Source organism: Pseudomonas lundensis, from assembly GCF_002269125.1.
In the GTDB taxonomy this organism is placed as follows: domain Bacteria; phylum Pseudomonadota; class Gammaproteobacteria; order Pseudomonadales; family Pseudomonadaceae; genus Aquipseudomonas; species Aquipseudomonas lundensis_A.
This window is the reverse complement of record NZ_NQKI01000004.1, coordinates 112312-169130: the sequence shown is the minus strand read 5'-3', so window position 1 is coordinate 169130 and position 56819 is coordinate 112312. Positions and strand designations below refer to the sequence as shown.

Here is a 56819-nt window from a genome sequence, read left to right as displayed (position 1 = left end):
GCGCGATCAAGTGTTCAGTCGCGGTACGCGTCTCGACGAGCAGACGGCTGGCCATGGCCTTGGGTTAGGGATCGTGCGCGACATCGTCGACGCATGGGGTGGGAGCATGCAATTGACGACAGGTGAGTGGGGCGGTTTATTGGTCACCATCCAACTGGTGCAGCGTGCAAACGGGGCGACGACAGCCTGAGGCATGTCGTCGCCTTTGCACAATCAGACCCTGAACTGATCCATGAGTGTCTGTTGTTGATTGGCCAGTTCGTTAAGCGACTGACTGACCCGCGCCGATTCGTTTGCTTGTTCAGACAATGACTCGGTCACGTCACGAATAGTCGACACATTGTTGTTGATCTCTTCCGCGACCGAGCTCTGTTCTTCCGCCGCACTGGCAATCTGCAAATTCATGTCAGTAATGACTGTCACAGCATTGCCGATTTGCTGCAGTGCAGTCACGGCTTGTCCGACCTGTTCAACACTGCCTTGCGCTTGACGATGGCTATTGCTCATCGAACTCACCACCACCTGCGTGCCAGCTTGCAAGTGCTCAATGACCTGACGGGTTTCCTCGACCGATTCCTGCGTGCGACGAGCCAGGTTGCGTACCTCATCAGCCACTACTGCAAACCCGCGGCCTGCTTCGCCTGCGCGGGCCGCCTCAATAGCAGCGTTCAGCGCGAGCAGGTTGGTTTGTTCGGCAATCGCGCGAATCACTTCAAGTACCGATCCGATTTTTTCACTGTTGGCGGCCAGTCCCTCCACTTGGGTCATGGCCTCGCTCATGTCTGCAGCCAAGTGATCGATGCTGCGGGTGGTGCGATCAATGATGGTCAGACCTTCACGGGTTGCCTGATCCGCCTCACGTGCAGCTTGCGCGGCCTGAGCAGCGCTGCGGGCGACGTCTTGTGCAGTGGCGCTCATTTCGTGGGATGCCGTCGCGGCCTGATCGACCTGACGGTATTGCTGTTCCATGCCAGCGCTGGTCTGCGTGGCAATCGCCGCCGACTGATCAGCCGTACTGCGCGCATCCTGTACGGAGCGTTTAACCTCGGCGATGATCGGCTGTAATTTGTCCAGAAAGCGGTTAAACCAGCCGGCTAACTGGCCTAGCTCATCTTTTTTATCGTACGTCAGGCGCCGCGTCAGATCGCCCTCGCCACTGGCAATATCCTCCAGCATATTTGCTACGCCAAGGATCGGGCGAGTTACGCTGCGAGCCATCAACCAGACAAGCACCAGGCCTATCACCGCTGCGAGCAGGCCCAGGCTTAACTCCATCAATGCCCCGGCATTGTTGCGTTCATCAAGTTCGGCTTGCAGGGTCTCGGCGGGACCGACCAGAACTTTTTCAGGTACATCCAGTAAAACGCCCCACGGCTGGCTCCCCGGAATCGGGTAGAAAGGCGTGAGTACTTTCAGCCGGCCATGATCCCGTATGCTTTGGGCTTGCCCACCTGTGGCCATCATTTGTAGGAGCTGTGCGCCATCATTGCTGTCGACGGCGTCCAGACGCTGACTGAGTTTGCTGGCATCGGCACTGTAGCCAGCCAGCAGGCCGACCGAGCTGATAATCCCGACATGGGTCTGGCCGCCATAGAGTTTCTGGCTGGCCTCCTGGCTAAGGGCTTGCAAGCTATTGAGGTTGATATCCACCGACAGTGACGCAATCACTTTGCCGTTTACCATGAGCGGAAACACAATGCTGGTCAGCAGCACGTTTTGCCCGTCTATTTCATAAAAATAGGGCTCAATGATGCACGGTTTTAGCGTCTTGCGCGGGCATGTGAACCACGTGTTATTGGCCTGTCCGCTTGGACCGGTAGTGGTATCGGCCATATCACTTTCCGGAAGCGCCATCGACGTCAGCTTGCCCGGCGTCGGTTGCGACCAATACAGGGCAAAACGGCCCTTGTCGTTACTGCCCAGTTCTTTCTGATGATCAAATAGTGGGTCCTTTCCATCCAGTGCGTTGGCTTCAAACACCAAAGACAATCCGAGCAGGTCCGGATTTGCCTGCAAGGCCGCCTTGACCTGACGGGTCAGGTCTTCACGCAAATCAAAAGCATCCAGGAAACGCTTTTCCGATTGCTCACGCAGAAAAAGAACCTGTCGGGCGAAGCCATTTCCATATTGGTACGCATCCATGAACTGACGACTGATGGCCAACGCTTGAGCTTCGCCCTGAGATTCGATTCGGGCCTGGGCAGACTCATTAAGCATCTGGGTGCTGGAGGCTTTAACCAGCTCCGAGTTGTGCTCCATGCGATAAAGGGACAAGCCCACCAGCAACGTCACAATCGCCAATAAACAAAGTCCGGAAAGCAGGGTGATTTTCCATTGAATGGAAAGCTGTCTGATCGACATGGAGACATCCTAAAAAGAGGCTTTGTCTGTTAGCGGCCGACAGACGCATTTCTTTACCGTTGAAACCTGAAATCAGGCTTTTTAAAATTTGATTTGGCCCTGTATTTATTAGGGTTAAAGCCGGATGGATGGGGTTTGAGGACGACGCATGGCACGCGCTTTGACAAGGCGGCGAAGCTGCTGCAAAGTGTGCGCCCTCAAATAAATCCTCCTTTCCAAATCCGGCGACTGGAACAGCAGTCTTTTGCCCGGAATCATCTGCATGACGGTGTTTTTCCGTCGTGTGTGCCATGAGGTTGTAATGATAAATGCAGTTGTTGCCGCGGTCGGCATCATGTTGGTGCTCAGTCTGTCCCGTGTGCATGTGGTCATCGCCCTGATCGTCGGTGCTGTCGTTGGCGGGCTGGTGGGCGGGTTGGGTGTCGAAGCCACCCTGAATGCGTTCAACAACGGGCTGGGCGGTGGCGCACAGGTCGCGCTTTCGTACGCGATGCTGGGGGCGTTCGCTGTCGCCATTGCTAAATCGGGCCTGGCACATGCCTTGGCTGACAAGGCACTGACACTGGTGAACACGCAACAGGCCGTTGGCGGGAATCGGGTGAAGTGGCTATTGATCGTCCTGTTACTGGTGGTGGCCATCTCCTCGCAGAACATCTTGCCGATCCACATTGCGTTTATTCCTTTGCTGGTTCCGCCGCTGCTGTATGTCCTGACCAAATTGAAAATCGACCGTCGTCTGATCGCCTGCGTCATGACGTTTGGTTTGATCACACCGTACATTTTTTTGCCCGTGGGCTTTGGCAACATCTTTCTCAACCAGATCTTGCTGGCTAACGTCAGCAAAGGTGGCGTAGACGTCAGTCAGGTCAATGTCACCCATGCGATGGCCATTCCGGCATTGGGCATGTTGTTCGGTTTATTGGTCGCCGTGTTCATCAGCTATCGCAAAAAGCGTGAGTACGACTTGTCGAAAATCGAGCAGGTCGAGCAAGTTGCCATTCGCTACAACCCGCGCACCCTGCTGGTTGCCGGGGGTGCAATTGCGGCGGCATTCATTGTGCAGTTGTGGCTGGGCTCGATGATTATTGGCGCCCTGGTCGGCTTCCTGATCTTTTCAGCTTCGGGCATTGTGCGCTGGCGTGAAACCGACGATCTGTTTACTGAAGGTATGAAAATGATGGCCATGATCGGCTTCATCATGATCGCCGCCTCGGGTTTTGCCGAAGTGATGAAAGCCACCGGTGAAGTGAAATCGCTGGTCGAAGCTTCTGCTGGCTGGATCAATCACAGTAAAGGCATCGGCGCACTGCTGATGCTGCTGGTCGGCTTGCTGGTGACCATGGGTATCGGTTCGTCCTTCTCGACAGTGCCCATCCTGGCAGCAATTTTTGTTCCCTTGTGCGTGCAACTGGGCTTCAGCCCAATGGCCATCGTTTGCATCGTCGGTACTGCTGGCGCATTGGGGGATGCCGGCTCGCCTGCTTCGGACTCAACCCTCGGCCCGACCTCCGGTCTGAACGTTGACGGCCAGCATCACCATATATGGGATACCGTGGTGCCCACCTTCCTGCATTACAATCTGCCGCTATTGGCGTTCGGCTGGGTGGCGGCGATGACGTTGTAAACCGCTTGCCCGAAGTACCTGAATAAACAAGTTGTGTGGCGGGTCTTAACTTTGAGCGTTTCAGGCCGTTAACGCAGTACGTAGTCCCTAAATAGAGTAAAAGCCATGCGCCTGAGCCTGAAGGCAAAAGTATTGTCCCTCGCGGTGTTGCCGGTCTTGTTGTTTGCCCTGGTCATCAGCCTGACGACTGTCTGGATTTTGCAGGACCAGGCCGACAAGGAAGTTGAGGAAACCCGGCAACGCCTGCTCAATGATGCCAAGGCCACCCTGCAAAGCTACGTGGAAGTGGCGATGAGCGCGATCAAGCCCCTCTACGATGCGGCGCAACCCGGGGATGAGGCGGCACGGGCGCAGGTGATCAAGTTACTTTCCAACATTACCTATGGCACTGATGGGTACTTTTTCGGCTACGACTCGCAGACGGTGCGCCTGTTCAAGGGCAATAGCCCGGAAGGCGTCGGCAAAAACTTTCAGGACAACCGCGACCCGAATGGCGTGTACACCAACCGCGAGTTGGTACGCGTGGCCAAGGATGGCAGCCACTATGCCCAATACAGCTCATCATTACCGGGGAACGAGCGCGTACTGGTACCCAAGTTGGGCTATACCGAATACTTGCCCAAATGGGACATGGTGATAGGCACCGTTGTTAATCTGGATGGCATCGAAGCGCAGGTTGCAGAGGTCGAGGCGGGTGTCAAAGAACGCATGCGGGGCATGATCCTTAGCACCTTGGCCATCACCGTTGTCGTCCTGCTGGTGATCGCGGTGATTGGCATGCTCGTAGCCAACACCATCCTGCGACCGTTGCACCTGATGAAGGCCAACCTGGACGACATTGCAGCCGGAGAGGGTGACTTGACCCACCGCCTGGCAATCACCAGCCAGGACGAGCTCGGCGAATTGGCCAGTTCCTTCAACCGCTTCGTGGATAAAATTCACGCAATGGTTCGCCAAATCACTGACATGACATTTCAATTGACAGCGCTGGTCGGGCAAGTCTCTGAGCAGGCCCACCGGTCTGAGCAGGCGATGGAGCGTCAGCGTCACGAAACGGATCAAGTGGCCACCGCCATCAATGAAATGTCCTCGGCAGCCCAAGAAGTGGCACGCAGCGCTCAGGGCGCTTCCGTAGCGGCACAGAAAACCGATGAAGAAGGCCAAATGGCCAAGCGTGTTGTCGATGGCAGCATTCAGCAGATTCACTCGTTGGTCAGCGATATCCGCAGCAGTGGGTCTTCGCTGGACAGTTTGCAGCAGGATGTAACCTCTATTGTCAGCGTGCTGGGTGTGATCCGCTCGATTGCAGACCAGACCAACTTGCTGGCCTTGAACGCTGCCATTGAAGCTGCGCGTGCGGGTGAAGCAGGTCGAGGCTTCGCGGTAGTCGCCGATGAAGTGCGGGCGCTGGCCAGCCGTACACAGCAAAGTACGCAAGAGATTCAAGGCATGATCGACCGCCTGCAGCAGGGCACTGATGAGGCCGTCCAGGCGATGCGTCGATCGAGTGAAGCGGGTGTCGGGACTTCGGAGCAAGCCAACCAGGCAGGCGAATCACTGGACGCCATGGCGCAATTGATCGGCACCATCAACTCAATGAACGCACAGATTGCCAGTGCAGCAGAAGAACAGACAGCGGTCGCCGAAGAGATCAATCGCAGTGTTCACCAGATTGCTGTTGCCGTGGATAACGTGGCAGACGAGACCCAGCAAAGCGCTCAAACGACTCGCAGCCTTGCACAGTTGGGGCAGCGCCTCGGAGACCTGGTAGGGCAGTTTCGTATTTGATTGACAGATGCTGCCGAAGACAACGCACCTTTCGTTAACTTCGGCAGCGGTTTCAGGTTCAGGGTAATTCGATGCGGCCCATCTCGCCCGGCACGATTGGCCATTGCCCGGCCGCCCAACGCGCCCTGGCCCGTTCAATGAGTGCCTGATCACTGGCGACGAAATTCCAGCTCATCCGGCGCGGCCCATCCAGTGGCGCGCCGCCGATGATTACGACGTGACAGGGGCTGTCAGCGCATAACGTCACGTCCTCTCCTGCCGACAGCACGTTGAGGGTGCGCACTTCCAGCGGCTCGCCATTGGCTTTCGCATCGCCTTCCAGCACATACACCGCACGCTCTTCATGCTCGGCCGGGATCACCAGGGTGGTCGCGGTTTGCATTTGTACGTCGGCGTAGAGCGTGGGGGAAAGCACGGGTACCGGCGAGGTCAGGCAAAACCCGGAACCTGCGATCAGGCAAATCCTTACACCCAGGGAATCGCTCACAGGCAGGCTATCAGCCGGGTGATAGCGATAGTGGCCAGCCCCTTGTTCCTCCTCTTTGGGAGACGCAAGCCACACTTGCAGCCCGTGAATGTCAGAGCCGGCAGACAGAAAGGGTTCAGGGGTGCGCTCAATGTGAGCAATGGCGGCCCCTGCCGTCATCCAGCTGACGTCACCCGGACCGACGTGTTGATCGGAGCCCAAGCTGTCCTTGTGCTGCAAATGGCCTTCATACAAATAGGTCAGTGTCGACAGACCGATGTGAGGATGCTGTCGGATATTCATACCGCGGCCTGGCAGATAGCGGGTATGCAGGATGTGATCAAAGAATACAAAAGGGCCGACACTGCGGCACTTGGCAGAAGGTAGCGGGCGCAAAATAGGTTGACCTTCCACCTGTTCAGCGCGGGGGCGAATCACGATACGTGCAGACATGAGCCTGCTCCGGCAATCAAGGAGCGCTGAGCATAACCCAGCGCTCCCTGTTAGCGCGTACTGTTTACTGGCTGAACGCGCCTTCGGACAGGTGCGTTTCAATATCGATGTGAGCGGATGTCATCAGTTTGTGTACCGGGCATTTGTCGGCAACTTTGTGTAGCTCCTCGCGCTGTGCGTCCGTCAATACGCCCTTGAGCGTCAACTTCACGATCAGCTTGTATTGACCTTCTTTTTCCTGCTCCGCATCGTGCTTGATCTCGACGGTTACGCCTGTCAGCGGGATGTCTTTTTTTTGTGCATACATCTTCAGTGTCAGCGCTTTGCAGGCGGCCAATGACGCATCGAAGTAATCGTGAGGTGACGGTGCGCTTCCTTCGCCGCCCGCGCTTTTAGGCACGTCGGTAAACACTTCGTAGTCATCGATCTTGATGCTGTGACGAAAACCATCGTGTGACACGGTATTAACGGTAACAGTCATGGCAAACCTCGGCTTGGCAGTGAGTAAAGGTCCTGATCTTTATAGAGCATCTGGGGGATTCTGCGTTCCATTTAAAAACCGTCGCATGAACCCCTGAGGCCCTGATCGGGTCTACCTGTATCAATAATTGAGGATGACGCATTGAGATTCACAGCAGTGTTTTTGGCTTTTGGGGCGTTGGTGGTCAGTGCCGCGGTGGATGCTCGCGAATACGCCTACAGCGACGCGCATTTGCATTACGTGGATTTTTTCCAGGAAACCGCAGGCATGCCAGAACTGCTGCGAGCGATGGAGAAAAATCGCATCGAACACGTCATGATTTCTGGTATTCCAGTGGCAAAAAAATGGCATGAAGACGAGCCCAAGCGTCCTCGTTACTACGCCGGCGATGACGCTGACGCCTATTGGTACAGCGCCACCGATGTGTGGGTTGCCGAGGCGGTCAAGCAACTTAGCGCTGAGCAGCGTCGGCATTTTCACCCATTTCTGTCCGGCTTTAATCCGAATGACAAGAACTCCGCAGCGCACATACAGCGCATGCTCGACCTCAATCCGGGTCTGTGGCAGGGCATTGGCGAGGTATTCACCCGCCATGACGACCTGACGGCATTGATTTCCGGGGACACGCCGCGCGCCAATAATGAAGCCATGATGCGTATTTACACCTTGGCGGCCGAGCATGACCTGCCCGTCTTGGTGCACTCCAATATCACCTCCAAGCGTGAAAAAAACCCTTTGTACCTGGCAGAAATTGAAGAACCGTTGGGGCAGCATCCGGATACGCGCTTCATATGGGCACACGCCGGTACGAGCGCCGAGATTCATCGGCATCAAACGCAGATGGATTTTTTATTACCGACGCTGACACGACTATTGGCAACGTACCCCAACCTTTATGTCGACCTCTCCTGGAGCATGCTCACGCCTTATTTGCTGGATGAGCAAGGCAAGCCAAGGTCGGAGTGGGTGGCGTTAGTTGAGCGCTTCCCTGAGCGCTTCATGCTGGGGTCCGATGTAGTGGGACGTTTCGACAAATTAGGTCAGGAAATGCGAAGTTTTGATCCCTTTTTAAATGCGCTGCCTGTTGAAGTCGCTCACAACGTCGCTAAGGATAATTTTTTGGCGGTCTTACCAAAACATCAACCTTGAATGGGTCTGTTAGCGCAGATGCGTAACATTGTTTAAGTGAGTGCGGCCAGAGGCCTGGATGGAAGTAACGCGCATAAACATGCGTGTCAGTTCAATGATGCCTCTGGGCGCGCACTCACGGATGCAGGTCAATCTGTTGGTTTACAATCCGCGAGGCGCGGGATCATTCATCCGATGATGTAATGACCTTGGAGAGTATTTAGTTTTGCCAGCGCGGGATTGTAGTTTATTGAGGAAGACAGTAACTGAAAGTCGATTTCTCTTCTTTCACTGCTTGTTTTGCGGTCGGCGGCGGACCATGTAAGTTCAATTTCTCCGGTGTCTTCATTATGGGTGCAAGCTGTCCAGGGTTTTTTAAACAGACTTGTTCCTGGCGCCACTGTAAAAGAGACGCGCCAATAGCTGACATTTTCATCAGGTAAGTCAAGGCTAATCTTGTGGCTGTAGACGCGCCTCTTGCTGGCGTAGTCTTCCCAACTGGCCAGCAGCGCTTCCCGCATATTCAGTTCTACCCGGGGATCAAAAGGTGCTCTGACTCTCAATGGGGTAGAGACGCCTGGCACCCCTTCAGGGCTGTAATACGTGAATGTACCCAGCTCTACCACGCTTGCGTCTGCAGGTAAGCCACGAGGTGTCACCGTGACGAAAATCTCGGGCTTCCAATGTTCTGAATTGTAGGTAGGTGTGTAGTACCAATGTCCGTCACAACCATTGGCATGCGGTTGGTAACCATATTGCGTGTTGTACATGAAAATGGAGTCAACTTTACTGCCGTTGTGCATGACCGCTTCAATCCTCGCCCCGATGCGCTCCTTTTCGCCTGTTGTTTTTAGCTTGATAGTGAGTGTGCTCTTAACACCATTGATGGCGTCTGGTAACGCCGGTTGCGTCATGTTCGTCATGATCGATTTCATCGCTCTTCCTTGTGCGCGTGAGTATTTATGTGGAGTAGGACTGTATTAACTAACCGTAGTCGATGCGAACCGTAATGCAGTAAATCGATGTTATTAAATGTGACTCAGTGCATTCAAATAATCAGAACTTACGGACGCTCTATCCGCAGTAAATGATTCTGTTGTTTTATGGCGTTAAGGGGGCGTGATCGGAAGTGGTCAAGTGGAGGGGTAACAGGCACTTAGTGCAGTGCTGTTTTCAACGCTCCAATACTACGGATGTAGCAAAGTAGCGGGCATAAAAAAGCCCTGAGCATGTCAGGGCTTTTTTAATGAGGCCAGGGATGAGCTTATTTGCCAGCCCAGCGCTTCAGAACCAGCGTGGCATTGGTGCCGCCGAAACCGAAGCTGTTGCTCATGACAGTGTCGATTTTTGCATCTTCACGGGTTTTGGTCAGGATCGGCATGTCAGCGACCGCCGGGTCCAGTTCCTCAATGTTGGCCGAGCCGGCAATGAAGTTGCCTTCCATCATCAGCATGCAGTAGATCGCTTCGTGAACGCCTGCGGCGCCCAGGGAGTGACCCGACAGGCTCTTGGTGGAGCTAATGGCTGGCGCGTTTTCGCCGAATACTTCTCGCACGCCTTTCATCTCGGCAATGTCGCCTACCGGGGTCGAGGTGCCGTGGGTGTTGATGTAGTCGATAGGCGCGTCAACGGTAGACATCGCCATCTGCATGCAGCGAATGGCGCCTTCGCCGCTTGGAGCAACCATGTCGTAACCGTCGGACGTTGCACCGTAACCTACGATCTCGGCGTAGATTTTGGCGCCACGGGCCAGCGCGTGCTCCAACTCTTCAACCACAACCATGCCACCACCACCGGCAATGACGAAACCGTCACGCTTGGCGTCGTAGGCACGTGAGGCTTTTTCCGGTGTGTCGTTGTACTGGCTGGAGAGGGCGCCCATGGCGTCGAACAGGAACGACTGGCTCCAGTGCTCTTCTTCACCACCGCCGGCAAATACGATGTCTTGCTTGCCCATCTGAATTTGTTCCATGGCGGTACCGATGCAATGAGCACTGGTGGCGCAGGCAGACGCGATGGAGTAGTTCAGGCCCTTGATCTTGAACGGTGTAGCCAGGCAAGCCGATACGGTGCTGCTCATGGTCCGCGTTACACGGTATGGGCCAACACGTTTCACGCCTTTTTCGCGCAGGATGTCGAGCGCTTCCATCTGGTTCAGGGTCGATGCGCCGCCCGAACCGGCAATCAGGCCGGTACGCGGGTTGGAGACTTGCTCCTCGGTTAGGCCCGAATCAGTGATGGCGTCTTTCATGGCCAGGTAAGCGTAAGCAGCTGCGTGGCCGACGAAACGATAAATCTTGCGATCGATCAGTTCTTCGAGGTTCAGGTCAATGGAGCCGGAAACCTGGCTACGCAGACCCATTTCGGCATATTCCGGGTTGAATCGGATGCCAGGGCGACTTGCACGCAGGTTAGCGGAGACGGTCTCTTTGTCATTGCCCAGGCACGAAACGATGCCCAGACCAGTGATAACGACGCGGCGCATGCGGATAACCCTTAGAAGTTGTCAGTTGAAGTGAAAACGCCGACGCGAAGGCCTTCGGCGGTGTAAATTTCGCGACCGTCAACGGTCACCGAACCATCGGCAATGGCCAGGTTCAGCTTGCCTTTGAGCACGCGCTTGATATGGATGTTGTAAGTGACTTTCTTGGCGGTCGGCAGTACCTGACCGAAGAATTTCACTTCACCCGAGCCCAAGGCGCGGCCACGGCCCGGCAGACCTTGCCAGCCGAGGTAGAAGCCCACCAGTTGCCACATGGCGTCGAGGCCCAGGCAACCTGGCATCACCGGATCACCTTCAAAGTGACAGGCGAAGAACCACAGGTCAGGGGTGATATCCAGCTCGGCGACCAATTCACCTTTGCCGTACTTGCCACCCTCTTCACTGATATGGGTGATGCGATCCACCATCAGCATGTTAGGGGCGGGCAGTTGCGCGTTACCTGGGCCGAACAGTTCGCCGCGGCTACAGCGCAGCAGATCTTCCCGAGTAAAGGCGTTTTGTTTGGTCATGCGAGCTCCTCAATAATCCCATGCGGCAAGGTGGGGCAAATCTTCCCGACCAACTGAAACATATCGGCTTCAGTTCGCCAGCCTACACATAGACTATTGCGTAGTAGTGAAAGTCACAGCGCCAAGGGCACAAATGTACACTTGTTCACTGAAATTTAAATTCAGGCCGGTTCAGGGCCCCAATCGGGTGCCTAAGACTGCCGCACTTTTAGGTTTTACGCCAGTCGCAGGTAGGCTAATAGCCATAAGTTACTGGACCCAGCGCAGCAGTATTTGTTCCAGATCAGTGCGTTTGAACGGCTTGGCCAGGTAATCGTTCATTCCGGCTTGCAGGCACGCTTCGCGGTCGCCCTGCAACGCGTTGGCAGTCAGCGCAATAATAGGCACGTCCCTGCAACCCACCAATTGGCGGATCTGTCGGGTCGCCTCATAACCGTCAATGACCGGCAGCCTGCAGTCCATCAGGATTGCAGTAAACGCTTCAGTGTTGGCCCGATGGATGGCCTGAGCACCGTCACTGACCATGCTCACTTCATACCCCAGGCTGCTAAGCATGGCTTCGATAACGGTCTGGTTGACCGGGTTGTCTTCCACCAGCAGTACCTTGCGTCCTTTAATGCATGCGCTGTCCGCAGTCATCGTCGGCCTTTGGTTAATGGCAATGCGCTGGTGCAATTCCAGGGGGATTTCCAGGGTGAAGACTGAGCCGTGAGCTTCTTCGCTCTGGGCAAGCAAGCGACCGCCCATGCGTTCCGCCAGGGTGCGAGCGATGGGCAAGCCAAGCCCGGTCCCACCGTAACGTCGAGAAATCGAACTGTCGGCTTGCTGGAAAGCCTTGAACATCGACTCAAGTTTGTCTGCGCCGATCCCGATCCCGCTGTCGCGTACCGTGCAAGTGAACCAGATGAGTTCATGATCCAGCGGTTGCCAGGCAGGCTCGATGCTGACTTGACCCTGCTCGGTGAACTTCAGTGCGTTGCCGATCAGGTTCACCAGTATCTGACGAATCCGGGTTGGGTCGCCCAGTACATGCAGGTCCTGCAGACCGTCCGCCATGTTCAAGTTCAGTTTCAAGCCCCGCTGTACGGCACTGTGCTGAAAAGCTTGCGCGCAATTGCCCACCAGCTCGGCAAGGTTGAACGGGATTTGCTCCAGCTCCAGGGTTGAACGCTCGATTCTGGAGAAATCGAGGATGTCATTGATCACTTTGAGCAAGTGTTCCGTGGACTCCGATGCCAGGGCGGCGTACTCGGCCTGTTCGTCTGTCATGTGGGTGGTTTCGAGCAATTGCAGCATCCCCAGAACACCGTTCATCGGGGTCCGTAATTCATGGCTCATCATGGCCAGAAAGTCGGTTTTTGCGCTGTTGGCGCGCTCTGCTTCCTCGCGGGTCTGTATCAACTGGGCAATCGCTGTCTGCTGTTCACGGCTGGCCTGTGCCAGACCTTCTGCCAGGTTATTGATGTGCCGGGCCAGGCTGCCGAGTTCCCCATCGTCAACCACCGGTAAAGGCGTGTTGAAATGGCCCTGTTGAATAGCCTTCACCGCATCGCTCATGTCGCTGATGGGGCGGGAGAGGTTGGAAGCCAGGCGCCGGGCCAGTAAGTAGGTAAAGCCCAAGGCAAACAGCGCAAGGATCATGGCTTTTAACAGAATGTCCTGCTGGCGCTGGTTGAAGGCATCACTGGACATGCCGACCAACACCCGCCCCAGATAATCCTCGGTCGCAGGTGTCATGGGATCGTTATCGGGCTTTCCTGAAATGCTCTGCACCCTGACAGGCGCCTGAAACACTTCCACATCGTTGCTGCGCCCTGTTTCATTCAACGGTTGCTCTGCATGCACCAATACGTTGTTGGCCCGATCCTGAACCTGGACGAATTGCACGTGCGGTGTGTTCAACGAGGCTTTCATCAAGGTTTCCAGCACATGCGTGTTGCCGGAAATCACCCCAAACTCAGTGGCGGGGGCCAGTTGGTTGGCAATCAGCTGGCCTGTGTGGTTGAGCTCTTGACGCAAGTCCTGCAGGCGCACGAAGGTAAAAAAGCTGATGAGCAGCAACGTCAGTAGCAGGGCGGGGCCCAAACTCATCATTTGGGTGCGGGCGTGAATATCCCAGCGGCGTCGGTCAGCCATGAGTGTGAGGTTCCGTAAGCCGGCGCCAGGGTGCCGAGATCAGCCGTGACGTGCAGTCAGTCATGCATGTGTACAGCCAGGCTGCCTCGTGTGTGAATGAATGGGCGGCATGTTAACCGAGCTGAATCAGTTTTCCAGTCAAAACCCTGCACTTTCTGAGGGAACAGACGCGCCTGGTCGCTGCAGGGGGGACTGGTCGCAGCGGATGTGCTCCGTATAATGCCGCCATTGCCACGGCTAGATGGATAACGGGATTGCTATGACTGAACAGCGCGCTATTGCGGTCTTGGGGGGCGGGAGTTTTGGCACCGCGGTGGCCAACCTGCTGGCGGAAAACGGTCACCCGGTACGTCAATGGATGCGCGACCCGGTGCAGGCCGAGGCGATTCGGCTTAACCGTGAGAACCCTCGTTACCTTAAAGGCATCAAGATTCATCCCGGCGTTGATCCGGTCACTGACTTGCAAGCCACCCTCGACGCATGTGAATTGTGTTTTGTCGCCTTGCCTTCCAGCGCGTTGCGTACTGTGCTGTCAGCGCATGCCGATCGTTTGAGTGGCAAGATGCTGGTCAGCCTGACCAAGGGCATTGAAGCCCACAGCTTCAAGCTGATGAGCGAAATCCTTGAGGAGATCGCCCCGCAAGCCCGGATTGGCGTGTTGTCTGGGCCTAACCTGGCGCGCGAAGTCGCGGAGCATGCGCTCACGGCCACGGTCGTTGCCAGTGCTGATGAAGCCCTGTGTACGCAGGTTCAAGCGGTTTTGCACGGTCGCACGTTTCGCGTATACGCCAGTGCCGACCGCTTTGGCGTAGAGCTGGGTGGGGCGCTTAAAAACGTCTATGCAATTATTGCCGGCATGGCGGTAGCCCTTGGCATGAGGGAAAACACCAAAAGCATGTTGATTACCCGTGCCTTGGCAGAAATGACGCGATTTGCTGTCAGTCAAGGCGCCAACCCGATGACATTCCTGGGTTTGGCCGGGGTAGGGGATTTGATCGTGACCTGTTCTTCCCCTAAAAGCCGTAACTATCAAGTGGGGTTCGCCCTGGGTGAAGGCCTGAGCCTGGACGAGGCGGTCTCGCGCCTTGGGGAAGTGGCGGAAGGCGTCAACACGCTGAAAGTGCTCAAGGCCAAGGCCCAAGAGCTGAATGTCTATATGCCGTTGGTGGCGGGTCTGCATGCCATCCTGTTTGAAGGGCGTACCCTCAATCAGGTGATTGAAGTGCTAATGCGGGCCGAGCCCAAGACAGACGTCGATTTTATTTCCACCAGTGGTTTCAACTGAGCTCGACAGGAGCAGCCCATGAATGACAATCCGAATGCCCCCAAGTACGAATCCATAGTGTTGCGTGTGCTCTGGATGCTGGTTTTTCTGCTGGTTTGGCAAGTTGCGCAGTTAGTACTGGGCGGCCTGGTACTGGTGCAGCTGATTTATCGGCTGGTGTATGGCGCACCCAACGGCGGTCTGATGAATTTCGGTGACACGTTGAGTCAGTATTTGGCGCAAATCGGCCGCTTTGGCAGTTTTCATACTGAGCAAAAGCCTTGGCCTTTTGCTGACTGGCCTGCATCCCGAGCGCCAGAAGGTGAGGCGCCGTATGCCGAGCCTGCGTCGCAGACCAAGCAGCCATGAAGCTGTGGATTTTGCGTCATGGTGAAGCGCAACCGCACGCCCCCCGTGATGCCGAGCGCAAGCTCACCGAGCTTGGGCGTCAGCAGGTAGTGCGCAGCGCGGCCCACTTGATAGGCCAACCGCTGGATTGCATCCTGGCCAGTCCGTATGTCCGGGCTCAGCAGACGGCCGCCCTCGTGCGCGACGCGCTGGGCTTTTCTGCGGCTCTGAAAACCGTGACGTGGCTAACCCCTGAAAGTGATCCCAAGTTCGCCGTCAGCCAACTGCCGGATGCCGGTAATGTGCTGTTGGTCAGCCATCAACCCTTAGTAGGTGACCTGATCAGTCTGTTGCAGCATGGCCACTGTCGGCAGCCTCAACCTATGCACACCGCCAGCCTGGCAGAGCTCGAAGGTGAGTGGCCGCTCGCTGGCAGCCTGCACTTGCTGCATGTGTGGCACCCGTAAGCGCAGCACGTCGCATCGCTGACGAGCCCCATTCAAATACGTTCTGCGTTGATTGCCCTGAACCGGCCCGGGCAAGCGGCACGGTTGCGCCCTCGACATATTTTGTGGCAAGACTGTATGCCTCTCACCGATCAAGGACTGAGCAATGAGCGTGTGGACAACCCCGCCAGATCTGGCACATCTCAATGCACTTCGCAAAAACTCCATTTGTGAGGTGCTGGATATCACCTTCGATGCGTTCGATGACAACTCCATCACCGCGAGCATGGTGGTCGATCATCGCACCCATCAACCGTTTGGCCTGCTGCACGGTGGGGCATCGGTGGTATTGGCTGAAACCCTGGGGTCGATGGCCAGCTATATGTGCATCGACCCAAAAAAGTTTTACTGCGTAGGACTTGAAGTCAACGCCAACCACCTGCGCGGTGTGCGCAGCGGGCGAGTGAGCGCGGTCGCACGGCCTGTGCATATCGGTCGAACGACCCATGTCTGGGACATCCGTCTGACCGATGACAGTGGCAAACTCAACTGCATTTCCCGGCTGACAATTGCGGTTGTACCCCTGGGTCAAACACCCCCGCTCGCGGAGTAATCGGCCAGGGGATGGCCGTAGTGGCGTCATTGATGGCGCATACGGTCGTTGCTGTTAAGAATTTTCCTACAGACAATAAGGCTAATTCCTAGTTTGGATGCCTTATATGTCCCGGCAGATTTTCTTCGCCCATGCCAATGGCTTTCCCTCGGGCACGTACGGCAAATTGTTTGCTGCCCTGGCGCCTGACTATCGTGTGGCGCACCTGCCCCAGCACGGGCACGACCCGCGTTTCCCGGTTGACAACAACTGGCGCAACCTGGTCGACGAACTGATCTACCACCTTGAGCAGCAGGAAGGCCCGGTGCTGGGGGTGGGCCACTCATTGGGCGGCATGTTGCACTTACATGCGGCCATCCGTTGCCCGCAGCTCTACAAAGGCGTGGTAATGCTTGATTCGCCGGTCTTGACGCGTACGGATCAGTGGGTGATTCGCGCCGCCAAACGCTTTGGCCTGATTGATCGCCTGACGCCTGCCGGGCGTACCTTGGGCCGTCGTGAAGAGTTCACTGACCGCGAGGCTGCGCGCGCGTACTTCGCCGGGAAATCGCTGTTTCGCAGCTTCGATCCGGAGTGTTTCGACGCCTATCTGGAGCATGGTTTACAGACGATGGATGACCGCTTGCGCCTGAGCTTTGATCCCGCCACGGAGATCGATATCTACCGCAGCGTGCCCCACACCAGCCCGGGTCTGGTCACGCAATTGCAGGTACCGCTCACGGTGGTGCGTGGGCGCGACAGCCGGGTGGTTATGCGCCATCATGCCAAGGCCGTAGCGCGCTTGCCGCTTGGTGAAGCCTTGAGCGTGCCGGGCGGGCACATGTTCCCGCTTGAGCAGCCGCACGATACTGCCCGCTTGTTGAAGATGATTTTTAGCCGCTGGGAAGCCCGTAATTCCGGCCTTTGAGAGTGTACGCATGAGTCCCGTGGTTGAAGAGATCCGTCTGAGCCTGCCGCATATTGAACTGGCGGCGCATGTGTTCGGGCCCGAAGACGGCATTCCGGTCATTGCGCTGCATGGCTGGCTGGACAATGCCAACAGCTTTGCGCGATTAGCGCCAAAGCTACACGGATTGCGTATTGTGGCGCTGGATCTGGCCGGGCATGGCCATTCCGCCCACAGGCCGCCTGGGGCCAGTTACTCCCTGTGGGATTATGCTTTCGATGTATTGAGCGTGGCCGAACAGCTGGGCTGGGAGCGTTTTGCGCTTTTGGGCCACTCCTTGGGGGCGATTATTTCGGTGGTGGTGGCCGGTTCGTGCCCTGAGCGTGTCACGCATCTGGCGCTCATTGATGGTGTGATGCCGCACACCGGAACTCAACACAACACCGCTGAGCGCATGGGGCAGGCGCTGCAAGCCCAACTCCAGCTGAACCACAAACGCAAGTCGGTGCACAAAACCTTCGACCGTGGCGTCGAAGCGCGCATGAAAGGTATGGTCGCCGTCAGCCGCGAAGCGGCGCAGTTGTTGGCTCAACGCGGGTTGATGCCGGTGCCGGGCGGATACAGCTGGCGCAGCGACAGCCGCCTGACGCTACCCTCACCGCTGCGCCTGACCGATGAACAAGCCCTGTCTTTCGTAGAGCGTGTGAGTTGTCCTGCCACCCTGATCGTGGCCGAAGAGGGCATGCTGGCCACCCATCCCGAGCGGCTGGATAGACTACCCTTTAACCTGGAACGGTTACCCGGTGGCCATCATTTGCACATCAATGACGAATCCGGGGCAATCCTTGTTGCAGACTGTTTCAATCGGTTCTTCGCTGCTCCTTGACTTGCGGCGACCAACTGCCGAGGCTTGGCGGGTTGAAATGGGAGACAACCATGATAGATCTCTACACCGCTGCGACCCCGAGAGGCCACCCGATCTCTTTCGTAAACAGGCTGAGTCACCCTTCACCTGCGGGTGACGCGTGCCGATGAAATTGACCAATCGCTTGATCGGCGTACTGGGTTTGAGTTGCCTGAGCCCTTTGTTGTGGGCGGCCGATGTACCAGGCAGTCAGGATTTGCAGGACGTGCCACGGCTGGCTGACGCACAAATTGTCGATTACACCGTTAAGCCGGATGTCGAGCGTATCTACCCGATGGGGCCGATCCGCAAAATAAGCGGGCGCCTGCGCTTTGACGGGCAAGTGGATGCGCGGGGGCAGACCACCGCTATCACGTATGAACTTCCCACCGGCCATTCGGCCACCGAAGCCTTTACGGCTGCGCGCAAGGCGCTGCAAAACAAGAACGCTGAGTTATTGTTCTGGTGCCAGGCGCGGGACTGCGGAGAAAGCAGTCTTTGGGCCAACGAGGTGCTAGGCAACGCCAAACTGGTGGGCTCCGATGAGCAACAATCCTATCTGTTGATCCGGATGGCCGCCCCAGAGCGCAATCGATTGGTGGCGCTGTATGCCATCAACCGGGGTAACCGAAAAGGGTACCTGCACGTAGAACAGCTCGTGGCCACTACCGATCTCGGGGTCTTGTTGCCCACGCCTGCAACGCTGCAGCGTCAACTGAAAACCACCGATTCGCTGGATTTCCCGATGCTGACGCAAGCGCCCGACGCTCCATGGCTGCCGTTAATCAGCCGTGCTTTAACGCTCGATACCACCACGCGGGTCAGTTTGAGCGGCGTCAAGGCGGGTGCCTGGCGTGAGGCCCTGATCAAGAGCGGCGTGCGCGCCTCGCGTCTTGAACTGAACGACAGCGAAACCCCAGGGTTGCATATCGAGTTGCTGCGCTAAGCACTGCCCACGACGGCTACACTTCGCGTAGCCGTCGTCTTTTTGTTTTCGAATTTCTGTGGAATACACATGCTCAATAACGATCGCCTGCTGGTGCAAATCCTGCTGCTGGTGTTGTTCGGTGCCAGCCTGTGGGTCATGGCACCTTTCTGGTCGGCCCTGTTCTGGGGGGCTGTTCTGGCGTTTGCCAGCTGGCCGCTGATGCGGTTGCTGACCCGTTGGCTCAATGGTCGCGAATCATTGGCTGCTGGCATTTTGACCTTGGGGTGGATGTTGCTGGTGGCCGGGCCGCTGGTGTGGCTGGGTTTCAACTTGGCCGATCACGTGCGCGACGCCACGACGTTCGTGAAAGATGTGCAGTTGGAAGGCTTGCCCGAAGCGCCGGCATGGCTGGCTGGCATTCCGCTGGTGGGAGAACGGCTGGTGGGCATCTGGGACACCATCGATGAGCAGGGCGCTGCGATGATTGTCGCGGTCAAGCCGTACTTGGGGCAGGTGGGTAATTGGTTGCTGGCCCGCAGTGCGCAGATCGGCGGCGGGATCCTGGAGCTGACCCTCAGTATTGTCTTTGTGTTCTTTTTCTATCGTGATGGCCCGCGGCTGGCGACATTTGTACACCGTTTACTCGAACGCCTGATCGGTGAGCGCGCGTCTTACTACCAGGAACTGGTGGCGGGCACTATTCAGCGAGTGGTCAACGGGGTGATCGGCACGGCGGCGGCGCAAGCGTTGCTGGCGTTGATCGGCTTCCTGATTGCGGGCGTGCCGGGTGCGCTGGTGCTGGGCCTCGCCACGTTCCTGCTCAGCCTGATTCCAATGGGCCCGCCCTTGATCTGGATTCCGGCCACGGCATGGCTGGCCTGGAAAGGCGATTACGGGATGGCGATTTTTCTCGGTATCTGGGGCACGCTGATCATCAGCGGCGTGGACAACGTGCTCAAGCCTTACCTGATCAGCAGGGGCGGCAACCTGCCGTTGGTCATTGTGCTGCTAGGGGTGTTTGGGGGGTTGATTGCGTTCGGCTTTATCGGCCTGTTCATCGGCCCGACCTTGCTGGCGCTGGCCTACAGCCTGCTGGTGGACTGGAGCGCCAGCCATCAAAACAAAGCCCAGGGTTAAACACCCCCGCATGCAATGATGAAGGCGTGAGGCTGCGGCGCATCGCAGCCTCACACGTATGTCAGACGCTTTTCACGATTTTCCCTTCAACTTCGTCCTTCATGCGCAGCAATTCATCGCCTGCGCGTTCAATGTCAGAACGCACGCTGTGCAGTTGCTGGCGACTTTTTTCCAACAGGCGCTTGGTGGAGCTGTGGCCGGTTATGCCGCGCTTGAGTGCCATGGCACCGATGCCCACTTGGATCAGGCCGATAAACCCGCCGCGGCGAATGCCTTTGCCGAGCATGACCACGCCGCCCGCCAAAGAGCCCACGCGCTCCCAGCCCTCTACGTTTTGATACGGCACATCGTTATAGGCCGGGGATTCAATGCGCTCTACAGGATTTCTGTTGGTCATGCTCTGTCTCCAAGGGATGGTGGATACAGAGCTGACTGTCAGCGAAGGCGTGTCGTTCCCTTGAAGGGCATGTGGGGGTCAGAATTTAGGCCCTGATCGGGTGTTGTTACCCTTGGCCAAACGGTCGTAAAGCACCACGTTGACGGTGGCCGCGAGGTTCATGCAGCCGTTGGTCGGGATGTAAATCACATCCTCACACCAGTCCAGTATTTCTTTATCCAGTGAACCGTCTTCCGGCCCGAACACATACAGCGCACGATCCGGATGGGTGTACTCAGGCAAGGAGCGGGCGCCCTCTACCAGCTCCACCGCCACAGGAATGCAGCCCAGTGGCAGGATCTTTTTCAAGTCATCAATGCCAATCAGCGGAATGTCCTGATGCACTTTTTTCGTGTCGGTGACGAAGTCTCGGGCGCGTTCATAGCGCTTGCCGGTGTAGAACACTGACGCCACGTTATAGCAACCAGCCGCACGCATCACCGAGCCGACGTTTTCCGGTGATTTGGGGTTATACAAACCAATGCAGCTGTACCGTTTGTTCGCCACGTGCCCGAGCCCTTCAGAAAAAAGACGCGAGTATACGCCTGTTGAGGCTGATCCGGAGCCGCCCAGTCGGCTGCGGCTCCGGCAGGCGCGTGGCTATTCGTCCTTTTTCATCAACCCGGCCAGTGCGGCGAACGGGTTGTGGGTGGCCTTGGCCACTTTCGGGCTACTGGTCGAGCTGTCCGAAAAGTATTGCTGGTCGGTGTAGCGCGAGTGTTCGTTGTCATGGCAGTACAGGCACAACAACTCCCAGTTGGAGCCGTCCTGCGGGTTGTTGTCGTGGTTGTGGTCGCGGTGGTGCACCGTCAGCTCACTCAGGCGTTTGCCTGAGAACTCACGGGCGCAGCGGCCACACACGTGCGGGTACATTTTCAGGGCTTTGTCGCGGTAGCCCATTTCACGGTCACGCTGGGCATCGGCCAGGATGCGATCCAGCTTCGCGGTATGGGAGGGAGGGTTGGCCGAGCTCATGGGTTCACCTTTCAAGACGAATGACGGTCAGGTCGTTTAGTTTAGCTGTTGATCAGCCTTTGATTTTTTCAGCAGTCCAGATGGTATGCCGCGTGCCTTTGTTGCCGTGGGCGAAGACTTGCACTTCCTCGGCCTTGAAACCGGCCTTGCGCAGTTTGTCGGAAAACTGCCTGTCTGCGCTGGCAGACCATACCGCCAGCACGCCTTTAGGGCGCAAGGCCTTGGCGCATGCGCTTAACCCGCCAGCCGAGTACAGCCAGCTGTTGGCTTTTTGAGTCAGGCCTTCGGGGCCGTTGTCGACATCCAGCATGATGGCGTCAAACCCGTTGGGTTCGGCTTGCAGCACATTGGCCACGTCTTCCTGGCGGATCACCGTGCGCGGGTCCTGCAACGGATTGCCGGCTTTTTCGCCCAGCGGGCCGCGATTCCACTCCACCACCCCCGGCACCAGTTCCGCCACCACCACTTCGGCTGTTTTGCCCAAGTGCTTGAGAGCGGACGCCAGGGTGAAACCCATGCCCAAACCACCGATCAGCACGCGCGATTGCGGACGTCCTGCGACCTTGCGGCAGGGGATTTCAGCCAGAGCGTCTTCCGAGCCGTGCATGCGCGTGTTCATCAATTGGCCGCCGTCGCCCCCCTGGATCTTGATCACGAAGTCCTCGCCATACTCAAACAGGCACAGGGCGCCGCCGTTATCGGGGATCGGAGTGGTGTCGAGCAGAACAAAACGTTTCATGGGTATCTCATAGAAGAGGACAAAAACCGCAGGTTACGAGTAGCCTGAGGGCAGACAAGCCGGTCTGGCAACGGAGTGACTGATGAAACGTACTATTCTAACGGCCATTGCAGGGGCGGCGCTCTCGATAAGTGCAGCGCAAGCTGGCGGGTTAAGCCCGGTTCCCGTTATGCCGGTAACCCCCGCACCCGGTTCGCCCGGCACTGCGACCCCCACGCCTTATCCGCAGATTACGCCGCGGCCAGTGCCCAAGCCCGTGGCAGGCAGCGGCAGTTTGATCCCGCTGCCACCCATCGACTTGCCCCAACCGCCACCTAAAGACCAGCCCTTACCGGGGCTCGACAGCAAAGACCTGAAAATCAAGCCGGCTGCTGATTGAGCCCGGCCGCTGCAACAGGTGCGGGCTGTTGGTTAAATGCCCAGCACCTTGAACAAAAATGCGTATTCCAGCGCCACGTCGCGCAACGCCTGATAGCGTCCGCTCATACCGCCGTGGCCAGCGTCCAGTTCAGTCTTGAGCAGTAACAAATTGTCGTCTGTTTTGCTGGCGCGCAATTTTGCCACCCATTTGGCCGCCTCCCAATACTGCACGCGGCTGTCGTTGTACCCGGCAATGACCAGCATCGCGGGGTAAGCCTGTGCCCGAACGTTTTCATAAGGCGCGTACGCCTTGATTCGCTCATAGACGTCGGGCTCCTGCGGATTTCCCCATTCGTCATACTCGGTAACGGTCAACGGCAAGTCAGGGTCGAGCATGGTGTTGAGCACGTCGACAAAAGGCACCTCGGCAATGGCCGCCTTGAACAGCTCGGGGCGTTGATTGAGGACAGCACCGATCAACAGGCCGCCTGCGCTGCCGCCACTGATGACCAGTTGCTCGGCCTTGGTCAGCCCTTGAGTTATCAAATGCTCCGCGCACGCGATGAAATCGCTGAAGGTGTTGTGCTTGTTCTCCTGCTTGCCTGCGCGATACCAGGCTTCACCCAGCTCGCCGCCGCCCCGTACGTGAGCGATCGCAAACGCCACGCCGCGATCGAGCAGGCTCAGGCGCGCATGGGAGAACCACGGGTCGAGGCTTTCGCCATAGGCGCCGTAACCGTACAGGTACAGCGGCGTCGGCTGGCCAAGGGCGCTGCGCTTGACCACCAGGCTGATCGGCACCTGTGTGCCATCAGGGGCGGTAGCCCACAGGCGCTGGCTGACGTAATCGTCGGGATTGAACGGACCCAGTACCGGGGTTTCCTTGAGCACGCATTGCTCGCCAGTGCTCAGCGTCAGTTGACGCACGTGCGCGGGGCGGTTCAGCGCCTCATACCGCAGGCGGATATACGGGTTGTCAAATTCAAGACTGTCTTGCACATACAGGCTGTAAGCCGCATCGGGCAATTGCACGCGATAGGGCGTTTCACCGTGCGGGCGGATTTCGATGATCGGCAGCCCACCTTCGCGCAGGCTTAAACACAGGGCGTTGGCATTGAGGGTCAGGCCTTCGAGCATGACCTTGTCGTCGTGGGCGATCAGCAACTGCCAGGCCTCGCGGGTCGGCGTAGACCCTTGAGCGTGATACAGCGCAAAGTTGATGCCGTCCTGATTGGTGCGGATAAACCAGCTCCACTGACCTTGATACAGCCCGTGATCGACGCTGTAATCGTGGCCTTCCACACGTGGCGCGAGGCAACGGAACGGGCGTGTCGGGTGATCGGCATCCAGAACCCAGTTCTCACTGGTGGTTTTGCTGTTGAGCAGCAGGATGAGCTGGTGCTCTGAGCTGGAGCGGTAGCAATGCAGGAAAAAACGGCCATCCGGCTCGTGGAATACGTCGTGCGCGCCCGATTCTGTGAGGGTGTGGCGCAACAGTTTGTGCGGACGATGGGTGTCGTCCAGGGTTGCGAAAAACAGCGTCTGGCTGTCATTGGCCCACGTCATGCTGCCATCGCAGTCCTCGAACGGCAGCTCGGTCACCGTGCCGCTGGCGAGTTCCTTGACGAACAGGCGGTAGGTTTCTTCGCCGCTGGTGTCGAGGCTGTAAGCCAGCCGCTGATGATCCGGGCTGATGCTGAACGCGCCCAGAGATAAAAAACCGCCCTCGGCCAGCGCATTTGGGTCCAGCAGCAATTGCTCCGCTGTTTCGTCTACCTGCTGGCTGTCGTCGGCCGGACGCGGGCAACGGAAATGACGGGGGTATTCTTCCCCTGCCTGGGTGCGGGTGTAGTACAGATAAGGGCCCCAAGGCGACGGCAATGAAAGATCGGTCTCGCGAATGCGGCCCTTGATCTCCTCAAACAATGCTTCACGTCGCCCGGCTTCGTCAGCCAACTGGGCTTCCTGATACTGGTTTTCCGCTTTCAGGTAATCCAAAACCTCTTTGCTGTCGCGGTTTTGTAACCACGCATACGGGTCTGAACCTTCAAGCGTGGGTGCGACTGGAGCGCCATTTGCGTAGGTAGATTCGGTCATTTAGTGCTCTCGGAAACCTGAATGAAAAGACGCCGTGCTGACGGCGGGGCAGCCGCACTGGCTAAAAGCCGTTATCATAGCGCCTCATTGCCTGCCGACCATGGATACCATGACCGAGAACGACTATCTGATCGCCTGGGGCCTTTATGCCTTAGCCGCTTTGGGCTGCCTGCTCGTAGGGTGCCGCCTGACCCGCTTCATGTGGCGCTGGTTGCGTGAACCGTTGCGGGTGCTGATGGCCGTGCTGCTGTTCAGTCCGACCATCATTGACCCTGTCAAAGAAAAGTTTGCACCTGCGATCGCCATCACCGCCCTCGATCTGGCGTTCAAGGTGGGCAACAACGCATGGCGGGCCGTGTCCGACCTGTTGATGTACACCATCATTGCGTTTTGCCTGTACGGGCTGTTTGTGCTGATTCGCTGGCCCATTGAGCGCGCGAGCAAAGCCCGACGTGCGCAAGCGGCGGCGGCCGAGCAGGCCCGCCAACACGACCCTGAAGACGATCAGCTCTTCGGTACTGCTGGAGACGACCGCTACGGCCGTCCGGTAACGCCGCGGGTCAGCGGTACTACCCGGGTTGAACCCAGGTTGTAACTTTTTTCCGTCGAGCCTGAATGCGAGAGTGCGAGCGTGTGTGAATTACTGGGCATGAGCGCCAACGTGCCGACCGATATTGTGTTCAGCTTCACCGGCCTGATGCAACGCGGCGGGCGTACCGGCCCGCACCGCGACGGCTGGGGCATTGCATTCTACGAGGGGCGCGGGCTGCGTCTGTTTCAGGACCCGGCTGCCAGTTGCGACTCCGAAGTCGCACTGTTGGTCCAGCGCTACCCGATCAAAAGCGAAGTGGTCATTGGCCACATCCGCCAGGCCAATGTCGGCAAGGTCTGCCTGTCCAACACCCATCCGTTTGTGCGCGAACTGTGGGGGCGCAACTGGTGCTTCGCCCACAACGGTCAGTTGGCTGACTTCAATCCGGCCGTCAGTTTCTATCGGCCGATAGGCGACACCGACAGCGAGGCCGCCTTTTGCGACGTGCTTAATCGGGTACGCGAAGCGTTCCCGGAGCCGGTGGACGTCGAAACCATTCTCCCGGTGCTGGTGGCGGCGTGTGCGGAGTATCGCGGCAAAGGCGTTTTCAACTGCCTGCTCAGTGATGGCGACTGGTTGTTTTGCTATTGCTCGACCAAACTGGCGCACATCACCCGTCGAGCGCCCTTTGGCCCGGCGCGGCTTAAAGATGTCGACGTGATCGTGGATTTTCAGGCAGAAACCACCCCTAATGACGTGGTGACGGTCATCGCCACCGAACCGTTGACCGAAAACGAAACCTGGACGCGCTATGCGCCGGGCCAGTGGGGCTTGTGGCGACGCGGCGAATGCGTCAGCCAGGGCACAACCGAATAAGGATGGGCAAGCATGTTCCTGAGTTACCTGCGGTTGGTGTTGTTCACCCTGGGCTTGTTGATCGGCGTGCAAGTGCCGGGTTTTATCAATGACTACGCCAATCGTGTGGAAGCTCACCTGATTGAAGCGCAAACCGGTTTGGCCGGGTTTCAAAACACCGCCAACCAGTTTTTCAACGGCGACTTGCAAGCACTGGTGGCGCACTATCAGGCCAGCGAAGACCCTGTGTTTCGCAGCGATGCGTCAAGCCTCAATACGTTGTTGACCCGTCAACGCCTGCTGGATAACCAGTTCCAGGCCATGCAAGGGCCGTGGTACATGCGCGCCCTGCAAGTGGCATATGCGGCAGATCCTGCGATTCGTCAGGAAACCTTCGACGCATACACCTATCAGGTGCTGCTGTCGCCCACCGCCATTGGCTGGGCCATGGCCGGGGCTCTGCTGTTTTCCTTCGTCATCGAAGGGGTGTTGCGGCTCATTGATTGGGTGGTGCTGGGCGGCAAGCGTCAGCGCGAACGCATTGCGCGCCGTGAGCGCAGTTACTGAGCCTCTAAACCCGTCGTGGCTGCCTGAGCCGGCCATCGCGCACCGGCGGTTCGGTAGCCGCTAAATAGCGGCCCCCCACGGCAATCAATTTTTTTTATCCCGGTGTCCGGCTTTTATTAGTTGGACGAACAGCGTACGCCTGTCGAAAAATGTCCTACTTCTAAATTATAAAAAACACCACAGGAGCATCATCGTGAGCCGCCTGTTATTGAACTGCGACATGGGTGAAAGTTTTGGCAGCTGGACCATGGGCCTGGATGCCGAGGTGATGCCCTTCATTGATTGCGCCAACATCGCGTGCGGCTTCCATGCCGGTGATCCGGGGATCATGCGCAACACCGTGGCGCTGGCGCTGGCGCACGGGGTGCAGATCGGCGCCCATCCGGCGTATCAGGATCTGGCAGGATTCGGCCGCCGCTCCATGGCTTATACCGCGCAGGCGTTGCAAGACCTGTTGCATTACCAGATCGGCGCCCTGGATGGCATCTGCCGTGCTCAGGGCACTCGCGTCAGCTACGTCAAGCCCCACGGTGCGCTCTACAACGACATGATGGCCAACCCCGAGCAGTTGCGCGCGGTGATGCAGGCTGTTGCGGCCTACGACGCGAGCCTGCCGCTGATGCTGATGGCGACCCGTGATAACAGCGTCGCACACGCCATCGGCGATGAGTTTGGCGTCACCCTGTGGTTTGAAGCGTTTGCCGATCGCGCCTATGACGCGGCCGGGCACCTGGTCTCGCGTCAACTGCCGGGCGCGGTGCACCACGAGCCGCAGCGGATCGTTCAGCAAGCGTTGACCCTCGCCGCAGGCCAACCGCTGACAGCGATTGATGGCAGCCCCTTGCACCTGCACGCTCACACGTTGTGCGTGCATGGCGACAACGCCAGTTCGGTGGCCGCCGTGCAGCACATCCGTATGGCCCTCAACGGGCAATCGGCATGAAGCCGCGTATTGAGGTGGTAGCCATCGACTGCCTGATGTTGCGGCTGTTCGACGAGATTGCTGAACACAACATGCCGTGGATGCTGGCCGCCACAGAGCGGGTGCGCAGCGGCTTTGCAGGTTTTCTGATCGATCTGGTGCCGTCCTACACCACGTTGATGATTCACTACGACGGGCTGGCGCTGAGCCCGGCCCAGGCGCGCGAACTCATTCATCAAGCAATGACCGACCTGCAACCCGAAACCCGGGACCGTGGCCAATGCCATGTGTTGCCGGTGTGGTACGACCTGAGCGTCGGGCCCGAACTGACGTTGCTGGCGCAGCGCACGGGGTGGTCGCAGCGCGAAGTGATTCGCCGTCACAGCGAGCGTCCGTATCAGGTGTTCGCGCTGGGGTTCGCCCCCGGTTTTGCCTTCATGGGGCTGGTGGACGAGCTGCTGGCTGCGCCACGCCTCAACACACCGCGTAAACGGGTGGCAGCGGGCAGTGTCGGGATTGCCGAACGCCAGACGGCGGCCTATCCGGCCCAGTCGCCCGGCGGCTGGAACCTCATCGGGCGCACGCCGGTCAGGCTGTTTGACCGGGAGCGAGAGGGGTACAGCCTGTTGCAACCCGGCGACCGCGTGCAGTTCGAGCCAATCAGTCATAGCGAATTCATCCGCCTGGGCGGCGACGACACCCCACAGGAGCCCTTGGCATGAGCCAATTGTTGATTCAGGCCAGCACCCCGTTATGCCAGTTGCAGGATGCAGGGCGTTTTGGGGTCCGGCATTTGGGCGTGACCCAAGGCGGTGCGGCCGATTGGCAGTCGATGACGTGGGCCAACTGGCTGTTGGGCAATGAGCTGGAGGCAGCGGTGATTGAAATCACCCTGGGCGGTTTTAGCGTAATGGCTCAGTGCGATTGCACGTTAGCGCTGGCGGGCGCGGACCTGGCCGCCACTGTGGATGGCCAGCCGCTCAAACCGTGGCGCAGTTTCAGCCTGCGCCAGGGGCAGACCCTGTGTTTCGCGCAGCCACTCGACGGTGCTCGAGCCTACCTGGCCGCGCCGGGAGGCTTCGACGCGCCGCGTGTGTTGGGCAGTTGCGCCACGGTCGCCCGGGAGCAGTTGGGTGGGCCGGATGGCAGGGGGAATGCGCTGGAGAAAGGCGCCGAACTGGGCTTCAGGGACGCCCGGTCGGCATTACGTGAAATGAATCACGCCTGGATTCCCGCGTTCACCGGCGCCCCGTTGCTGGACATGATCATGGGCGCACAGATCGGCGATTTCAGCGGGCAAAGCACGTTCGACGCCTTCAATTGCCCGTGGGTGCTCGACAGCCGCGCCGACCGCATGGGCATCCGTTTGCTGGGGCCGACGCTGGTGTATCAAGGGCCACCGATGATTTCCGAAGGGATTGCGTTGGGGGCGGTGCAAGTGCCGCCAGATGGCCAGCCCATCGTGTTACTCAATGACCGACAAACCATTGGTGGCTACCCGCGACTGGGGGCATTGACGCCGCTCTCATTGGCGCGGCTGGCACAATGTTTGCCGGGGCAACGTGTGTCGCTGCACCCGACCACGCAGGAAGCCGCGCAGCGCCAACAGGTGGAATGGATGCAGCGCGTCAAGCGCGTCTGAACTTCACCCCGGCGAGGAGGGTGCGTTGCTTCATTTCGCCAAAAAACGCATCCCTTCTTCTAGCCCCTCCAGCGTCAGCGGGTACATGCGGTCTTCAATCAAATCCCGCACGATGCGTGTTGAGGCGGTGTAGTTCCACGTGTCTTTGGGGTACGGGTTGATCCAGATGAGCTTTTTATATTTCTCCATAAAACGCTGCATCCACAGGTAACCCGGTTCTTCGTTCCAGTGCTCCACGCTCCCCCCGGCATGGGTGATTTCGTAAGGGCCCATGGCCGCGTCGCCAATAAAGATCACTTTGTAATCAGCGCCGTATTTGTGCAGCACGTCCTGGGTGGCAATGCGCTCAACCTGACGCCGCTGGTTGTTCTTCCACACCGATTCATAAATGAAGTTATGGAAGTAGTAGTACTCCAGGTGTTTGAACTCAGTCTTGCAGGCTGAGAACAGCTCTTCGCAGATCTGTACATGGGAGTCCATCGAGCCGCCAATGTCGAACAGCAACAGCAGCTTGATGGAGTTGCGCCGCTGCGCACGCATCTGGATATTCAGCAGGCCGGCGTCGCGGGCGGTGTGGTCGATGGTGCCGTCGATGTCCAGTTCATCTGCCGCGCCTTGGCGTGCGAATTTTCGCAAGCGGCGTAGCGCGACTTTGATGTTGCGCGTGCCCAACTCGACCTGATCGTCGAGGTTTTTATACTCACGCTGTTCCCAGACTTTTGCCGCCTTGCCCTGGCGCGCTCCGGCATCACCGACGCGAATGCCTTCGGGGTGGTAGCCACCTGAACCGAACGGGCTGGTACCGCCGGTGCCGATCCACTTGTTACCCCCGGCGTGGCGTTCCTTTTGCTCTTCCAGGCGCTGCTTGAAGGCTTCGATGAGCTTGTCCAGGCCCCCCAACGACTGGATCTGCGCACGCTCTTCATCGCTCAACGAGCGCTCGAACTCTTTGCGCAGCCATTCGTCTGGAATCAAGGCTTCAAGGTGTTCATTGAGGGTTTGCAGCCCGTTGAAATAAGCACCGAAGGCGCGATCAAACTTATCGTAGTGGCGCTCGTCCTTGACCAGAATGGTGCGCGCCAAAAAGTAAAATTCGTCCATGTCGGCGAAGGTCACCCGGTGTTTGAGCGCATTGATCAGGTCCAGCAGCTCACGCACCGAGACCGGCACCTTGGCTGCGCGCATTTCATTGAACAGATTCAGCAACATGCTTATCGCCTCGGGTCCATCAACGATTGCCGCGACGGCTCATGAACGCCAGGCGCTCAAGCAATTGCACGTCCTGCTCGTTTTTCACCAGCGCGCCCGCCAGCGGCGGGATGGCCTTGGTCGGATCACGCTCGCGCAATACCGCTTCGCCAATGTTGTCGGCCATTAGCAGCTTGAGCCAATCCACCAGCTCCGAAGTCGACGGTTTTTTCTTCAGGCCGGGCACTTTGCGCACATCGAAGAACACGTCGAGCGCCTCGCTGACCAGTTCTTTCTTGATGTCGGGGAAATGCACGTCGACGATTTTTTGCAGGGTGGTGCGGTCCGGGAAGCTGATGTAGTGGAAGAAGCAGCGGCGCAGGAAGGCGTCCGGCAGCTCTTTCTCGTTGTTGGAGGTAATGATGATGATCGGGCGCACCTTGGCTTTGATCGTTTCGTCGGTCTCGTAAACGTAGAACTCCATCTTGTCGAGTTCTTGCAGCAAGTCATTGGGGAACTCGATATCGGCCTTGTCGATTTCGTCGATCAGCAAAATCACCCGTTCTTCGGCCTCAAAGGCTTCCCACAATTTCCCTTTTTTCAGGTAATTGCGCACGTCGTGGACTTTGTCGACGCCCAGTTGGGAGTCGCGCAGGCGGCTTACCGCATCGTATTCATACAGGCCCTGATGGGCTTTGGTGGTGGACTTGATGTGCCAGGTGATGAGCTTGCAACCGAAGGACTCGGCCAGTTGCTCGGCCAGCATGGTCTTGCCGGTGCCGGGCTCGCCTTTGACCAGCAGCGGGCGTTCCAGGGTGATGGCCGCGTTGACCGCCAGCTTCAGGTCATCAGTGGCCACGTAGGCGCGGGTACCTTCAAACTTCATCTGCACATCCTCAAACCATAACCCCGGTCTGCACAGGGCAGGGCGGGTGACTAATAAAAAAGCAGGTCCGACTATAACGCGGCACCCGCGTTGCGTGAACGCAAACGCCTCATTCAGTCTGTGAACGGGCCGTCACGGCATGACTGGACGCACGCGAACACGAAGCCTACCCTTGAAGCCTTTCCGAAAAGTGCATAAGGGACCCCCCGTCATGAGTCGCATTTTTGCAGATAACGCTCAATCCATCGGTAATACGCCGCTGGTACAGATCAACCGCATCGGGCCCCGTGGCGTCACTATTCTGGCCAAGATCGAAGGGCGCAACCCGGGGTATTCGGTTAAATGCCGGATAGGCGCCAACATGATCTGGGACGCCGAGAGTCGCGGTGTGCTCAAGCCAGGCATGACCATCATCGAGCCCACGTCGGGCAATACCGGTATCGGCTTGGCCTTTGTGGCCGCTGCACGCGGTTACAAACTGATGCTGACCATGCCTTCATCCATGAGCCTTGAGCGTCGCAAAGTGCTCAAGGCGCTGGGTGCCGAGCTGGTGCTCACTGAACCGGCCAAAGGCATGAAAGGCGCCATCGACAAGGCTGCTGAAATCCTGGCCAGCGACCCATCGAAATACTTTATGCCCCAACAATTCGAAAACCCGGCCAACCCTGCAATCCACGAAAAAACCACTGGCCCTGAAATCTGGAACGACACCGATGGGCGTGTCGATGTACTGGTGTCAGGCGTGGGCACGGGCGGCACGATTACGGGTATTTCGCGGTATATCAAGCACACACTGGGTCAACCGCTGATGTCAGTTGCCGTTGAACCCATCACTTCGCCAGTCATCACCCAGGCGCTGGCCGGTCAGGCAATTCAGCCTGCGCCGCACAAAATCCAGGGCATCGGTGCCGGTTTTGTGCCGAAAAACCTCGACCTGTCGATCGTCGATCAGGTCGAACTGGTCAGTGACGATGAGTCCAAGGTGATGGCGCGGCGCCTGATGGATGAAGAAGGCATCCTGTGCGGCATCTCCTGCGGTGCGGCCATGGCGGTGGCCGTGCGTATGGCTGAAAAGCCGGAAATGCAGGGCAAAACCATTGTCGTGATCCTGCCGGATTCGGGCGAACGTTACCTGTCGAGCTTCTTGTTCAGCGACCTGTTCAGTGAGCAGGAACTCGAGCAGTAAGACGCACTGTAGTTGCTGTTGCAGGCTGCGAAGGGGGAGTGCAAAGCGTTCTTGTGCACGCATCGCACCTTTCGCACCCTGCGTCTGCAACGGGCTTTGCCTGACTCACATCAAGCGATTTCCCCTCGGCTTATGCTATTTAATGCGCTGTTACGTAATGCTTAACACTGAATGTTGGATAACGCGGGTTTTGTCCTGCGCCGGTAGTGTTTATCATGCCCGGCTGCCACATCGGGCTATCGGTGCCGCACAGTTTTTTCGAGGAGTTGTTGCATGACCTTATCCTTCGCCATCAAGGCAGGGCTGATACTGCTGTTTGTCGGCAGCATCCTTTACGTGCATTTGCGCGGTAAGGCGCGTTTGCCGGTGTTGCGTCAGTTCGTCAACCACTCCGCTTTTTTCGCGCCGTACAACGCCTTGATGTACCTGTTCTCCGGTGTGCCTTCCAAGCCTTATCTGGACCGCAGCAAATTCCCCGAGCTGGATATCCTCAAGGACAACTGGCAGGAAATCCGTGAAGAAGCCATGCACCTGTTCGACGAAGGCTATATCCGCGCCGCCGAAAAGAACAACGACGCAGGTTTCGGTTCTTTCTTCAAAAAAGGCTGGAAGCGCTTTTACCTCAAGTGGTACGACAAGCCATTGCCTTCCGCTGAGCTGCTGTGCCCGAAAACCGTGGCGCTGGTCAACAGCATTCCTAACGTCAAAGGCGCGATGTTTGCGCTGTTGCCGGGCGGCAGTCACCTCAACCCGCACCGTGACCCGTTTGCCGGCTCGCTGCGTTATCACCTCGGGCTGTCGACGCCCAACTCCGATGCGTGCCGCATCTTTGTGGACGGCGAGGAGTACGCATGGCGTGATGGCGAAGACGTGATGTTCGATGAGACGTACGTGCACTGGGTCAAAAACGAAACCGACATCACCCGCGTCATCCTGTTCTGTGACGTGGAGCGCCCGTTGACCAACCGCATCATGACCAACATCAACCGTTGGGTCAGCGCTCAGTTGGGCAAAGCCACCGCGCCGCAAAACCTGGATGACGAACGTGTAGGCGGCATCAACAAAGCCTACGCATGGAGCAAACGCTTCAGCGATCGCTTCAGTGGCGTGGTCAAGCAGTGGAAACGCCGTAACCCCAAGCTGTACCGCATCTTGCGCCCGGTGTTGGCGGTGCTGGTGCTGGTGCTGCTGTGGCGCTGGTTGTTCGGTTAACGTATTGCAAATTGTATCGGGCGCTGGTTATAGTCGGCGCTCACTACCCTTCACAGCGATCAGCTCATGCCGGTTTCCCTTCCACGCCGCGTTGTCAATTCAGCAGTCACTGCTGACGCAGTGCCGTGTGCGAATCAGCAACCGGGGCAGATCAGTCACTATCCCCCTCCTGTCAGCAGCACTGTGGTGTACGTGGTCGTATCGCCACCGGGTGTTGTGACGGGCTGAGCCGAGTCGTCGGTTGCCCGTACCCGTCTGAAAACCACTGAACTTCAGCCTTGGCTGAGTTGGCTTTTTTGCCTGATGACAGGTGTTACTCATGTTTTCGATCTCAAAAGAATCCGCGCTGGCGGCTGCCTCCACCTGTGCGTTTGTGTTGCTGTGGAGCAGCGGCGCGATTTTCTCCAAGTGGGGGTTGGCCCACGCGTCGCCCTTCGCTTTTTTGTTGATTCGCTTTGCCATCGCGTTACTGGCGCTGGTGCTATTGATCCCGTTGCTCAAGCTCCAGCGTCCGCGAGGTGCTCGAGCGGTGTGGTATGCGTTGGTCACGGGCGCCGTCTTGCTGGGCGCCTACCAGATTTTTTATATGCTGGCGCTGGCTCTGCACATCACGCCGGGTGTGATGGCCACGGTCATGGGCGTCCAACCGATTCTGACCGCCGTGATCCTGGAGCGGCGCCAGTCCTGGAGTCGACTGCTGGGGTTGTTTCTGGGGTTGGCCGGGCTGATTCTGGTGGTCTATCAAAGCATCGGTCTGGCCGGGATGTCATGGCAGGGCATGCTATTGGCGGTACTTGCGTTGATGAGCATGACCCTTGGCACCCTGATGCAGAAGCGAATCACCGATAACCCGCTGGGCACCTTGCCGGTGCAGTACTTCGCCGGGTTGCTGGCATGTGCACTGTTTGTACCGTTTCAACCCTTCAGCATTCAGTACAGCGCGGGATTTGTGATACCGGTGTTGTGGATGGGACTGGTGGTCTCGGTGCTGGCCACCTTGTTGCTGTACCGGATGATTGCGCGGGGCAACCTGGTCAATGTCACCAGCCTGTTTTACCTGGTGCCTGCTGTCACGGCGGTCCTGGACTACGTGATTTTCGGCAATACCCTCGCAGCCTTGAGCCTGTTGGGCATGGCCATGATCATCGTTGGCCTGATGTTTGTGTTTCGTAAAACCGCGTAATCGCTGACCCAGGCTGCGAAGGGAGCCTTCGGCTTGCTTCGCAGCGTGCTTCATTCCTTTGTCAAAGCCGGGCGGGTCTGAGCACCAACCACAGCGCCACGGCGATCAGCAGCCCGCCATACACATGCGCCATCGACAACGGTTCGTCCAGAAACAGCGCGCCCCACAGCACGCCGAACGGCGGGATCATAAAGGTCACGGTCATGGACTTGACCGGGCCGATGCTGGTGAGTAGCCGGAAGTACAAAATGTACGCAAACGCTGTGCACAACAGGCCCAACCCCAACAGAGACAACCACACGCTCATCCCGCCCCAACTGGCGGGTGGCTGATGGATCAGGCTGACCGCAAACAGCGGCAGCAGGAACAGCGTGGCCCCGAGCATGCTGCCCAGCGCCGAAAGTCGCGGGTCCAGGCCGCCTTGTTGATCCAGCCAGCGGCGCGCCAAAAAGCCGGCGAAACCGTAGCAGGTCGTAGCCAGCAAGCAGGCGAGGGCGCCCATCAGCAAATCCATGTCAAACGCGACAGGCCCCGCCCGGGTCAGAATACCCACCCCCAGCAGGCCCAAAAACACCCCCGCCATTTTGGTCAGCGTGAGTTTTTCGCTGAAAAACAGACCGCCAATCAACACCCCCATCAGCGGCGTGGTGGCGTTGAAAATGGCTGAGTACCCGGCAGGTAGCACTTGGGCTGCCACGGAATACAACGTGGCCGGTATGCCGGAGTTGATGACCCCGAGAATCAGCACCACGTTGAACTTACCGCCGAAATTCCAGCTAACGCGCATCAGCGCCAGAATGACCAACAAGCCGGTGGCCGCGATGGACACACGAAAAAAAGCGGTCGGTAGGGAGCCGAGAACCGGTGCGATTATCCGCATAAACAAAAAGCTGGCGCCCCAAATGCCTGCTAGCGACAGCATGCGCACGATATCGACGAGTTTCACGGTTGTTTCCTTACGCGTTTTGTGGCGGGCAGTGTAGGGGATGCAGCGCACAAGGCAATGGTTGCGTCTGGTAACAATTGGCCTCTAAGCTCAGGCGAACACCCCCATCAACGACGTTCGTGCAGAGGTTCACCCATGCCCCGTACCTGGCCGGCCGACGCCATCGCGACACTGATTCTCGATGGCTTCGATGATTACCGTGAGCACTTTCGGCACATCACTGACGGTGCCCGTGCCCGTTTTGAAGGTGCGCTGTGGCAGGACGCGCAGGAGGCTTCAGCGGCACGGATCAACCTCTACGAGCAAAAAGTCAGTCAGGTCAGCCAGCGCTTGCAATCGGCGTTCGGTGAACAGGGGTTGCTGGACGCCAGCCAGTGGCCGTTGGTCAAGCGCGCTTACATCTGGCTGATTGACCCGCGGCTGGACGATGAGTTGGCCGAGACGTGGTACAACTCAACGTTTTGCAGCCTGTTCAGCCACGACCTGATCAGCGACGAGTGCATGTTTATTCACACCACGCGCCCGGCCTTGCGTCAGCCGCGGGCCGCACAAACCCGGACATATCGCCCTGCAGGGCAGTTAAGCCTCACACTCACGCAGATCTTCAGTGACTTTGCGTTCAGCGAGCCGTACGCCGATTTACCAGAGGATGTGCGAAGGCTGGAAGTACACCTGCGTGAAAATCTGCCCGACTGGGTGTGCAAAGACCCGGACATGCACATCGAACTGTTTGGCTCGGTGTTGTATCGCAACAAAGGGGCCTACTTGGTGGGGCGTCTGTACACCCGCGACGAACAGTGGCCGCTGGTGATCCCGCTGCTGCACCGCGAAGGACGGGGCATTCAGATTGACGCCTTGATCACCGATGAAGCCGAGGTGTCGATCATCTTCTCCTTCACCCGTTCGTACTTCATGGTCGACGTGCCAGTGCCTGCGGAGTTTGTCGGCTTTCTCAAACGCATCCTGCCGGGCAAGCACATTGCCGAACTCTACACCTCCATCGGTTTTTACAAGCACGGGAAGTCCGAGTTCTACCGCGCCCTGATCAACCACCTGGCCACCACGGATGACCGCTTCATCATGGCCCCCGGCGTGCGCGGCATGGTCATGACCGTGTTTACCCTGCCGGGCTTCAACACCGTGTTCAAACTGATCAAGGACAAGTTTTCACCCTCGAAAAACGTCAACCGGGCCACGGTCATCGAGAAATACCGGCTGGTCAAAAGCGTGGATCGGGTCGGGCGCATGGCCGACACCCAGGAGTTCGCGGATTTCCGTTTTCCGCTCAGCAAGTTCGAACCCGAATGCCTGGCCGAACTGTTGGACGTGGCTCCCTCCACGGTTGAAGTTGAAGGCGACACGGTACTGATTCGCCACTGCTGGACGGAGCGGCGCATGACCCCGCTCAACCTGTACCTGGAACACGCCAACCCCGCGCAAATCCGTGAAGCCCTCGACGACTATGGGCTGGCGATCAAACAACTGGCGGCGGCCAACATCTTCCCAGGCGACATGCTGTTGAAAAACTTCGGTGTCACCCGCCACGGCCGAGTGGTGTTCTACGACTACGACGAAATCTGCTTTCTGACCGAAGCCAACTTCCGCCACATCCCCCAACCGCGCACCCCTGAAGACGAAATGGCCAGCGAGCCGTGGTATTCCATAGGCCCGCTGGACGTGTTCCCCGAAGAGTTTCCGCCGTTCCTGTTTGCCGATGCCCGCCAGCGCCGTTTGTTCGACGAGCTGCACGGCGAGATCTACGACGCCGATTACTGGAAAGGCCTCCAAGCCTCCATCGCGTCTGGCAAGGTGATGGACGTGTTTCCTTATCGGCGTCGGGGGTGAGGGTATCGGACGACCTTGCACCTCTCAGAGAATTTGACAGGGTTGGCGTTTTTTGACGCCTCGTTGCTACCTTAAAATTAGCCCCGTTTTGCTACAGATTCGTGCTTGGCACCCTAAATCTGCGACAATCCGCCCCCTGCATTTACCAAGACTTTTACGCACCTGATGACTGACGAATCGCCTGCTATCGACAAGCTGTTGAAAAACCTCGATCACGCCATGATTGCCGACCGCCACAAGCTGCGTCGGCAGTTGCACGAGCTGCGCAAAAAACCGGACGACGCCAAGCTGGCAGCCTGGGTAGCGCGGGTCGAGGCGTCGTGCGCGCAGGTGACAGCGCGGGCGGCCAGTGTGCCATTGATTCGCTATGACGAACATTTGCCGATCGCCGCCAAGCGCGATGAGATCAAGGCCGCGCTGCTCAAGCATCAAGTGCTGATTCTGGCCGGTGAAACCGGTTCGGGCAAAACCACCCAGTTGCCGAAAATCTGTCTGGAAATCGGGCGCGGTCAGCACGGTTTGATTGGCCATACGCAGCCCCGGCGCATCGCGGCCCGAAGCGTGGCCAGTCGCGTGGCCGAAGAGCTGGGTACGCCGTTGGGCGCGCTGGTCGGCTATCAGGTGCGGTTTGAGGATCAAAGCGATTCCAACACGCTGATCAAATTGATGACCGACGGGATTCTGCTGGCCGAAACCCAGCACGACCGCTTTCTGGAACGCTACGACACGATCATCGTCGACGAAGCCCACGAACGCAGCCTGAACATCGATTTTTTGCTCGGTTACCTGAAAATCCTGCTGCCCCGGCGTCCGGACCTCAAGGTCATCATTACGTCGGCCACCATCGATCTGGAGCGTTTTTCCAAGCACTTCAACGATGCGCCCATCGTGGAAGTGTCTGGCCGCACGTTCCCGGTCGAGACGTGGTATCGCCCGTTGACCTCGGAGCAGGATGAGGAGGGCAACAGCGTCGAAGAGGACTTGAGCGTCGATCAGGCGATCATTGCGACGCTGGACGAAATTGCTGCCCATGAACGCCATGAGCGCAAAAGCCCCGGCGACGTGCTGGTGTTTTTGCCCGGCGAGCGTGAAATCCGCGATGCTGCCGACATGCTGCGCAAAGCCCAGCTCAAGCACACTGAAATCCTGCCGTTGTATGCCCGACTGTCTCCGGCCGAGCAGCAGCGGATCTTCCAGTCACACCCTGGGCGCCGCGTGGTGCTGGCGACCAACGTGGCGGAAACGTCCCTCACGGTGCCGGGCATTCGCTACGTGATCGACAGCGGCACCGCGCGCATCAGTCGCTACAGCTACCGGGCTAAAGTCCAGCGTTTGCCGATCGAAGCCATTTCCCAGGCCAGCGCCAATCAGCGCAAAGGCCGATGCGGGCGGGTTGAGCCGGGGATTTGTGTGCGTTTATACGCCGAAGAAGACTTCAACGGGCGCCCGGAATTTACCGATCCCGAGATTCTTCGCACCAACCTCGCTGCGGTAATCCTGCAAATGCTGCACTTGCGTCTGGGGGAAATAACCGCGTTCCCGTTCATCGAACCGCCAGACGGCAAAGCCATCACGGACGGCTTCAACCTGTTGCAGGAGCTGTCCGCGGTCAACCGCGAGAACCAGCTGACCCCACTGGGGCGCCAACTGGCGCGCCTGCCGGTCGACCCGCGCATGGGGCGCATGCTGCTTGAAGCGGCGAAGCTCGGCAGCTTGCAGGAAGTGTTGATCGTGGCCAGTGCGATGTCGGTGCAAGACCCGCGCGAACGTCCACCGGAGCGTCAGCAGGCGGCCGATCAGGCCCACGCGCAATGGAAGGATGTGGATTCGGACTTTGCGGCGCTGATCAATGTGTGGCGTGGTTTTGAAGAGCAGCGCCAGGCGCTGACCGCCAGCCCTCTGCGCAACTGGTGCCGCAAGAACTTCCTGAACTACCTGCGTTTGCGCGAGTGGCGCGACTCTCACCGCCAACTGAGCCTGATCTGCCGTGATCTGCAACTGTCGGTCAATAAAGAACCGGCGGATTATCCGAAACTGCACAAAGCCGTGTTGTCGGGTTTGCTCAGCCAGATCGGACAGAAGTCGGAAGACGGCGATTATCTGGGCGCGCGTCAGCGTCGATTCTGGATTCACCCGTCTTCGGGGTTGGGCAAAAAACGCCCGCAATGGTTGATGACCGCCGAACTGGTGGAAACCACCAAGCTGTATGCGCGCATGGTGGCCAAGATCGAACCGGACTGGATCGAGCCATTGGCCGGGCATCTGGTCAAAAAGAATTACGTTGAGCCGCACTGGGAGAAAAAACGCGGCCAAGTGGTGGCATTTGAGCAAATCACGCTGTTCGGTTTGATCGTGGTGGGCCGTCGCCCTGTGCATTACGGGCCGATTGACCCGGTGTTGTCCCGCGAGCTGTTTATCCGCGAAGGCCTTGTACGCGGTGAGATCCAGTCGCGGGCCAAGTGCCTGGCGGCCAATGCCCGGTTGCTGGAACAGCTCGACGAACTGGAGGCCAAAGCCCGCCGTCGTGACATTCTGGCGGACGAAGAGACGCTGTTTGCGTTCTACGACGCGCGCTTGCCCGCCGAGATCCATCAGACCGCGACCTTCGACAGCTGGTACCGGGTCAACAGCCAGAAAGACCCGCAGCTGTTGATCATGCGAGAAGAAGACGTGCTGGCCCGCGAGGCCACTGAAATTACCGCCCAGCATTACCCGGACACGTTGCGGCTGGGGGAGTTGACGCTGGAACTCAGTTATCACTTTGAGCCCAATCACCCCCGTGACGGCGTGACAGTCAAAGTGCCAGCGCCGCTGCTGTCTGTTCTGCCGCCCGAGCGTCTGGAATGGCTGGTGCCGGGTATGATCGAGGCCAAGTGCATTGCGTTGGTGCGCAGTCTGCCCAAGGCTTTGCGCAAAAACTTCGTGCCGGTGCCGGACTTCGTCAAGGCTGCCTTACAGCGTATGGAGTTTGGTCAGGGCTCGTTGCCACAGGCGCTAGGACGTGAACTGCTGCGCATGACGGGCGCGCGGGTCAGTGATGAGGCGTGGGCCGAGGCCGCGCAGCAGGTCGAAAGCCATCTGCGGATGAACCTGGAGATCGTCGACGCCAATGGCAAGTTCCTTGGCGAGGGCCGCGATCTGGCCGAACTGACCGCGCGATTCGCTGAAGCCAGCCAGGCCGCCCTTGCGGTGCCGCAGAGCGCCAAAAGCCAGCAGCCCGTGGAAGCCAAAGTATTTGCCCCGGTGGCGGAGAAAACCCAGCAAAAGATTGCCGGTCTTTCAATGACGGTGTACCCGGCGCTGGTAGAAGAGGGCAATACGGTCAAGGAAGGTCGATTCTCGACCCCGGCCGAGGCGGAATACCAGCATCGACGCGCCTTGCAACGCTTGTTGATGCAGCAGTTGTCGGAGCCTGCGAAGTTCCTGCGGGGCAAGTTGCCGGGGCTGACCGAGCTGGGCTTGCTGTACCGTGAGTTGGGACGGGTCGACAGTCTGGTGGAAGACATTCTGCTGGCCAGCCTCGACAGCTGCATTCTTGAGGGCGAGGCCGTGCTGCCTCGTGATGGCGCCGGGCTGGCTTCGCTGGCCGAGCGCAAGCGCGCAGGCTGGACGGAGCATGCGGAGAAACTGGCGAAGCTGACGTTGGAGATCCTCACACTGTGGCACGGCCTGCAAAAGCGTTTCAAAGGCAAGATCGACCTGGCCCAAGCCGTGGCGTTGAATGACATCAAGCAGCAACTGAGCCATTTGGTGTACCCGGGATTTGTTCGGGAAACCCCGCCGATGTGGCTCAAGGAACTGCCGCGTTACCTCAAGGCCATTGAGTTGCGCCTGGAAAAACTGCCGGGTCAGGTGCAAAAAGACCGGGTGTGGAGTGGCGAACTCGGCGGGCTGTGGGCGCAGTATCAGGCCCGAGCAACCAAGCATGCGCAGGAAGGCAAGCGCGACCCGCAACTGGAGTTGTACCGCTGGTGGCTGGAAGAATACCGGGTGTCGCTGTTCGGTCAGCAGCTGGGCACCAAGGTGCCGATTTCTGACAAACGCCTGAGCAAGCAGTGGAGTCAGGTAGAGGCTTAACCATCACCCTGGCCCCTTTACAGGGTCAGGGGCATCATTGCGGCTATAACGCAAATGTTGCCGTTTATGGCAAACTTCGCGGCTATAACATCCAGACACGAACAGGACCCAAGGCACTTCACTTCCCTTGTCCGGGGTGAGTCCTTTTATGATTTGGTACGAAAGTACCAATATTTTCTGCTTGAACAGAACAGAGGAACGACCGTGCATAACGTCGTCATCAGCGGCACCGGCCTGTATACCCCGGCCAACAGCATCTCCAACGAAGAGCTGGTGCAGTCTTTCAATACCTATGTGCAACAGTTCAACGCCGAACACGCGGCTGCCATCGAAGCCGGTGAGATCCAGCCTCTGGCTGAATCCAGCGCGGCCTTTATCGAAAAAGCGTCCGGCATCAAAAGCCGCTTTGTGATGGACAAGGACGGCATCCTTGACCCGCAGCGCATGCGCCCGCGCTTGCCGGAGCGCTCCAATGACGAAATGTCGGTGCTCTGCGAAATGGCGGTTGGCGCGGCGAAACAGGCGTTGGAGCGCGCAGGCAAAACCGCTGCTGATATCGACGGTGTGATCGTGGCGTGTTCCAACTTGCAACGCCCGTACCCGGCCATTGCTATTGAAGTGCAACACGCGCTGGGCATTCAGGGGTTTGGTTTTGACATGAACGTCGCCTGCTCGTCCGCGACCTTCGGTATCCAGACCGCCAGCAACAGTGTGCAGTTGGGCCAGGCCCGCGCGGTGCTCTTGATCAGTCCGGAAGTGTGCACCGGCCACCTGAACTTCCGTGACCGCGACAGCCACTTCATCTTTGGTGATGCCGCCACGGCGGTGGTCATCGAACGTGCCGACCTGGCAACCTCTGCGCATCAATTCGACATCGTTAGCAGCAAGTTGCTGACGACCTTTTCGAACAACATCCGCAATAATTTCGGTTTCCTCAATCGCGCCTCGGACGAACCTGCTGACAGCCCGGACAAACTGTTCGTGCAGGAAGGGCGCAAAGTGTTCCGTGACGTGTGCCCGATGGTGGCCGAACTGATCGGGCAGCACCTGGAAGAAAACCAGCTGGACGTGGCGCACGTGAAGCGTTTCTGGCTGCACCAGGCCAACCTGAGCATGAACCACCTGATCGTCAAGCGTTTGCTGGGGCGTGAAGCCTCCGTTGAAGAAGCACCTGTGATTCTTGATACCTACGCCAACACCAGTTCGGCGGGGTCGGTGATTGCCTTCCACAAATACCAGGACGACTTGCCCGGCGGCGCGCTGGCCATTCTCAGTTCGTTCGGTGCGGGCTACTCCATCGGCAGCGTGATCTTGCGCAAGCGTTAATCCCGTCGCAGGGGCGTTGCCCGCGTGTGGCAGCGGCCCTGCAATTGTGAGGCCTGATGGCTGACTCTGAACTGCTTTCCCGCCTGTTGGCCGGTGAAGAACGCGCATTTCGCGAACTGGTCAGCACCTATCAAGGCGCCATGCGTGCCGTGGCGTTTGCGATTGTCGGCACCCGTCACGCCGATGAAGCCGTGCAGGACGCCTGGCTGTCGGTCGTGCGCAACCTGGATGGATTCGAAGGCCGTTCCAGCCTGAAAACCTGGTTGCTGACGATCACGGCCAACGCTGCCAAAAACCGTTACAAGCAGAACCGGCGCGAAGTGCTACTCGATGACCTGCCGTCGCCCCACGGCAGTGTTGACGATGACCGTTTCTCCAGTGATGGCCATTGGCTGTTGGCGCCGTTTGCCTGGCATCAGGACACCCCGGAAGCCTTGCTGACTGAGGACGAACTGCGCGAGTGCCTGGAGCACACGCTGCTCAGCCTGCCGCAGTTGCAAAACAGTGTGCTGGTGTTGCGTGAGCGCGAGGGGTTGGCGCTGGAAGAGATTTGTAATCTGCTGCAGATAACGCTCTCTAATGCCCGGGTGCTGATACATCGGGCCCGGCTTAAAGTCTTTGCGACGGTGGAGCATTTCGAGGAAACCGGTGAATGTTGACCTGCAAGCAGCAAGTAGCGCGTTCAAGTGACTATCTGGATGGCCAGTTGACCTTTCGTGAGCGGTTGCTGGTGCGTCATCATTTACTGTTTTGTCCCAACTGCCGTCGGTTCATCAAGCAAATGCGGTTGCTCAATGCCACCCTCAAACGCTTGCCGCAGGCGCCGCCAGCGGATCTGGATGCGACGATTGAGCGAATGCTGCGTGAGCGGTCGGGTCACAAACAAAGGGATTAAAGACAAGGCGCCGTCGACGGATGAGAGGGGATCGACGGCGCCGTTTCTTTAATTCAAGTGTGGTTTAGAACTTGGCTTCTACATCCAGTTGCAGGGTGTTGGTGTTCGCGTCTTTCTGCGTTGTGGTGGCGTAGTCGGCCTTGGTCAGGTAGTACGTCACGCCGACACCGAAGTTCTTGTCGATTTCGTAACCCAGTTTGACCTTGTGCCCACGCGAGCCCGTGGTGCCGTTGGCAAAGTCGGAGTCAGTGAAGGCACCGACCACGGCGTTACGTTGAACGTCGCGGTAGTTGTAGTCCAGGCTGAAGGCATCCAGCTTGCTTTTGAAACCCACCAGCCAAGCGTCGTCCTGATCGCTGTCGGTGGCGGCGTTGTGCACGTACTGACCGTACAGCGACAGAGGCAGTGGCAGGTTGGCGATGTCGACCTGACCAAAACCTTCATACAGGCGGAATTCGCTGGTGCTGTTGCCATTGACGGCCAGTGCGCACGGCGTGGTTTTGGTGCCAGTGGTCGGGCACTTGCTGTCATCGTCGTTTTTGTAGCCATACACGCTGCCGCCCAAGGTTACTTTGAGGCTGTCGTTGGGTGCGAAACGTGTACCCAACTGGCCGGCATACATGCTCAGGTCGTGACGAAACTGCACACCTTCGCCGTCGACGTTGTCCTTTAGGGTGTAGTAACCCGCACTGCCGAACATTTCGACACCGCTGTTACCCAGGTCGTGTTTGTACGTCGCGGCGACGCCTTCGGGGTTGATATCGCTGTCCCAGATCACATCACCGATGCTGACCCAGGGTTGTGGCATTTTGCCGCCGATCAAGTGCAAGTCTTTGACGGCGGTCGGGTGATAGTCGATGTAAGCCTGATCCAGCCACAGCTGTTTCTTGTCGAAATAGTTGTCCAGGTCCTGGTTAGTCGAACGCGCATCGTCTCCGCCGCCGGTGGCGATACGAATGCCGGTGTTCACTTGCGGGTTGATCTGCGTGTATGCCCCCAGGCGTGCACGGATACGCTGGCGGTCCTTGTTCTTGCCGTCGGACTCGCCGTCGATTTTGATGTTTTCATGGCGCACCCGCACGTCACCCTTGAACTCGGTCTTGGCGGCCCAGGCCACTTTTTGTTCAAACGCACTGAGGTCGGATTTTTTCACCTGATTGGCGGCAGCTTCCTGCTGAGCCTGTTTTTCACTGGCGAGTTCGGTTTGCAACTCGGCGTATTGCCCTGGGGAGATGGACCCGTTTGCCTTGAGCATTTCCAGCAGTTTGGCATCGACCCCGGCGCTGGCCGGAATACTCATGGCTAACGCCAGGCCGCCACATAGTCCCGCCGCAACCCGTGTAGATACAAGACGCATATGAATCTCCCAGTGGTGGAATGGCGATGACCATCCCCGGAAAAACGGCCCTTGGTGGGCTCAAAATGGGTGCGGGGCGAGTGTGTTATTGGCGTGTTGGCAGCCGTCCACTCATAACCCCGCGCTCTAAGAAGCGGCGCCAGTATCGCGGCTGGATATGACAGAAAAGTGGCAAACTGATAGCAAGTCCGTGACACCGTTCCAGCCCTCGGTTCGCAGGCGTTGTCGGATGATGAGGTGTCGCCCAGACCCTGTTTATTGCGGTAGTCGCTATCAGGCACAAGGTGTTCAAGGGCGTTTTCAAACGCTGGCGGGGTGATACCATCGCCGCTCTGAAGCGCGTGCCGGAGCCCCTCAATGCCGTTACATCGTCTGGACAGTCTGTCGGCTATCAGCGCCCCTGAATGGGATGCCTTGGTCCCGACCTCCCAACCTTTTTTGCGTCATGCTTTTCTCAGCGCGCTTGAAGACAGTGGCAGCTTGAACCCGCACTCAGGCTGGCAGCCCGAGTATTTGTTGCATTACGCGGACGGCACCTTGCAGGCCGCGTTGCCCAGTTATCGCAAATGGCATTCCTATGGCGAGTATGTGTTTGATCACGAGTGGGCCAACGCCTGCGATCGTGCGGGTATTGAGTATTACCCCAAGCTGTTGACTGCCGTGCCTTTCAGTCCTGTGAGCGGGCCGCGCCTATTGGCCGCCAGTGCCGAGCAAGGGCGTGAGTTGTTGGCGGCGTTGCCCGGCTATCTGGAGGTCGAAGGGCTGTCCGGCGCGCACATCAATTTCACTGACCCGTTGGCAGACAGCGCGCTGGCGCAACAGCCCGGCTGGCTGCAACGTCTGGGCTGCCAGTTTCATTGGCAAAACCGTGATTACCGGGATTTTCAAGACTTTCTCGATGCGCTCAGTTCGCGCAAACGCAAACAAATGCGCAAGGAACGCGAGCAGGTCGCGGGGCAAGGAGTTGCATTTGAGTGGCTAGAAGGTCGACAGGTGAGCGAGGCGCAGTGGGATTTCGTCTACGCCTGTTACGCGCACACCTACGCCGTGCGTCGACAAACCCCGTATTTAACCCGCGAGTTCTTCAGCCTGTTGGCCGAACGCATGCCTGAAGCCATCCGCGTGGTAGTGGCCAAACAGGGCACTACACCGGTTGCCATGGCGTTCAGTTTGGTAGGGGGCGACAGTCTGTACGGCCGTTACTGGGGCTGCCTGGCCGAATTCGATCGCCTGCACTTTGAAACCTGTTTTTACCAGGGCATGGAGTACGCCATCGCCCACGGTATTCAGCGTTTCGATGCCGGCGCTCAAGGTGAGCACAAGCTGATCCGCGGCTTTGAACCGGTGATTACGCACTCATGGCACTACCTGCGGCATCCGGGGCTCAAAGCCGCTGTCAGCGATTTTCTGGAGCGCGAACGCGTGGGCGTGATGGCTTACGCCGAAGAGGCGAGGTCGGCGCTGCCCTACCGGCAGGCCTGAGCCACGCCTCGTTGCGCGTCAGTGGTGTTCCTTGCCCAGCCATCGGTAGGTCAGCCCGCCGATGGCCGCGCCCACCAGTGGCACCAGCCAGAACATCCACAGTTGTTGAATCGCCCAGCCTCCCACAATCAGCGCCGGTCCCGTGCTTCGGGCGGGGTTGACTGAGGTGTTGGTCACGGGAATCGAGATCAGGTGGATCAGGGTGAGCGCCAGCCCGATAGCAATCGGCGCCAGCCCGGCCGGTGCCCGTTTATCCGTGGCGCCCATGATGATCAGAATGAACATGCTGCTCATCACCAGTTCGCACACCAGCCCTGCGGTCATGGAATAACCCCCCGGCGAGTGCTCGCCATAGCCATTGGCAGCCAGCCCGCTGACGGCCAGGTCGAACCCGGGTTTACCGCTGGCGATGAAATACAGCACGCTGGCGGCAATGATCCCGCCCACAACTTGAGCCCCGATGTAGGCGGGCAGTTCTTTGGCCGGGAAGCGTCCGCCTACCCATAAGCCGAACGACACGGCGGGATTGAGGTGACACCCGGAAATATGGCCGATAGCGAAAGCCATCGTTAGCACCGTCAAACCAAAGGCCAGCGCGACCCCGAGCAATCCGATGCCGACATCAGGGAAAGCAGCGGCCAGTACCGCGCTGCCACACCCGCCGAGGACTAACCAGAAAGTGCCGATCAACTCTGTGATGGAGCGTTTGAACAGGTTCATGTCAGGGTCCTGGATAGATGGCTTGATCTATCAGTGATCACTGGGCGCATCCTGCATGTTTAACGACAGAATTCCTCCGAATCCTTTATTCATTACAGCAGTCGGCAACGGATTTTCCATTGCCCATAAAAAAGCCAGAACCCTTTAAAACCGGGCCCTGGCGATGTGTTTCAGGGGGTTTACATGCGGTGTTTTTTTGGATCAGTCGATACCGACAAAGCCACCCGTTTGATGTTGCCACAGACGTGCATATAAACCGCCATGGGCGAGCAATTCGGCATGGGTGCCGCTTTCTGCGATACGGCCTTTTTCCAGTACCACCAACCGGTCCATACGGGCGATGGTGGACAGCCGGTGGGCAATGGCGATCACGGTTTTGCCTTGCATAAGGGTTTCGAGGCTTTCCTGAATCGCCGCTTCAACCTCAGAGTCGAGCGCTGAGGTGGCTTCGTCCATGATCAGGATCGGCGCATTTTTAAGCAGCACCCGTGCAATCGCAATGCGCTGGCGCTGCCCACCCGACAATTTGACCCCGCGTTCGCCCACATGGGCGTCAAAACCGGTGCGGCCCTGTGCGTCGGACAGCAGCGGGATGAACTCATCGGCCCTCGCTTTGTGCACGGCGGCCCACAATTCTTCGTCGCTGGCGTCCGGCTTGCCATACAGCAAATTGTCGCGGATCGAGCGGTGCAGCAACGAGGTGTCTTGAGTGATCATGCCGATCTGTTCGCGCAGGCTTTCCTGCGTCACCTCGGCAATGTTCTGATCGTCGATCAGGATGCGGCCGCCTTGCAGGTCATACAGCCGCAGCAACAAGTTGACCAGCGTCGATTTACCCGCGCCTGATGGGCCGATCAGGCCGATTTTTTCTCCGGGTTTGATGGTCAGGTTCAGGTCGCTGATGATCCCGCTGCGTTTACCGTAGTGGAAATCCACGTGCTCGAAACGCACTTCGCCACGGGTCACGCTGAGGCGGGGGGCGTTTTCGCGGTCAGTGACCGCCACCGGCTGGGCAATGGTTTGCAGGCCATCCTGGACCATGCCGATGTTCTCGAAGATGCCATTGACCACCCACATGATCCAGCCGGACATGTTGACGATACGAATCACCAGGCCCGTGGCCAGTGCGATGGCGCCGACGCTGATCAGCGACTGGCTCCACAGCCACAAGGCCAGGCCGCTGGTGCTGACAATCAACAGGCCGTTCATGCTGGTGATGGTGACGTCCATGCTGGTCACGACACGGCTGGCCAACTGGGTTTTTTCAGTTTGCTCAATGATGGCTTCGCGGGCGTACTGCTGCTCGTAATGGGTATGGGCAAATAACTTGAGGGTGGTGATGTTAGTGTAGCCATCGACGATGCGGCCCATCAGTTTGGAGCGCGCATCGGAGGACACCACGGAGCGTTCCTTGACCCTCGGCACGAAGTAATAGAGTGCACCGATATACAGCACGATCCAGGTTAGCAGCGGAATCATCAGGCGCCAGTCCGCCTCGGCAAACAGCACCAGCGAACTGATGGCGTAGATCAGCACGTGCCACAGGGCATCGACGGCCTGCACAGCTGAGTCGCGCAACGAGTTGCCGGTTTGCATGATGCGCTGGGCGATGCGCCCGGCGAAGTCGTTCTGGAAGAAATTCAGGCTCTGCTTGAGCACATAGTTATGGTTCTGCCAGCGGATCATGCTGGTCATGCTGGGGCTCAGGGTTTGGTGGACGAGCAAATCGTGCAGGCCGAAAAAGACCGGGCGAATGATCAGCGCCACCACGGCCATCCAAATCAGCTCGGCACTGTGGACCCTGAAAAAATCAGTGTTGGGCGTGCCTTGAGCCAAGTCGATCAAGGTACTCAGGTAACTGAACAGGGAAACTTCAATCAGCGCTGCCACCAGCCCGACCACCAGCAATGCGGCAAAAATTGGCCAGACCTGACGCAAGTAATACAGATAAAACGCCCAGACCGTCGCGGGTGGCGCAGAGGTGGGCGGTTCGCGGAAGATATCGATCAGTTTTTCAAAACGGCGATAAAGCATGGGCACTGACGCCCGCAGCGCGGGCTCTCCTTTCGTGGTGTGACCGCTGACCCGATGACTGCGCGGCGATTGAAGAGTGCGAGCCGCTCAAGCAGCGTTGGCAGCGCGCACGCTTGGGCAGCGGCTACGTTCAAGGGCAGCGGTCTACGCTTCCTGCAAGACTCAATCCGTCAGTCAATGCGCTTGGCAGACTTGATCAGGACCGGGTCGATGGGCACGTTTTGCATGCCTTGTTTGGTAGTGGTTTGCGAATTGACGATTTGGTCCACAACGTCCATGCCATTGACCACCTTGGCGAACACGGCGTAGCCGGCATCACGGCCCGGGTCGAGGAATGCATTGTCGGCCACGTTAATAAAGAACTGGCTGGTGGCGGAGTTCGGGTTGGAAGTGCGTGCCATCGACAACGTGCCACGTACGTTGTGCAGGCCGTTGGAGGCTTCGTTCTTGATGGGGTCGCGGGTCGGCTTTTGCACCATTTGCGCTGTAAAACCGCCGCCTTGCACCATAAAGCCCGGGATCACGCGGTGGAAAATGGTGTTGTTGTAGAAACCATTGTCGACGTAATCCAGGAAGTTCTTGCTGCTAATCGGGGCCTTGACCGGGTCCAGCTCAATCTCGATCTGGCCGAAACTGGTATCCAGCAGCACGTGGGGAGCCTTTGGAGGTGTGCCCGCCATCAGGTTGGCGGCAAACAGCAGGGCGCCAGCGGCGAGGACAATTTTTTTAAGCATGGGTGTGATCCTGAAATAGTGGGGGTGACGGTTAAGTGTCACGCAGACACACAAGCAGATGTCGCGAGTGGTGGACAGGATATGCCCGAATCCGGTTCCTGCCCACCGCTGTCACGCTTGCAGGGGCGCTGCAAACGGTGCGTCCAGCGGGGCCGTGTCGAAGGTGCGTAATAGCTCGACAAGAATTTGCGTGGCAGGCCCCAAGGGTTTGTCTTTGTTGGAGTACAGATAAAACACCGGGTGACGTGTGCCGCCTTGATGAAGTGGCAACGGTTTAAGCACCCCTTCGTTGATTTCCCGTTCAATCATGTGCCGCGGCAGCCAGGCAAACCCCAGCCCACTGCCGACAAAGGCCGCAGCGGTGGCCAGGCTGCCGACGGTCCAGCGCTGCTCTGCACCCAGCCAGCCCATGTCACGGGGTTGCTGGCGGCCAGAGTCGCGAATGACCACTTGCAGCTGGCTCTCCAGGTCCTGGAATTGCAACTCACGCTGCAGGCGATGCAATGGATGGTCGGGGTGGGCCACGGCGACAAACTCCACAGCGCTAAGCTCGGTGCCCAGATAACCCGGAATGTTGAAGCTGCTGATGGCCAGATCGGCCACGCCTTCGAGCAACACTTCTTCAACGCCGGACAGCACTTCTTCGCGCAATCGCACCCGGCAGCCTCGGCTCTGCGGCATAAATGCAGTCAAGGCGCGGACCAAACGTGCGTTGGGGTAGGCAGCATCGACAACCAGGCGTACCTCAGCTTCCCAGCCTTGCTCCATGTGATGGGCCAGGTCTTCGAGCTGGCTGGCCTGTTTGACCAGTTGCCGGGAGCGGCGCAACAACACGCCGCCAGCCTCAGTGAGCACAGCCTTGCGCCCATCGATGCGCAGCAGCGGCACGCCGAGCTGATCCTGCATGCGGGCCACGGTGTAACTGACGGACGATTGCGAGCGGTGCAGCACTTCGGCAGCTTGGGCAAAGCCGCCATGGTCGACCACCGCTTGCAGGGTGCGCCATTGATCAAGGGTCACGCGGGGCGCTTTCACGATGAGTACCTCTGAAAATGAATAGATGAAGGCGGAGGTAGCCGCTTTGGGTCAAGAGAAGTGGGGCTGATGTTCGCACCGACACAACGATTAATAAACAACTTTATAGATAGGTTGTAGCAGGTATTTGCGCTTTTTCATCGAAGCTGTGCCCTATAACCTTCACTTCATCGCCTTACAGCATTTAGAGATGGAGCCTACCTATCATGTCCCGTGTTTTGATCATCGAAAGCAGTGCCCGCCAGCAGGATTCCTTTTCCCGTCAACTGACCCTGCAATTCATTAGCCAATGGCAAGCGGCGCATCCGGCTGACCAGATCACGGTCCGCGATGTGGCGCGCAACCCCGTACCGCACCTGGATGCCAACCTGCTGGGTGGCTGGATGAAGCCTGAAGACCAGCGCAGCGAGGCGGAGCACGCCGCGTTGCAGCGCTCCAACGAACTGACCGATCAGTTGCTGGCTGCCGATGTGCTGGTCATGGCAGCACCGATGTACAACTTCGCGATCCCCAGCACGCTCAAGGCCTGGCTGGATCACGTATTGCGCGCCGGCGTGACGTTCAAATACACCGAAACCGGGCCACAGGGTTTGCTGACGGGCAAAAAAGCATACGTGCTGACGGCGCGGGGCGGCCTATATGCGGGTAGCACCACGGACCATCAAGAACCCTACCTGCGTCAGGTGATGGCGTTTATCGGGATTCACGATGTGACCTTTATCCACGCAGAAGGTATGAATCTGGGTGGGGACTTCCAGGAAAAGGGATTGAACCAAGCCAGATCCCTGATTTCAGAGATTGCATGACGTCTTAATCGGCAGGTAATCGCCCGTTGGCTTAATCGCTTCATTGCTCCTTCAAGCATGCGGTTCGCGCATCGAACCTCCCTTTGCACTTTGCTTCTGAGTGCTCCAGCCCGATCAGCTTTTAGCTGTATCGGGTTTTTTTTGCCCGGGATTTCGTTGCCGGTGAAAAACCGCTAAGGTCGCGCTCATTCCGTTGGGCGGCAGGCGAAAGAGTTATGGGCTATTTATTGATTGTTACGCTGATTCAGGCGTTTTCCTTCAGCCTGATTGGCGAGTACCTGGCAGGTCACGTTGACAGTTACTTCGCCGTTCTGGTGCGGGTCGTGCTGGCGGGGCTGGTGTTTATCCCGCTAACTCGCTGGCGCGCGGTTGAGCCGGGTTTCATGCGCGGCATGCTGCTGATCGGCGCATTGCAATTTGGCATTACCTACGTGTGCCTGTATTTGAGTTTTCGCGTCCTCACCGTGCCGGAAGTGCTGCTGTTTACCATCTTGACGCCGCTGCACGTGACGCTGATTGAGGACGCGCTCAACCGTCGTTTCAACCCGTGGGCACTGGTCGCGGCGGTGGTGGCCGTGAGCGGTGCGGCAGTCATTCGTTTTGACAGCATTAGCCCGGACTTTTTCAAAGGCTTCCTGCTGCTGCAACTGGCCAACTTTACCTACGCTGCCGGGCAGGTGATGTACAAGCACCTGGTGGCGCGCTACCCCAGCGACCTGCCGCACTATCGGCGTTTCGGATATTTCTACCTGGGCGCACTGGCCGTGGTGCTGCCGGCTTTCCTGCTGTTCGGTAAAGCCCATTTCTTGCCCGACGCGCCATTGCAATGGGGGGTGCTGCTGTTTTTAGGGTTGGTATCGACCGCGCTGGGCATGTACTGGTGGAACAAGGGCGCCTGTCTGGTCAGCGGGGGCACGCTGGCCGTGATGAACAACCTGCACGTGCCGGTGGGCTTGTTGCTTAACCTGTTGATCTGGAATCAGCACGAGCCGCTGGGGCGGCTGTTCTTGGGCGCGTTGGTGATACTCGTCGCCGTGTGGCTCAGTCGCCTCGACCGCAGGCCAGTGAGCAGCTAAGGTCACGGGGACTATCCAGCATCCAGAGGAGAGCAGGGATGACCGTCAGAGTGTTGATATTGCCCGGGTTACTTGATTCAGGCCCCGATCATTGGCAATCCCGTTGGGAGCAGCGTTTCAGCGGCTTGAAACGCGTTAAACAGAGCGACTGGCAGACGCCATCTTGCGCCGACTGGGTGCAGAAATTGCACAAAGAGGTGACGAAGAATAATCGCCCTGTGGCTCTGGTGGCGCACAGCCTGGCCTGTACCTTGATTGCCCGGTGGGCACAGGAATACCCGGAAGCGGCAAAGCGGGTGAGGGGGGCGTTGCTGGTGGCGCCCAGTGATACTGAAGCTGAGAGTTATCCGTCAGGCACACAGGGTTTCACCCCCATGCCTTTGAACCCGCTGCCGTTTCAGTCCATCACGGTCGCCAGCACTGACGATCCCTACGTCACACTTGAGCGGGCAAGGGTTTTTAGCGAGGCGTGGGGCAGTACAAAGCTGCAAATACTCGACAGCGCGGGGCACATCAATGCGCAAAGCGGTTTGGGACATTGGCCGCTTGGGATTAGCCTGTTGTTTGACCTGACGGGAGACCAGCAATTCCATACCGCAGCCGGTCACTGAGTAATACGGCCAATGCAGGAGCGCCAGGCGGCAGCTCCTGCTCTTCAGATCATGCGTTTCAGTCGTCAGCGTTGGCCGCTTCAGGCACCACCAATGGTGTTTTGATCTTGTTCAGCAGCCCGTTGCGCAAGTCATTGCCGCTCGGTTGCTGATAAACGCTGAGGCCGAACTCCGGCATCACCGACAGCAAGTAGTCAAAAATGTCGCCCTGGATTTGCTCGTATTCGTCCCACACCGTGGTGCGGGTAAAGCAGTACACCTCCAGCGGCACGCCCTGAGCGGTGGTCTGCATCTGGCGCACCATGCAGGTCATGTTCGGCTGAATCTCGGCATGGCTTTTCAGGTACGCCAGCGCGTAGGCGCGGAACGTACCGATGTTGGTCATGCGCCGACGGTTGGCCGACAACGCGGCAACGTTGCCCTGGGCCTCGTTCCAGCTCTTGAGTTCGGCTTTTTTGCGCGTCAGGTAATCGCGCAACAAGCGCACTTGCTCCAGCCGCTCTTCTTGTTCATCGGTGAGAAAGCCGATTTCGGCCGCATCAATAAACAAGCTGCGTTTGATCCGGCGTCCACCGGACTGCTGCATGCCGCGCCAGTTTTTAAACGACTCGGACATCAGGCGCCAAGTCGGAATCGAGACGATGGTTTTGTCAAAGTTTTGCACCTTGACCGTATGCAGGGTGATGTCGATGACATCGCCGTCGGCGCCTACTTGCGGCATTTCGATCCAGTCGCCCACGCGTAGCAGGTCATTACTGGTCAACTGCACACTGGCGACGAACGACAGCAGGGTATCTTTGTAGACCAGCAAAATGACCGCAGACATCGCGCCCAGGCCCGAGAGCAGCAGCATGGGCGAGCGGTCGATCAGGGTGGCGACGATGATGATTGCCGAAAACACATACAGCAGCATTTTGGTCAGCTGCACATAGCCTTTGATCGGGCGGGTTTTGGCGTAGTTGGTACGCGAGTAGATATCCAGCATCGCGTCCAGCAGTGCGCTGATGACCCGTGTCAGCACGAAAATGGTAATGGCCAGCGCCAGGTTGCCGAGGAAGTGGCGACCGTTGTCGCTCATGTCCGGCACCAGGTTGCGCCCGAACTGCACCATCAGTGATGGCGTCAGTTGCGCCAGGCGGTGGAACACCTTGTGCTCGCGCAAGTCGTTGATCCAGTGCAGCGCCGGTTGGCGGGCGAGGATCTTGGTCACTCGTAAAATAACAATGCGTGCAATGTGGCCTGCGATCAGCGCGATGCTCACCAGCACGATCAGGCCGAGCAGCGCCGACAGCCAGGGATGATCGTCAAGGTTGGCCCAGAGCGTCTGGAATTGAACCCAGAGTTGTTGAATATCCATAAGCGAAAACGTTACCCCAAAAGTAAATGGCGCGTGAATTAGAGCATTTACTGGCGCTTTAGGGGCTGACGTAGGACTAAAGACCTTAAAAAAGCAGTTGTTTCGCGCCGTTTGTACAAAGAAACTCGGCCTCAGCGCTCGAAACCGTTACTCTATGCCGCTGATTTTTTGCATTTCTTCGAGGTAGCACCCGTGTTTTCCGATTTCGCCCTGCACGAACGCCTGCTTAAAGCTGTGGCCGAGCTTAAATTTGTCGAGCCTACGCCTGTGCAAGCAGCGGCCATTCCGCTCGCGCTCGAAGGGCGTGACCTGCGGGTGACAGCTCAGACCGGGAGTGGCAAAACCGCCGCTTTCGTCCTGCCGATCCTGAACCGCCTGATCGGCCCGGCCAAAATCCGCGTGAGCATCAAAGCGCTGATCCTGCTGCCGACCCGCGAGCTGGCACAGCAAACGCTGAAAGAAGTGGAGCGTTTCTCGCAATTCACGTTCATCAAATCCGGCCTGATCACCGGTGGTGAAGACTTCAAGGTTCAGGCCGCCATGCTGCGCAAGGTGCCGGATATTCTGATCGGCACGCCGGGCCGTCTGCTGGAGCAACTGAACGCGGGCAACCTGGACCTCAAAGAAGTTGAAGTGCTGGTGCTCGACGAAGCCGACCGTATGCTCGACATGGGGTTCTCGGAAGACGTTCAGCGTCTGGTGGATGAATGCCCTAACCGCCAGCAGACCATGTTGTTCTCGGCCACCACCGGTGGTTCGGGCCTGCGTGAAATGATTGGCAAGGTACTGACCAATCCTGAGCACTTGCAGCTCAACCAGGTCAGCCAGCTGAACGCCACCACGCGTCAGCAGATCATCACTGCCGACCACAACCAGCATAAAGAGCAGATCGTTAACTGGTTGCTGGCGAACGAGACTTATCAAAAGGCCATTATTTTCACCAATACCCGTGCCATGGCTGACCGTATTTACGGCCGTCTGGTGGCGCAGGAGTACAAGGCGTTTGTCTTGCACGGTGAGAAAGACCAGAAAGACCGCAAGCTGGCCATTGACCGCCTGAAGCAGGGTGGCGTGAAAATTCTGGTGGCGACCGATGTCGCAGCCCGTGGTCTGGACGTTGAAGGCCTGGACCTGGTGATCAACTTCGACATGCCGCGCAGTGGCGACGAGTACGTGCACCGTATCGGTCGCACCGGCCGTGCGGGTAATGATGGCCTGGCGATCTCGCTGATCTGCCACGGTGACTGGAACTTGATGTCCAGCATCGAGCGCTACCTCAAGCAAACCTTTGAGCGCCGCACCATCAAGGAAGTCAAAGGCACGTACGGCGGTCCGAAAAAGGTCAAGGCTTCGGGCAAGGCGGTTGGCGTGAAAAAGAAAAAGACGGATGCCAAAGGCGACAAGAAGAAGTCAGGCGCCAAGGCTCCTACCAAGCGCAAGATTGCCAATCGCCCCAAAACTGACGCTCTGTCGCTGGTCAGCAAGGACGGTATGGCGCCGCTCAAGCGTCGCAAGCCAGAAGCACCGGCAGCGGAATAACGCGCCCGCGTGCTCTGCCAAAACCCGGCTCAGGCCGGGTTTTTTTTGCCCGCTAAACTGCGTATGAACGACTGCGAGGTTTGTCAGTCACTACTTAGGAAGGCTCTTTTATCCAACCGTACGGAGAGTGAAGCTGATGAATATTTACAACTGGCCCCTGATTGAATGTCTTTTGCACAAGGCTCAAAACGGTGCTGGCGAGCCGTTTACCCCGCGTGTGTACG

The 56819-nt window shown here is 58.1% G+C and carries 53 protein-coding genes and 3 pseudogenes (2 of these 56 only partly in view); 34 read left to right on the top strand and 22 right to left on the bottom strand.

Annotation, left to right across the window (positions count from 1 at the left end):
• A protein-coding gene (locus CJF39_RS04730; RefSeq protein WP_094992382.1) for an ATP-binding protein crosses the window boundary here: on the top strand, window positions 1-190 show its 3' end. It extends 1145 nt beyond the left edge of the window; only the last 190 of its 1335 coding nucleotides appear in the window; its start codon lies off the left edge, out of view; the stop codon is at window positions 188-190.
• 23 nt (window positions 191-213) lie between these two features.
• On the opposite strand, the pseudogene CJF39_RS23620 reads toward CJF39_RS04730, so the two are convergent.
• Together CJF39_RS23620 and CJF39_RS23615 are read right to left on the bottom strand one after the other, a co-directional pair.
• Window positions 214-729: pseudogene (locus CJF39_RS23620) on the bottom strand (methyl-accepting chemotaxis protein); the annotation flags it as partial.
• A 342-nt stretch (window positions 730-1071) separates the two neighbouring features.
• Window positions 1072-2142, bottom strand: a pseudogene (locus tag CJF39_RS23615) (HAMP domain-containing protein); the annotation flags it as partial.
• A gap of 523 nt (window positions 2143-2665) precedes the next feature.
• Here CJF39_RS23615 and CJF39_RS04720 point away from each other — a divergent pair.
• The 3 genes and pseudogenes from CJF39_RS04720 (at window position 2666) to CJF39_RS23605 (ending at window position 5773) form a co-directional block, all read left to right on the top strand.
• The gene (locus CJF39_RS04720) at window positions 2666-3985 is read left to right on the top strand and encodes a Na+/H+ antiporter family protein (RefSeq protein WP_169963636.1); all 1320 of its coding nucleotides are present in this window, start codon (window positions 2666-2668) and stop codon (window positions 3983-3985) included.
• A 105-nt stretch (window positions 3986-4090) separates the two neighbouring features.
• A pseudogene (locus CJF39_RS23610) lies at window positions 4091-4915 on the top strand (cache domain-containing protein); the annotation flags it as partial.
• A 15-nt stretch (window positions 4916-4930) separates the two neighbouring features.
• The gene (locus CJF39_RS23605) at window positions 4931-5773 is read left to right on the top strand and encodes a methyl-accepting chemotaxis protein (RefSeq protein ID WP_432760230.1); all 843 of its coding nucleotides are present in this window, start codon (window positions 4931-4933) and stop codon (window positions 5771-5773) included.
• A 58-nt stretch (window positions 5774-5831) separates the two neighbouring features.
• Here the strand turns inward: CJF39_RS23605 and CJF39_RS04710 are convergent, their stop codons facing one another.
• Window positions 5832-6692 carry a pirin family protein gene (locus tag CJF39_RS04710; protein WP_094992378.1) on the bottom strand — a complete coding sequence of 287 codons (861 nt, stop codon included), beginning with the start codon at window positions 6690-6692 and terminating at the stop codon, window positions 5832-5834.
• Between the two features lie 64 nt (window positions 6693-6756).
• Complete coding sequence (locus tag CJF39_RS04705) at window positions 6757-7173, bottom strand: OsmC family protein (protein WP_094992377.1); 417 nt, start codon at window positions 7171-7173, stop codon at window positions 6757-6759.
• Window positions 7174-7314: 141 nt separating this feature from the next.
• On the opposite strand from CJF39_RS04705, the gene CJF39_RS04700 reads away from it, so the two are divergent.
• Entirely contained in the window at window positions 7315-8322 is a 1008-nt protein-coding gene (locus tag CJF39_RS04700; RefSeq protein ID WP_094992376.1) for an amidohydrolase family protein, read from the top strand.
• A 167-nt stretch (window positions 8323-8489) separates the two neighbouring features.
• Here the strand turns inward: CJF39_RS04700 and CJF39_RS04695 are convergent, their stop codons facing one another.
• The 4 genes from CJF39_RS04695 to CJF39_RS04680 all read right to left on the bottom strand — a co-directional run bounded on the left by CJF39_RS04695 (window position 8490) and on the right by CJF39_RS04680 (window position 13449).
• The gene (locus CJF39_RS04695) at window positions 8490-9236 is read right to left on the bottom strand and encodes a hypothetical protein (RefSeq protein ID WP_094992375.1); all 747 of its coding nucleotides are present in this window, start codon (window positions 9234-9236) and stop codon (window positions 8490-8492) included.
• Between the two features lie 329 nt (window positions 9237-9565).
• Window positions 9566-10786: a beta-ketoacyl-ACP synthase I gene (fabB, locus tag CJF39_RS04690; RefSeq protein ID WP_047276123.1), complete on the bottom strand. Its 1221-nt coding sequence runs from the start codon at window positions 10784-10786 to the stop codon at window positions 9566-9568.
• An 11-nt stretch (window positions 10787-10797) separates the two neighbouring features.
• Window positions 10798-11313: a 3-hydroxyacyl-[acyl-carrier-protein] dehydratase FabA gene (fabA, locus tag CJF39_RS04685; protein ID WP_032859207.1), complete on the bottom strand. Its 516-nt coding sequence runs from the start codon at window positions 11311-11313 to the stop codon at window positions 10798-10800.
• Window positions 11314-11562: 249 nt separating this feature from the next.
• Window positions 11563-13449 carry a response regulator gene (locus tag CJF39_RS04680; protein ID WP_094992374.1) on the bottom strand — a complete coding sequence of 629 codons (1887 nt, stop codon included), beginning with the start codon at window positions 13447-13449 and terminating at the stop codon, window positions 11563-11565.
• 259 nt (window positions 13450-13708) lie between these two features.
• On the opposite strand from CJF39_RS04680, the gene CJF39_RS04675 reads away from it, so the two are divergent.
• From CJF39_RS04675 to CJF39_RS04640, 8 genes are all read left to right on the top strand, one after another.
• Complete coding sequence (locus CJF39_RS04675) at window positions 13709-14734, top strand: NAD(P)H-dependent glycerol-3-phosphate dehydrogenase (protein ID WP_094992373.1); 1026 nt, start codon at window positions 13709-13711, stop codon at window positions 14732-14734.
• An 18-nt stretch (window positions 14735-14752) separates the two neighbouring features.
• The gene (locus CJF39_RS04670; protein WP_094992372.1) at window positions 14753-15082 is read left to right on the top strand and encodes a DUF4389 domain-containing protein; all 330 of its coding nucleotides are present in this window, start codon (window positions 14753-14755) and stop codon (window positions 15080-15082) included.
• Window positions 15079-15528, top strand: coding sequence for a phosphohistidine phosphatase SixA (gene sixA / locus CJF39_RS04665; RefSeq protein WP_094992371.1), 450 nt, complete (start codon window positions 15079-15081; stop codon window positions 15526-15528). The genes CJF39_RS04670 and sixA overlap by 4 nt, the downstream gene beginning before the upstream one ends.
• Before the next feature lie 145 nt (window positions 15529-15673).
• Window positions 15674-16120, top strand: coding sequence for a hotdog fold thioesterase (locus CJF39_RS04660; protein ID WP_094992370.1), 447 nt, complete (start codon window positions 15674-15676; stop codon window positions 16118-16120).
• Window positions 16121-16226: 106 nt separating this feature from the next.
• Window positions 16227-17027, top strand: a complete 801-nt coding sequence (locus CJF39_RS04655; protein WP_094992369.1) for an alpha/beta fold hydrolase — start codon at window positions 16227-16229, stop codon at window positions 17025-17027.
• A gap of 10 nt (window positions 17028-17037) precedes the next feature.
• Window positions 17038-17892 carry an alpha/beta fold hydrolase gene (locus tag CJF39_RS04650; protein ID WP_094992368.1) on the top strand — a complete coding sequence of 285 codons (855 nt, stop codon included), beginning with the start codon at window positions 17038-17040 and terminating at the stop codon, window positions 17890-17892.
• A gap of 145 nt (window positions 17893-18037) precedes the next feature.
• Window positions 18038-18856 carry a DUF4892 domain-containing protein gene (locus CJF39_RS04645; RefSeq protein ID WP_094992367.1) on the top strand — a complete coding sequence of 273 codons (819 nt, stop codon included), beginning with the start codon at window positions 18038-18040 and terminating at the stop codon, window positions 18854-18856.
• Between the two features lie 69 nt (window positions 18857-18925).
• Window positions 18926-19975, top strand: coding sequence for an AI-2E family transporter (locus CJF39_RS04640; RefSeq protein ID WP_094992366.1), 1050 nt, complete (start codon window positions 18926-18928; stop codon window positions 19973-19975).
• 61 nt (window positions 19976-20036) lie between these two features.
• Here the strand turns inward: CJF39_RS04640 and CJF39_RS04635 are convergent, their stop codons facing one another.
• The 4 genes from CJF39_RS04635 to CJF39_RS04620 all read right to left on the bottom strand — a co-directional run bounded on the left by CJF39_RS04635 (window position 20037) and on the right by CJF39_RS04620 (window position 22125).
• Entirely contained in the window at window positions 20037-20372 is a 336-nt protein-coding gene (locus tag CJF39_RS04635; protein WP_094992365.1) for a DUF2892 domain-containing protein, read from the bottom strand.
• 78 nt (window positions 20373-20450) lie between these two features.
• A complete protein-coding gene (locus CJF39_RS04630) occupies window positions 20451-20918 on the bottom strand; it encodes an RNA methyltransferase (protein WP_047276062.1) in 468 nt (155 codons plus the stop codon).
• 93 nt (window positions 20919-21011) lie between these two features.
• Window positions 21012-21386, bottom strand: coding sequence for a YajD family HNH nuclease (locus CJF39_RS04625; RefSeq protein ID WP_094992364.1), 375 nt, complete (start codon window positions 21384-21386; stop codon window positions 21012-21014).
• Window positions 21387-21438: 52 nt separating this feature from the next.
• Window positions 21439-22125 (bottom strand): spermidine synthase, encoded by a 687-nt coding sequence (locus tag CJF39_RS04620; RefSeq protein WP_094992363.1) that lies wholly within the window; start codon window positions 22123-22125, stop codon window positions 21439-21441.
• 82 nt (window positions 22126-22207) lie between these two features.
• Between CJF39_RS04620 and CJF39_RS04615 the strand changes: the two genes are divergently transcribed.
• Window positions 22208-22504 carry a hypothetical protein gene (locus CJF39_RS04615; protein WP_094992362.1) on the top strand — a complete coding sequence of 99 codons (297 nt, stop codon included), beginning with the start codon at window positions 22208-22210 and terminating at the stop codon, window positions 22502-22504.
• Between the two features lie 32 nt (window positions 22505-22536).
• Here CJF39_RS04615 and CJF39_RS04610 read toward each other — a convergent pair whose 3' ends face one another.
• Window positions 22537-24582: a S9 family peptidase gene (locus CJF39_RS04610; RefSeq protein WP_094992361.1), complete on the bottom strand. Its 2046-nt coding sequence runs from the start codon at window positions 24580-24582 to the stop codon at window positions 22537-22539.
• A 100-nt stretch (window positions 24583-24682) separates the two neighbouring features.
• On the opposite strand from CJF39_RS04610, the gene CJF39_RS04605 reads away from it, so the two are divergent.
• The 6 genes from CJF39_RS04605 (at window position 24683) to CJF39_RS04580 (ending at window position 29100) form a co-directional block, all read left to right on the top strand.
• Window positions 24683-25177: an MFS transporter gene (locus CJF39_RS04605; protein ID WP_094992392.1), complete on the top strand. Its 495-nt coding sequence runs from the start codon at window positions 24683-24685 to the stop codon at window positions 25175-25177.
• A 36-nt stretch (window positions 25178-25213) separates the two neighbouring features.
• Window positions 25214-25990: a class II glutamine amidotransferase gene (locus CJF39_RS04600; protein WP_094992360.1), complete on the top strand. Its 777-nt coding sequence runs from the start codon at window positions 25214-25216 to the stop codon at window positions 25988-25990.
• Window positions 25991-26002: 12 nt separating this feature from the next.
• Window positions 26003-26536, top strand: a complete 534-nt coding sequence (locus CJF39_RS04595) for a DUF2937 family protein (protein ID WP_094992359.1) — start codon at window positions 26003-26005, stop codon at window positions 26534-26536.
• A gap of 193 nt (window positions 26537-26729) precedes the next feature.
• Entirely contained in the window at window positions 26730-27479 is a 750-nt protein-coding gene (locus CJF39_RS04590; protein WP_094992358.1) for a 5-oxoprolinase subunit PxpA, read from the top strand.
• On the top strand, window positions 27476-28180 hold the full coding sequence (locus tag CJF39_RS04585) for a 5-oxoprolinase subunit B family protein (RefSeq protein ID WP_094992357.1): 705 nt from the start codon (window positions 27476-27478) through the stop codon (window positions 28178-28180). Before CJF39_RS04590 ends, CJF39_RS04585 begins: the two co-directional genes overlap by 4 nt.
• Window positions 28177-29100, top strand: a complete 924-nt coding sequence (locus tag CJF39_RS04580; RefSeq protein WP_094992356.1) for a biotin-dependent carboxyltransferase family protein — start codon at window positions 28177-28179, stop codon at window positions 29098-29100. Before CJF39_RS04585 ends, CJF39_RS04580 begins: the two co-directional genes overlap by 4 nt.
• A gap of 30 nt (window positions 29101-29130) precedes the next feature.
• Here the strand turns inward: CJF39_RS04580 and CJF39_RS04575 are convergent, their stop codons facing one another.
• A complete protein-coding gene (locus CJF39_RS04575; RefSeq protein ID WP_094992355.1) occupies window positions 29131-30309 on the bottom strand; it encodes a vWA domain-containing protein in 1179 nt (392 codons plus the stop codon).
• 19 nt (window positions 30310-30328) lie between these two features.
• Window positions 30329-31174, bottom strand: coding sequence for an AAA family ATPase (locus CJF39_RS04570; RefSeq protein ID WP_094992354.1), 846 nt, complete (start codon window positions 31172-31174; stop codon window positions 30329-30331).
• A 211-nt stretch (window positions 31175-31385) separates the two neighbouring features.
• Here CJF39_RS04570 and cysK point away from each other — a divergent pair, with 211 nt between their 5' ends.
• From cysK to CJF39_RS04555, 3 genes are all read left to right on the top strand, one after another.
• Complete coding sequence (gene cysK / locus CJF39_RS04565; RefSeq protein ID WP_094992353.1) at window positions 31386-32360, top strand: cysteine synthase A; 975 nt, start codon at window positions 31386-31388, stop codon at window positions 32358-32360.
• A gap of 273 nt (window positions 32361-32633) precedes the next feature.
• On the top strand, window positions 32634-33572 hold the full coding sequence (locus CJF39_RS04560) for an aspartyl/asparaginyl beta-hydroxylase domain-containing protein (protein ID WP_094992352.1): 939 nt from the start codon (window positions 32634-32636) through the stop codon (window positions 33570-33572).
• A 319-nt stretch (window positions 33573-33891) separates the two neighbouring features.
• Window positions 33892-34755: a DMT family transporter gene (locus CJF39_RS04555; protein ID WP_094992351.1), complete on the top strand. Its 864-nt coding sequence runs from the start codon at window positions 33892-33894 to the stop codon at window positions 34753-34755.
• A gap of 61 nt (window positions 34756-34816) precedes the next feature.
• On the opposite strand, the gene CJF39_RS04550 is transcribed toward CJF39_RS04555, so the two are convergent.
• Complete coding sequence (locus CJF39_RS04550) at window positions 34817-35701, bottom strand: DMT family transporter (protein ID WP_094992350.1); 885 nt, start codon at window positions 35699-35701, stop codon at window positions 34817-34819.
• A gap of 135 nt (window positions 35702-35836) precedes the next feature.
• On the opposite strand from CJF39_RS04550, the gene aceK reads away from it, so the two are divergent.
• From aceK to CJF39_RS04525, 5 genes are all read left to right on the top strand, one after another.
• Window positions 35837-37546, top strand: coding sequence for a bifunctional isocitrate dehydrogenase kinase/phosphatase (gene aceK / locus CJF39_RS04545; RefSeq protein WP_094992349.1), 1710 nt, complete (start codon window positions 35837-35839; stop codon window positions 37544-37546).
• A 165-nt stretch (window positions 37547-37711) separates the two neighbouring features.
• Window positions 37712-41623: an ATP-dependent RNA helicase HrpA gene (gene hrpA, locus CJF39_RS04540; RefSeq protein WP_094992348.1), complete on the top strand. Its 3912-nt coding sequence runs from the start codon at window positions 37712-37714 to the stop codon at window positions 41621-41623.
• Between the two features lie 204 nt (window positions 41624-41827).
• On the top strand, window positions 41828-42949 hold the full coding sequence (locus CJF39_RS04535) for a beta-ketoacyl-ACP synthase III (protein WP_094992347.1): 1122 nt from the start codon (window positions 41828-41830) through the stop codon (window positions 42947-42949).
• Window positions 42950-43005: 56 nt separating this feature from the next.
• Window positions 43006-43608 carry an RNA polymerase sigma factor gene (locus CJF39_RS04530; protein WP_094992346.1) on the top strand — a complete coding sequence of 201 codons (603 nt, stop codon included), beginning with the start codon at window positions 43006-43008 and terminating at the stop codon, window positions 43606-43608.
• Window positions 43602-43844, top strand: a complete 243-nt coding sequence (locus tag CJF39_RS04525; RefSeq protein ID WP_094992345.1) for an anti-sigma factor family protein — start codon at window positions 43602-43604, stop codon at window positions 43842-43844. Before CJF39_RS04530 ends, CJF39_RS04525 begins: the two co-directional genes overlap by 7 nt.
• 64 nt (window positions 43845-43908) lie before the next feature.
• On the opposite strand, the gene CJF39_RS04520 is transcribed toward CJF39_RS04525, so the two are convergent.
• The gene (locus CJF39_RS04520; protein WP_169963575.1) at window positions 43909-45201 is read right to left on the bottom strand and encodes a putative porin; all 1293 of its coding nucleotides are present in this window, start codon (window positions 45199-45201) and stop codon (window positions 43909-43911) included.
• 357 nt (window positions 45202-45558) lie between these two features.
• Here CJF39_RS04520 and CJF39_RS04515 point away from each other — a divergent pair, with 357 nt between their 5' ends.
• The gene (locus CJF39_RS04515) at window positions 45559-46683 is read left to right on the top strand and encodes a GNAT family N-acetyltransferase (RefSeq protein ID WP_094992343.1); all 1125 of its coding nucleotides are present in this window, start codon (window positions 45559-45561) and stop codon (window positions 46681-46683) included.
• Between the two features lie 18 nt (window positions 46684-46701).
• On the opposite strand, the gene aqpZ is transcribed toward CJF39_RS04515, so the two are convergent.
• The 4 genes from aqpZ to CJF39_RS04495 all read right to left on the bottom strand — a co-directional run bounded on the left by aqpZ (window position 46702) and on the right by CJF39_RS04495 (window position 51206).
• The gene (aqpZ, locus tag CJF39_RS04510) at window positions 46702-47403 is read right to left on the bottom strand and encodes an aquaporin Z (protein WP_094992342.1); all 702 of its coding nucleotides are present in this window, start codon (window positions 47401-47403) and stop codon (window positions 46702-46704) included.
• Window positions 47404-47604: 201 nt separating this feature from the next.
• A complete protein-coding gene (locus CJF39_RS04505) occupies window positions 47605-49437 on the bottom strand; it encodes an ABC transporter ATP-binding protein (RefSeq protein WP_094992341.1) in 1833 nt (610 codons plus the stop codon).
• A 170-nt stretch (window positions 49438-49607) separates the two neighbouring features.
• Window positions 49608-50171: a peptidylprolyl isomerase gene (locus CJF39_RS04500; RefSeq protein ID WP_094992340.1), complete on the bottom strand. Its 564-nt coding sequence runs from the start codon at window positions 50169-50171 to the stop codon at window positions 49608-49610.
• A gap of 111 nt (window positions 50172-50282) precedes the next feature.
• Window positions 50283-51206 carry a LysR family transcriptional regulator gene (locus CJF39_RS04495; protein WP_094992339.1) on the bottom strand — a complete coding sequence of 308 codons (924 nt, stop codon included), beginning with the start codon at window positions 51204-51206 and terminating at the stop codon, window positions 50283-50285.
• Window positions 51207-51412: 206 nt separating this feature from the next.
• On the opposite strand from CJF39_RS04495, the gene CJF39_RS04490 reads away from it, so the two are divergent.
• The 3 genes from CJF39_RS04490 (at window position 51413) to CJF39_RS04480 (ending at window position 53699) form a co-directional block, all read left to right on the top strand.
• Complete coding sequence (locus CJF39_RS04490) at window positions 51413-52012, top strand: FMN-dependent NADH-azoreductase (RefSeq protein WP_094992338.1); 600 nt, start codon at window positions 51413-51415, stop codon at window positions 52010-52012.
• Between the two features lie 215 nt (window positions 52013-52227).
• On the top strand, window positions 52228-53088 hold the full coding sequence (locus CJF39_RS04485; RefSeq protein ID WP_094992337.1) for a carboxylate/amino acid/amine transporter: 861 nt from the start codon (window positions 52228-52230) through the stop codon (window positions 53086-53088).
• Window positions 53089-53126: 38 nt separating this feature from the next.
• Window positions 53127-53699: an RBBP9/YdeN family alpha/beta hydrolase gene (locus CJF39_RS04480; RefSeq protein WP_094992336.1), complete on the top strand. Its 573-nt coding sequence runs from the start codon at window positions 53127-53129 to the stop codon at window positions 53697-53699.
• A 58-nt stretch (window positions 53700-53757) separates the two neighbouring features.
• Here CJF39_RS04480 and CJF39_RS04475 read toward each other — a convergent pair whose 3' ends face one another.
• Entirely contained in the window at window positions 53758-55056 is a 1299-nt protein-coding gene (locus CJF39_RS04475) for a mechanosensitive ion channel family protein (protein WP_094992335.1), read from the bottom strand.
• A gap of 192 nt (window positions 55057-55248) precedes the next feature.
• On the opposite strand from CJF39_RS04475, the gene CJF39_RS04470 reads away from it, so the two are divergent.
• Both CJF39_RS04470 and CJF39_RS04465 read left to right on the top strand, forming a co-directional pair.
• Window positions 55249-56595: a DEAD/DEAH box helicase gene (locus tag CJF39_RS04470; RefSeq protein ID WP_094992391.1), complete on the top strand. Its 1347-nt coding sequence runs from the start codon at window positions 55249-55251 to the stop codon at window positions 56593-56595.
• Between the two features lie 136 nt (window positions 56596-56731).
• A protein-coding gene (locus CJF39_RS04465) for a transcriptional regulator (protein ID WP_094992334.1) crosses the window boundary here: on the top strand, window positions 56732-56819 show its 5' portion. It continues 305 nt past the right edge of the window; only the first 88 of its 393 coding nucleotides appear in the window; its start codon is at window positions 56732-56734; its stop codon lies beyond the right edge, outside the window.

Bases quoted from the DNA above. Each gene is read 5' to 3' on its own strand.
- CJF39_RS23605 (WP_432760230.1), top strand. From the start codon at position 4,931: ATGGTTCGCCAAATCACTGACATGACATTTCAATTGACAGCGCTGGTC.
- CJF39_RS04710 (WP_094992378.1), bottom strand. From the start codon at position 6,692: ATGTCTGCACGTATCGTGATTCGCCCCCGCGCTGAACAGGTGGAAGGT.
- CJF39_RS04705 (WP_094992377.1), bottom strand. From the start codon at position 7,173: ATGACTGTTACCGTTAATACCGTGTCACACGATGGTTTTCGTCACAGC.
- CJF39_RS04695 (WP_094992375.1), bottom strand. From the start codon at position 9,236: ATGAAATCGATCATGACGAACATGACGCAACCGGCGTTACCAGACGCC.
- fabB (WP_047276123.1), bottom strand. From the start codon at position 10,786: ATGCGCCGCGTCGTTATCACTGGTCTGGGCATCGTTTCGTGCCTGGGC.
- fabA (WP_032859207.1), bottom strand. From the start codon at position 11,313: ATGACCAAACAAAACGCCTTTACTCGGGAAGATCTGCTGCGCTGTAGC.
- CJF39_RS04680 (WP_094992374.1), bottom strand. From the start codon at position 13,449: ATGGCTGACCGACGCCGCTGGGATATTCACGCCCGCACCCAAATGATG.
- CJF39_RS04675 (WP_094992373.1), top strand. From the start codon at position 13,709: ATGACTGAACAGCGCGCTATTGCGGTCTTGGGGGGCGGGAGTTTTGGC.
- CJF39_RS04670 (WP_094992372.1), top strand. From the start codon at position 14,753: ATGAATGACAATCCGAATGCCCCCAAGTACGAATCCATAGTGTTGCGT.
- sixA (WP_094992371.1), top strand. From the start codon at position 15,079: ATGAAGCTGTGGATTTTGCGTCATGGTGAAGCGCAACCGCACGCCCCC.
- CJF39_RS04660 (WP_094992370.1), top strand. From the start codon at position 15,674: ATGAGCGTGTGGACAACCCCGCCAGATCTGGCACATCTCAATGCACTT.
- CJF39_RS04655 (WP_094992369.1), top strand. From the start codon at position 16,227: ATGTCCCGGCAGATTTTCTTCGCCCATGCCAATGGCTTTCCCTCGGGC.
- CJF39_RS04650 (WP_094992368.1), top strand. From the start codon at position 17,038: ATGAGTCCCGTGGTTGAAGAGATCCGTCTGAGCCTGCCGCATATTGAA.
- CJF39_RS04645 (WP_094992367.1), top strand. From the start codon at position 18,038: ATGAAATTGACCAATCGCTTGATCGGCGTACTGGGTTTGAGTTGCCTG.
- CJF39_RS04640 (WP_094992366.1), top strand. From the start codon at position 18,926: ATGCTCAATAACGATCGCCTGCTGGTGCAAATCCTGCTGCTGGTGTTG.
- CJF39_RS04635 (WP_094992365.1), bottom strand. From the start codon at position 20,372: ATGACCAACAGAAATCCTGTAGAGCGCATTGAATCCCCGGCCTATAAC.
- CJF39_RS04625 (WP_094992364.1), bottom strand. From the start codon at position 21,386: ATGAGCTCGGCCAACCCTCCCTCCCATACCGCGAAGCTGGATCGCATC.
- CJF39_RS04620 (WP_094992363.1), bottom strand. From the start codon at position 22,125: ATGAAACGTTTTGTTCTGCTCGACACCACTCCGATCCCCGATAACGGC.
- CJF39_RS04615 (WP_094992362.1), top strand. From the start codon at position 22,208: ATGAAACGTACTATTCTAACGGCCATTGCAGGGGCGGCGCTCTCGATA.
- CJF39_RS04610 (WP_094992361.1), bottom strand. From the start codon at position 24,582: ATGACCGAATCTACCTACGCAAATGGCGCTCCAGTCGCACCCACGCTT.
- CJF39_RS04605 (WP_094992392.1), top strand. From the start codon at position 24,683: ATGGATACCATGACCGAGAACGACTATCTGATCGCCTGGGGCCTTTAT.
- CJF39_RS04595 (WP_094992359.1), top strand. From the start codon at position 26,003: ATGTTCCTGAGTTACCTGCGGTTGGTGTTGTTCACCCTGGGCTTGTTG.
- CJF39_RS04585 (WP_094992357.1), top strand. From the start codon at position 27,476: ATGAAGCCGCGTATTGAGGTGGTAGCCATCGACTGCCTGATGTTGCGG.
- CJF39_RS04580 (WP_094992356.1), top strand. From the start codon at position 28,177: ATGAGCCAATTGTTGATTCAGGCCAGCACCCCGTTATGCCAGTTGCAG.
- CJF39_RS04575 (WP_094992355.1), bottom strand. From the start codon at position 30,309: ATGTTGCTGAATCTGTTCAATGAAATGCGCGCAGCCAAGGTGCCGGTC.
- CJF39_RS04570 (WP_094992354.1), bottom strand. From the start codon at position 31,174: ATGAAGTTTGAAGGTACCCGCGCCTACGTGGCCACTGATGACCTGAAG.
- cysK (WP_094992353.1), top strand. From the start codon at position 31,386: ATGAGTCGCATTTTTGCAGATAACGCTCAATCCATCGGTAATACGCCG.
- CJF39_RS04560 (WP_094992352.1), top strand. From the start codon at position 32,634: ATGACCTTATCCTTCGCCATCAAGGCAGGGCTGATACTGCTGTTTGTC.
- CJF39_RS04555 (WP_094992351.1), top strand. From the start codon at position 33,892: ATGTTTTCGATCTCAAAAGAATCCGCGCTGGCGGCTGCCTCCACCTGT.
- aceK (WP_094992349.1), top strand. From the start codon at position 35,837: ATGCCCCGTACCTGGCCGGCCGACGCCATCGCGACACTGATTCTCGAT.
- hrpA (WP_094992348.1), top strand. From the start codon at position 37,712: ATGACTGACGAATCGCCTGCTATCGACAAGCTGTTGAAAAACCTCGAT.
- CJF39_RS04530 (WP_094992346.1), top strand. From the start codon at position 43,006: ATGGCTGACTCTGAACTGCTTTCCCGCCTGTTGGCCGGTGAAGAACGC.
- CJF39_RS04525 (WP_094992345.1), top strand. From the start codon at position 43,602: ATGTTGACCTGCAAGCAGCAAGTAGCGCGTTCAAGTGACTATCTGGAT.
- CJF39_RS04520 (WP_169963575.1), bottom strand. From the start codon at position 45,201: ATGCGTCTTGTATCTACACGGGTTGCGGCGGGACTATGTGGCGGCCTG.
- CJF39_RS04515 (WP_094992343.1), top strand. From the start codon at position 45,559: ATGCCGTTACATCGTCTGGACAGTCTGTCGGCTATCAGCGCCCCTGAA.
- aqpZ (WP_094992342.1), bottom strand. From the start codon at position 47,403: ATGAACCTGTTCAAACGCTCCATCACAGAGTTGATCGGCACTTTCTGG.
- CJF39_RS04505 (WP_094992341.1), bottom strand. From the start codon at position 49,437: ATGCTTTATCGCCGTTTTGAAAAACTGATCGATATCTTCCGCGAACCG.
- CJF39_RS04500 (WP_094992340.1), bottom strand. From the start codon at position 50,171: ATGCTTAAAAAAATTGTCCTCGCCGCTGGCGCCCTGCTGTTTGCCGCC.
- CJF39_RS04490 (WP_094992338.1), top strand. From the start codon at position 51,413: ATGTCCCGTGTTTTGATCATCGAAAGCAGTGCCCGCCAGCAGGATTCC.
- CJF39_RS04485 (WP_094992337.1), top strand. From the start codon at position 52,228: ATGGGCTATTTATTGATTGTTACGCTGATTCAGGCGTTTTCCTTCAGC.
- CJF39_RS04480 (WP_094992336.1), top strand. From the start codon at position 53,127: ATGACCGTCAGAGTGTTGATATTGCCCGGGTTACTTGATTCAGGCCCC.
- CJF39_RS04475 (WP_094992335.1), bottom strand. From the start codon at position 55,056: ATGGATATTCAACAACTCTGGGTTCAATTCCAGACGCTCTGGGCCAAC.